General features: G+C 70.5%; 44 protein-coding genes (2 of these 44 only partly in view). 15 read left to right on the top strand and 29 right to left on the bottom strand.

Annotated features, from left to right (window positions below; all coding sequences use genetic code 11):
* A protein-coding gene (locus WMF44_RS19095; RefSeq protein WP_437300552.1) for a hypothetical protein crosses the window boundary here: on the top strand, positions 1-676 show its 3' portion. 461 nt of this gene lie to the left of the window's left edge; the window shows 676 of its 1,137 coding nt (coding positions 462-1,137); the start codon falls outside the window, past its left edge; the stop codon is at positions 674-676.
* 22 nt (positions 677-698) lie between these two features.
* Here the strand turns inward: WMF44_RS19095 and WMF44_RS19090 are convergent, their stop codons facing one another.
* Entirely contained in the window at positions 699-830 is a 132-nt protein-coding gene (locus tag WMF44_RS19090; RefSeq protein ID WP_437300551.1) for a hypothetical protein, read from the bottom strand.
* Positions 831-1,651: 821 nt separating this feature from the next.
* Between WMF44_RS19090 and WMF44_RS19085 the strand changes: the two genes are divergently transcribed.
* The 3 genes from WMF44_RS19085 (at position 1,652) to WMF44_RS19075 (ending at position 3,855) form a co-directional block, all read left to right on the top strand.
* Positions 1,652-2,296: a hypothetical protein gene (locus WMF44_RS19085; protein WP_437300550.1), complete on the top strand. Its 645-nt coding sequence runs from the start codon at positions 1,652-1,654 to the stop codon at positions 2,294-2,296.
* Between the two features lie 117 nt (positions 2,297-2,413).
* Entirely contained in the window at positions 2,414-3,055 is a 642-nt protein-coding gene (locus WMF44_RS19080) for a hypothetical protein (protein WP_437300549.1), read from the top strand.
* A gap of 74 nt (positions 3,056-3,129) precedes the next feature.
* Positions 3,130-3,855, top strand: a complete 726-nt coding sequence (locus tag WMF44_RS19075) for a hypothetical protein (protein WP_437300548.1) — start codon at positions 3,130-3,132, stop codon at positions 3,853-3,855.
* A gap of 63 nt (positions 3,856-3,918) precedes the next feature.
* Here WMF44_RS19075 and WMF44_RS19070 read toward each other — a convergent pair whose 3' ends face one another.
* Both WMF44_RS19070 and WMF44_RS19065 read right to left on the bottom strand, forming a co-directional pair.
* Complete coding sequence (locus WMF44_RS19070; RefSeq protein ID WP_437300547.1) at positions 3,919-4,791, bottom strand: hypothetical protein; 873 nt, start codon at positions 4,789-4,791, stop codon at positions 3,919-3,921.
* Between the two features lie 252 nt (positions 4,792-5,043).
* Positions 5,044-11,148 carry an AAA family ATPase gene (locus tag WMF44_RS19065; protein WP_437300546.1) on the bottom strand — a complete coding sequence of 2,035 codons (6,105 nt, stop codon included), beginning with the start codon at positions 11,146-11,148 and terminating at the stop codon, positions 5,044-5,046.
* A 317-nt stretch (positions 11,149-11,465) separates the two neighbouring features.
* Between WMF44_RS19065 and WMF44_RS19060 the strand changes: the two genes are divergently transcribed.
* Together WMF44_RS19060 and WMF44_RS19055 are read left to right on the top strand one after the other, a co-directional pair.
* Positions 11,466-13,568, top strand: a complete 2,103-nt coding sequence (locus tag WMF44_RS19060; RefSeq protein ID WP_437300545.1) for a DUF4365 domain-containing protein — start codon at positions 11,466-11,468, stop codon at positions 13,566-13,568.
* Between the two features lie 80 nt (positions 13,569-13,648).
* On the top strand, positions 13,649-14,485 hold the full coding sequence (locus WMF44_RS19055) for a nucleotidyl transferase AbiEii/AbiGii toxin family protein (RefSeq protein WP_437300544.1): 837 nt from the start codon (positions 13,649-13,651) through the stop codon (positions 14,483-14,485).
* 54 nt (positions 14,486-14,539) lie between these two features.
* On the opposite strand, the gene WMF44_RS19050 is transcribed toward WMF44_RS19055, so the two are convergent.
* The 5 genes from WMF44_RS19050 to WMF44_RS19030 form a co-directional block, all read right to left on the bottom strand.
* Entirely contained in the window at positions 14,540-16,438 is a 1,899-nt protein-coding gene (locus WMF44_RS19050; RefSeq protein WP_437300543.1) for a serine/threonine-protein kinase, read from the bottom strand.
* A gap of 149 nt (positions 16,439-16,587) precedes the next feature.
* Positions 16,588-18,396 carry a tetratricopeptide repeat protein gene (locus WMF44_RS19045; protein ID WP_437300542.1) on the bottom strand — a complete coding sequence of 603 codons (1,809 nt, stop codon included), beginning with the start codon at positions 18,394-18,396 and terminating at the stop codon, positions 16,588-16,590.
* Positions 18,397-18,562: 166 nt separating this feature from the next.
* Positions 18,563-18,880, bottom strand: a complete 318-nt coding sequence (locus WMF44_RS19040; protein WP_437300541.1) for a Rieske (2Fe-2S) protein — start codon at positions 18,878-18,880, stop codon at positions 18,563-18,565.
* A gap of 11 nt (positions 18,881-18,891) precedes the next feature.
* Positions 18,892-21,336, bottom strand: a complete 2,445-nt coding sequence (gene nirB, locus WMF44_RS19035) for a nitrite reductase large subunit NirB (RefSeq protein ID WP_437300540.1) — start codon at positions 21,334-21,336, stop codon at positions 18,892-18,894.
* Positions 21,337-21,339: 3 nt separating this feature from the next.
* Positions 21,340-21,684, bottom strand: coding sequence for a molybdopterin oxidoreductase (locus WMF44_RS19030; RefSeq protein ID WP_437300539.1), 345 nt, complete (start codon positions 21,682-21,684; stop codon positions 21,340-21,342).
* A 166-nt stretch (positions 21,685-21,850) separates the two neighbouring features.
* On the opposite strand from WMF44_RS19030, the gene WMF44_RS19025 reads away from it, so the two are divergent.
* Together WMF44_RS19025 and WMF44_RS19020 are read left to right on the top strand one after the other, a co-directional pair.
* Positions 21,851-23,419 carry a GMC family oxidoreductase gene (locus WMF44_RS19025; RefSeq protein WP_437300538.1) on the top strand — a complete coding sequence of 523 codons (1,569 nt, stop codon included), beginning with the start codon at positions 21,851-21,853 and terminating at the stop codon, positions 23,417-23,419.
* 59 nt (positions 23,420-23,478) lie between these two features.
* Entirely contained in the window at positions 23,479-23,853 is a 375-nt protein-coding gene (locus WMF44_RS19020) for a hypothetical protein (RefSeq protein WP_437300537.1), read from the top strand.
* Positions 23,854-23,860: 7 nt separating this feature from the next.
* On the opposite strand, the gene WMF44_RS19015 is transcribed toward WMF44_RS19020, so the two are convergent.
* From WMF44_RS19015 to WMF44_RS19005, 3 genes are all read right to left on the bottom strand, one after another.
* The gene (locus WMF44_RS19015) at positions 23,861-24,283 is read right to left on the bottom strand and encodes an FG-GAP repeat domain-containing protein (RefSeq protein ID WP_437300536.1); all 423 of its coding nucleotides are present in this window, start codon (positions 24,281-24,283) and stop codon (positions 23,861-23,863) included.
* 14 nt (positions 24,284-24,297) lie between these two features.
* The gene (locus WMF44_RS19010; protein ID WP_437300535.1) at positions 24,298-25,593 is read right to left on the bottom strand and encodes a peptidylglycine alpha-amidating monooxygenase; all 1,296 of its coding nucleotides are present in this window, start codon (positions 25,591-25,593) and stop codon (positions 24,298-24,300) included.
* 295 nt (positions 25,594-25,888) lie between these two features.
* The gene (locus tag WMF44_RS19005; RefSeq protein ID WP_437300534.1) at positions 25,889-26,575 is read right to left on the bottom strand and encodes a hypothetical protein; all 687 of its coding nucleotides are present in this window, start codon (positions 26,573-26,575) and stop codon (positions 25,889-25,891) included.
* A 569-nt stretch (positions 26,576-27,144) separates the two neighbouring features.
* Between WMF44_RS19005 and WMF44_RS19000 the strand changes: the two genes are divergently transcribed.
* The 4 genes from WMF44_RS19000 (at position 27,145) to WMF44_RS18985 (ending at position 31,330) form a co-directional block, all read left to right on the top strand.
* Entirely contained in the window at positions 27,145-28,203 is a 1,059-nt protein-coding gene (locus WMF44_RS19000) for an alpha/beta fold hydrolase (RefSeq protein ID WP_437300533.1), read from the top strand.
* 77 nt (positions 28,204-28,280) lie between these two features.
* Positions 28,281-29,522 (top strand): fatty acid desaturase family protein, encoded by a 1,242-nt coding sequence (locus tag WMF44_RS18995; protein WP_437300532.1) that lies wholly within the window; start codon positions 28,281-28,283, stop codon positions 29,520-29,522.
* A 93-nt stretch (positions 29,523-29,615) separates the two neighbouring features.
* Positions 29,616-30,110, top strand: coding sequence for a PaaI family thioesterase (locus WMF44_RS18990; protein WP_437300531.1), 495 nt, complete (start codon positions 29,616-29,618; stop codon positions 30,108-30,110).
* 698 nt (positions 30,111-30,808) lie between these two features.
* Positions 30,809-31,330 carry a hypothetical protein gene (locus WMF44_RS18985; RefSeq protein WP_437300530.1) on the top strand — a complete coding sequence of 174 codons (522 nt, stop codon included), beginning with the start codon at positions 30,809-30,811 and terminating at the stop codon, positions 31,328-31,330.
* Here the strand turns inward: WMF44_RS18985 and WMF44_RS18980 are convergent.
* From WMF44_RS18980 to WMF44_RS18965, 4 genes are all read right to left on the bottom strand, one after another.
* Positions 31,314-32,357: a lipase secretion chaperone gene (locus WMF44_RS18980; RefSeq protein ID WP_437300529.1), complete on the bottom strand. Its 1,044-nt coding sequence runs from the start codon at positions 32,355-32,357 to the stop codon at positions 31,314-31,316. The genes WMF44_RS18985 and WMF44_RS18980 overlap by 17 nt on opposite strands.
* 54 nt (positions 32,358-32,411) lie before the next feature.
* On the bottom strand, positions 32,412-33,323 hold the full coding sequence (locus WMF44_RS18975) for an esterase/lipase family protein (RefSeq protein WP_437300528.1): 912 nt from the start codon (positions 33,321-33,323) through the stop codon (positions 32,412-32,414).
* Between the two features lie 416 nt (positions 33,324-33,739).
* Entirely contained in the window at positions 33,740-37,912 is a 4,173-nt protein-coding gene (locus WMF44_RS18970; protein ID WP_437300527.1) for a serine/threonine-protein kinase, read from the bottom strand.
* Between the two features lies 1 nt (position 37,913).
* Complete coding sequence (locus WMF44_RS18965; RefSeq protein WP_437300526.1) at positions 37,914-38,741, bottom strand: hypothetical protein; 828 nt, start codon at positions 38,739-38,741, stop codon at positions 37,914-37,916.
* A gap of 752 nt (positions 38,742-39,493) precedes the next feature.
* Between WMF44_RS18965 and WMF44_RS18960 the strand changes: the two genes are divergently transcribed.
* Positions 39,494-39,910 (top strand): CBS domain-containing protein, encoded by a 417-nt coding sequence (locus WMF44_RS18960; protein ID WP_437300525.1) that lies wholly within the window; start codon positions 39,494-39,496, stop codon positions 39,908-39,910.
* 37 nt (positions 39,911-39,947) lie between these two features.
* Here the strand turns inward: WMF44_RS18960 and WMF44_RS18955 are convergent, their stop codons facing one another.
* From WMF44_RS18955 to WMF44_RS18905, 11 genes are all read right to left on the bottom strand, one after another.
* A complete protein-coding gene (locus WMF44_RS18955) occupies positions 39,948-41,075 on the bottom strand; it encodes a hypothetical protein (protein WP_437300524.1) in 1,128 nt (375 codons plus the stop codon).
* Between the two features lie 5 nt (positions 41,076-41,080).
* A complete protein-coding gene (locus WMF44_RS18950; protein ID WP_437300523.1) occupies positions 41,081-42,613 on the bottom strand; it encodes an AAA family ATPase in 1,533 nt (510 codons plus the stop codon).
* Between the two features lie 773 nt (positions 42,614-43,386).
* Positions 43,387-44,199 (bottom strand): metallophosphoesterase family protein, encoded by an 813-nt coding sequence (locus WMF44_RS18945; protein WP_437300522.1) that lies wholly within the window; start codon positions 44,197-44,199, stop codon positions 43,387-43,389.
* A 14-nt stretch (positions 44,200-44,213) separates the two neighbouring features.
* A complete protein-coding gene (locus WMF44_RS18940) occupies positions 44,214-44,564 on the bottom strand; it encodes a BolA family protein (RefSeq protein WP_437300521.1) in 351 nt (116 codons plus the stop codon).
* Between the two features lie 126 nt (positions 44,565-44,690).
* The gene (locus WMF44_RS18935) at positions 44,691-46,181 is read right to left on the bottom strand and encodes a hypothetical protein (RefSeq protein WP_437300520.1); all 1,491 of its coding nucleotides are present in this window, start codon (positions 46,179-46,181) and stop codon (positions 44,691-44,693) included.
* Positions 46,182-46,306: 125 nt separating this feature from the next.
* On the bottom strand, positions 46,307-47,323 hold the full coding sequence (locus WMF44_RS18930) for an ABC transporter ATP-binding protein (RefSeq protein WP_437300519.1): 1,017 nt from the start codon (positions 47,321-47,323) through the stop codon (positions 46,307-46,309).
* A complete protein-coding gene (locus WMF44_RS18925; protein ID WP_437300518.1) occupies positions 47,320-48,333 on the bottom strand; it encodes an ABC transporter ATP-binding protein in 1,014 nt (337 codons plus the stop codon). Before WMF44_RS18925 ends, WMF44_RS18930 begins: the two co-directional genes overlap by 4 nt.
* Before the next feature lie 45 nt (positions 48,334-48,378).
* Positions 48,379-49,431: an ABC transporter permease gene (locus WMF44_RS18920; RefSeq protein ID WP_437300517.1), complete on the bottom strand. Its 1,053-nt coding sequence runs from the start codon at positions 49,429-49,431 to the stop codon at positions 48,379-48,381.
* Positions 49,432-49,433: 2 nt separating this feature from the next.
* Positions 49,434-50,354: an ABC transporter permease gene (locus WMF44_RS18915; protein WP_012236088.1), complete on the bottom strand. Its 921-nt coding sequence runs from the start codon at positions 50,352-50,354 to the stop codon at positions 49,434-49,436.
* A 254-nt stretch (positions 50,355-50,608) separates the two neighbouring features.
* Complete coding sequence (locus WMF44_RS18910; protein ID WP_437300516.1) at positions 50,609-50,974, bottom strand: glutaredoxin domain-containing protein; 366 nt, start codon at positions 50,972-50,974, stop codon at positions 50,609-50,611.
* Between the two features lie 200 nt (positions 50,975-51,174).
* Complete coding sequence (locus tag WMF44_RS18905; RefSeq protein WP_437300515.1) at positions 51,175-52,143, bottom strand: quinone oxidoreductase family protein; 969 nt, start codon at positions 52,141-52,143, stop codon at positions 51,175-51,177.
* Positions 52,144-52,273: 130 nt separating this feature from the next.
* On the opposite strand from WMF44_RS18905, the gene WMF44_RS18900 reads away from it, so the two are divergent.
* On the top strand, positions 52,274-53,785 hold the full coding sequence (locus tag WMF44_RS18900) for a GH1 family beta-glucosidase (RefSeq protein WP_437300514.1): 1,512 nt from the start codon (positions 52,274-52,276) through the stop codon (positions 53,783-53,785).
* 6 nt (positions 53,786-53,791) lie between these two features.
* Here the strand turns inward: WMF44_RS18900 and WMF44_RS18895 are convergent, their stop codons facing one another.
* A complete protein-coding gene (locus WMF44_RS18895; protein ID WP_437300513.1) occupies positions 53,792-54,625 on the bottom strand; it encodes a class I SAM-dependent methyltransferase in 834 nt (277 codons plus the stop codon).
* 303 nt (positions 54,626-54,928) lie between these two features.
* On the opposite strand from WMF44_RS18895, the gene WMF44_RS18890 reads away from it, so the two are divergent.
* A complete protein-coding gene (locus WMF44_RS18890) occupies positions 54,929-55,333 on the top strand; it encodes a hypothetical protein (RefSeq protein ID WP_437300512.1) in 405 nt (134 codons plus the stop codon).
* 218 nt (positions 55,334-55,551) lie between these two features.
* On the opposite strand, the gene WMF44_RS18885 is transcribed toward WMF44_RS18890, so the two are convergent.
* Positions 55,552-56,490: a fibro-slime domain-containing protein gene (locus WMF44_RS18885; protein WP_437300511.1), complete on the bottom strand. Its 939-nt coding sequence runs from the start codon at positions 56,488-56,490 to the stop codon at positions 55,552-55,554.
* Positions 56,491-56,644: 154 nt separating this feature from the next.
* Positions 56,645-57,671, bottom strand: the 3' portion of a protein-coding gene (locus tag WMF44_RS18880; RefSeq protein WP_437300510.1) for a glycoside hydrolase family 31 protein. The gene runs 1,382 nt beyond the window's last position; 1,027 of the gene's 2,409 nt are visible here — the last part of the coding sequence; the start codon falls outside the window, past its right edge; it ends in the stop codon at positions 56,645-56,647.

Raw genomic sequence — 57,671 nt, 5'->3', positions numbered from 1 at the left:
AGGCGGCGTCACGACCCCCTTCGCGGCGCCCGACGGCTGGGACGGCGCCTGCACCGCTGCGAACGCGATCCCCGCCGGCCAGGACTGCGGCGGGAGGCCGTGCGTGCAGTCCGTCTCCATCGAGGCGCCGATCGTGACGGCGACCGGCGCGTGCACGCCCAGGGTGGACGAGCCGCCACCGCCGGCGCTCCTCGACCCGTGGCAGACCCGGGCGCTCGCCTGCGTGCCCGGCGCCTACACGGAGTGCGTGGGCGACCGGAGCACCTGCATGCCCTCGCCGGACCAGCCCGGGGTCCCGCCGCCCGGCGGCTTCCTGACGTGCATCTTCCACGAGGGCGACGTGACGTGCGCAGAGCCCTACCTGGTCAGGCACGTCTTCTACGGCGGCGCCGAGGACACGCGCGGCTGCTCCGAGTGCGGCTGCGGGGAGCTGGAGGGCGCGTCGTGTACCGTCATGGCCTCCGTCTACAGCGACGGCGCGTGCGGGGAGGCGCTCGCGTCGATCGTCGTGAGCTCGACGACGCCGTTCTGCGGGGTCACGCCGCCCGGCGTCGCCCTCGGCAGCAAGTCGGCGGAGGTCGTTGCCGTGGATCCCGGCGGCTGCGCCCCGAGCGGCGGTGAGCCCACCGGCGAGCTGATGCCGGCCGAGCCGTCGACCTTCTGCTGCCAGGCATAAAGCCCGCGAGAAGAACAGGCGATCATCGCCTCGCGCTCGGCAGCAGCTCCACCCGATCCGCGAGCTCTCCGCGCTCCGCCTTGCGGGGGGCCGCGACCAGGGCGCCTGCGAGCGGCCCAGAGCCGACCATGGGCCCCACCGCCCAGAATGCCATGATCGACTCCGCGAGCGTGCGGCGTCCCTCGGCCCGGAGCCGCTTCAGGGCCGCGTAGGCCCGGACAACCGAGGGGCGGCTGCGCTCCAGGGAATGGGTCCGCTGCCAACGAGCGTTCGCGGCGTGGACCGCGCGAACCGATTGGCCACCATCGATCTCCTGGAAGCGAACCGAGATTGTCCGCGACCGGCCCCGCGAGTCATCGCCTGCTCCCGACGTCCTGGACATCGCGCGCGTGCCTTGGCGAGCTCGACGCACTCGCTCGCAACGTTTGGCCGCAGCCATACGCACGGATTCATCGAAGAACGACAGCCTTTCCTGTATCCTCCTGCCTGCTTCTTGAGGCAAACGCGAGCCACCACCAGATGCCCCTGAGAGCAAGAGCCTATGATCGCAACACTTCGTCGTTCAAGGACGAGCCGTCCCAGCCTCGCCCAGATCATTTCCGCGACCGTACTATCCCAAACCGGATGCACGATCTTCGACGAAACACCAAAGCCAACGTGCATGGATCCATCCCCCACCTGCCAAGCGCTGTGTGCACCAGAAGACGAATCCCCTCAGTTGATTGGCTGCTCTAGGACGACACCGCTACAGAACCAATTCGTAAACACGATAAATTCGAAAAAATGCCCGCAATGGCGCGAGTCGCTGCAGCCCGTCAGCGGCATCAGTCTAATCATCATCCCTCAGGATATTGGAATAAGGCCGATTAGAAAGGAGCCTTGTCACTACTAGCCTATAACCTCTCTGGAGATCATTCTCACTGCACCAGACGACCTTCGGGAAATAACCATTGTCGCCACCCCGCGATGTCCACCATGGAAACATCACCGAAGCCGACAAGATGGATTGGATTAGGTACCATCGCGGTCGCCGCCTTGGCGGCGGCATACAACCTGGGAAGAACCGCGGCGGAGAGCGGCAGCCGTCCTCAACGACACCAGGAAGCCGCCAGCAAGGGCGATCCCGATCTTCGGTCAGCTCTGAGCGTCGCCCAGAAGAGGTTGGCCAGCTGCGAAAAAAACCTCCAGCGTCACGACCAGCATCTTCAGAAGAGAGAGAAAACGCCCCACACCAACGAAGACAACCCTACACCTTCACCTGAGCCAACGCTTCCGAAGCGATGCATCGTCGCATTGCAGGTGAATGAGCTGCATCTCCTGGCTGCAAGCTGCAGGAGCCTCAGGAGACATTTCGATGCATACAAGACAATAATGGGCAGCAGCACGATCGACTGCGAAATCGTCTTGGACATTCACTCCATGGCCCACGGACAGTCCACCCTCTGTGCCTTCATCATAAGAAACAGCGAGGGCGCCACCTACCAGGATGCCATGAGCGACCCGCTCGCCATTGCCGCGTCGGAAGACGCCTATGCGATCAGGAACGAATATGGCGACCCCGGCGACATTAATGCTCTGGTAAAAAACCCAGAGTGCATAGCCCAAATGCGGCCTCAATGAATCGAGCCCAGATTACGCCGTCGTTCATCTCGCGGGAGCCATCGCCCCGCTGGTCGGGCAGGCCACGGTCGCCATTCTCACACACGCACCAGGACTTCAACCCGTAACGTTCGACACATGGGAACATCGTCAAAACCGACAGCATGGATTGGATTTGGGGCCATCGCGGTCGCGGCGCTGGCGGCGGCATACAATCTAGGAAAAATCTCTGTGAAGAGCAACGAACAGCCTCAAGCACGCCAGTACGCCGCCGGCGAGAGCAACCCCGATCTTTGGTCGACCCTGAGCGTCACCCGGAAGCGGTTGGCCAGCTGTGAGACGACCCTCCAGCGTCGCGATCACCATGCTCAGAAGAGAGATGGACGTCTCCACGTCGACGAAGGCAAACGCGCACCGTCACCCGTGCCAGAGCTCTCGGAGCAATGCAGAATCGAATCGCAAGCGAGCGAGCTAGAGGTGCTAGCCATGGACTGCAGGGTCTTCAGTGGACTGTTCGGTGCGTACAAAGCCATACTCGGCAGCGACACGATCGACTGCGAAACCATATTGAGCATTCGAGATCTGGCTCGAGGCCAATATTCAACTTGCTCCGACGTGATAAGATCTTTCGAGGACGCGTCACGGCCGGATATTGCGAGCGATCGTCGCGGCATCCACGTGATGGAAAGTGCTTACATGTTCAAGAGCTACTACGACGACATCGACATCGATGAACTGGTGAAGAACCCAGCGTGCATAGACCGCATGCAGGCCGAATGACGCGAACACATTTCACGCCGCCGTTCGTGTCGCGGGCGCCGTCGACTAGCCGTTCGAGCAGGCAAGGGCAGCCCTTGTTTCGCGCTCTGTCAGGTCTTGGAGTATTCACCATTGCCGCTTTGGCATCGGCGCAAGAGCCACAGCCCCCAGAGAAGTTCCACTGGGACGGCCTCCATCTCAACGGCATCGTTCAGACGAAGCTCCCCCATCTCGCGAGACTCGGAGTCACTTACGGCGGCGGAACAGCTCCGGGGGCCGTCCATACAGCGATGGTGAGCTTCGGGCAGACCGCGAGCCCCACCCAGGAGCTCAACATCGGGTACTTCATCGGCGTTGGAGTGGGCAAGGAGAACATGTCGACGATAGAAGACAAGAAGCTGGGGATCCACGCTACGTACGAGGCCGGACCGTTCCGTGCGAGCGCGGCCACGAGCTTTCAAATGTACCAATTGATCGGAGCCGTTCTTCCCATGTTCACCACGACCTTGAGGCCGCAGGCGACCCTTGTCCGGACCACGTATATCGACATCTTCCTCGGCGGAGACGTCTATTCCCGTAACCTGAACGTCCAGCTCGGTTTCACGTGCGGATTACGGTTCAGGGACATAAGAATCTTCGACCGGAGCATGGATGGACTCCTGTCGATCACGGAGATGAACGCTTGGACCAGCGTTCCGGCGCATGGAACCCTCTGGGCGGCCTACGTCGAATCGCGCCTCGGGATCGTCGTCGATCTGGAGCCCGACGAGGGAGACGAGGGAGAAGCGCGCGACCGGATCCGTGAGTACGGGCAGCTCTGATCGGCCGCGCCTGGGACGCCGCTCGCCTTGTCGCTCGCGCTCAGGCCGGTGGCGGAGCGATGCTCAGGGCGCCTCGCCCCTGCCCTCTCCCTCTCCCGTCGCGTCGCTCGCGATCGCCTCCGGCTCCTCCTCCAGCGCCTCCTCGACGGCTTGCGCGGAGGCGGCCCGCGAGAGCAGGCGCGGCGTGAGCGACTCGAAATCGTCGCCGTGGAAGTAATACCCCACCTTCCGGAGCGCCGGGTGCCGCCGCAGGAGCAGCGTCCACAGCCGATCCCTCGCGTCCTCGGCCGCGGTCTTCTCCTTCTTCTTGACCTCCACCCGGGCTCCGGCCGGGGTCAGGTTCTCGAGCAGCCACTCGCTCGTCCGCCGGAGCTTCTCGATCTCCTCCCTCGTGAACGGGTGGAGCCCCTTGAGCTCGGCCGCGTGCTCCGTGAACAGCGCCGCGAGCTCCATCCCGTCCCGCGCCATATCGTATTTCCCCGAGCCGGCCCGGATCTGCGCGACACGCTCCCTGTCGAGGAGGCCGCGCCGGGCGAAGAGCTCCGCCTGCGTCAGGAGATCTTCGCGCGGCCCGCCGATCTCCTTCAGCGCCTTGTCGATCTCCTTCGGGCCCGCCGCCCGGGGCAGCGCCTCGCGCACGGCGAACAGGAGCGCCCGCGCGAGGTCCGGCAGCGAAAGGAGCTCGTCGACCGCGATCCTGGGCAGGTGCTCGCGCACGGCCTTCACCTGCTCCTTCGTGCCCAGCACCGCCGCGACACCGCGCTTCACGTTGACCAGCGCGAGGCGCGGATCGGCGCGGCACACCTGCACCTCCCCGGGCGGGAGCCCCGCCCCGATCGCCTGGTAGTGCCTGTACAGGGCCTGGTAGCTCCGGGCCCCCTCCTCTGCCCTGGCCTTCGCCGGGGACTTCTCCGGTTGAGTCTTGAGCTTCGCCATGGTCGCCGAAGCTACCAGGCTCAGCCAGGAGCCAGGAGGCCCTCCGGCGCTGGACCTCGAAGCAGAAAATCAGGCACTCCTGCCTGCGCGGCAGGTCGCGCGACCGCCGGAGGAGGCAGGTTTGTATCCCAGACCACACCATACCCCTCCTCTCGCAGCCTACCGTGCGTGCCAGCTCACACAAGAGGCCGGCAGAACAGCCTGATCTGCCTGATTTTTTGCTTCCGGCCGCGCTCCCGGAGCCACGTCTGCCTACGCTCCGGCCCCTGGATGCGGCACGGCGCTCTCCGGTGCGCTCAGCGGGAGCTCCACCACGAACGTCGCGCCGGCGCCCGGCTTGCTCTGCACCCGGATGGATCCGCCGTGCGACGCCACGATCGAGCGCGCGATGTAGAGCCCGAGCCCGATGCCGCCGAAGTTGCGCACCGACACGGCGCGCTCGAAGCGCTCGAAGATCTTGCCCTGATCGGCCTCCGCGATCCCGATCCCCTCGTCCCGGACCACGAGCTGCGCGCGATCCGCCTGCCGGCGCACGCCGATGAAAATAGGCCCGCCGGCGCCGTACTTCATCGCGTTCGACAGGAGGTTGACGACGACCTGCTCCAGGCGATCCGGATCCCAGTACCCGACGACGGGCGCTCCCAGATCCAGCTGCGCCGGGCAGCGGGCGTCCGCGAGCTGGGGGCGCATCCGCTCGACGATCTCATGCACCAGCGCCGCCAGATCGACCGGCGCCCGCGTGAGCGCCAGCCGCCCGGCGTTCATCCTCGTGACGTCGAGCAGCTCGTCGACGAGGCGCCCGAGCCGCGCCGTCTGGCGGCCGAGGATGCGGAACATCGCCTCGATCCGCGCCGGGGGGACGCCCGCGAGCGAGCCGCGGTGCAGCAGGCGCTCGGCCGCCTGCACCTGCATCTGCATCGAGGTCAGCGGGGTCTTGAGCTCGTGAGACGCGACGACGAGGAACTCGTCCCGCCGCTCGATGGCCTCCTGGGCCTCGGTGTACAGGCGGATATTGTCGAGCACGAGCGCCGCGCGGCGCCCCAGCTCCTCGGCCAGCCGCAGGTCGGCGGGGCCACAGCGGCGCTCGGGCGCCGTCGCCAGCAGGGTCATGACGCCGAAGTACCGGTCGCGCGCGAGCAGCGGAACCCGCAGGAACGCGTGGACGCCGAGCCGCTCCCAGGGCGGCCTGACCCGCGGGTCGAGCGAACGCACCTGCTGCACCAGCGGCGCGGCGCGGCCATCGACCCCCTCGAATCCGGCCGGCGGCGCTCCTGCCAGCGCGCGCAGCGCGTCCTTCAGCGCTTCCAGCTGCTCGCCGGGCACCCCTGCGACGACCGTCGGGCCCGGCGTCGTGTCCGCCGAGAGCACCTCGACGACACACTGATCCGAGAGCTCGGGCACCGGGAGCTGCGCCACGCTCTCGAAGGTCGCGCCGTACCCCAGCATCATCAGCTTGCGGCTCGCCTCGGCCAGGAAGCGCTCGGCCTGCTCGGCCCGCTTGCGCTCGGTGATGTCGGTGGAGATGCCGCAGAGCGCGCCGGGCATGAGCCCCTCGCCGAGAGGGAACTTGATCGACAGGAACGTGTGCAGCCCGTCCTCCAGCGGCACCGTCTCCTCCCACTCCATCGGCGCACCCGTCTCGATCACCTTCCGCTCGTGCTCGCGGACCATCTCGGCGAAGGGAGCAGGGAAGACGTCGGCGTCGGTCCTCCCGAGGAGCTGCTCGCTCGGCACGCCCAGGAGGGCGCCCACCTGCCGGTTGGCGAGCAGGAATCGGCCCTCTCGATCCTTGACGTAGACGCTCGCCGCCGAGTTGTCGACGATGGCCTGGAGCATCTTCTGATTGGCCTTGAGCGCCTGCTCCGCCCGCCGCCGCTCGGCGTTCTCCTGCTCCACCTCGGCATAGAGCATCGCGTTCTCCAGCGAGAATGCCGACTGCGAGGCGAGTAGCTCGACGACGCTGAGCCGCCCGGGGGTGAACACCCCGGTGGCGAGGTTGTTTTCCAGGTAGAGCAGGCCGACGAGCCGAGCCTGGCGCACGATCGGGAGGCACAGCACCGATCTCGGGCGCTTGCGCCGGAAATACTCGTCCTCCACGAAGGGATGCCGGCCGGCGGCGTCGTCGAGCAGCACGCGCTCGTGGCTCCGGCGAACATAGTTGATGACCGACTGCGGCAACGCGGCCGAAGGCGACTCGCCCGCGTCCAGCAGCCGTACCGCGCCCCCCGGCGCCTCGAGCGCCGCGAGCCACAGCTGCTCCTCCCGGACCAGGAGGACATAGCCCTCCTCGGCGCCCGCGTGCTCGACAACGATGCGAAGCAGCACCTCGAGCAGCCGCGGGAGCTTGAGCTCGCCAGAGATGCTCTGCGCGGCCTTCACCACCGACAGGACGTCGAACTGCTCGGCCCGCACGGCGAAGGTGACGGTGGGGGCGATCGGCTTGCGCTCGACCAGGTGAGGGTAGCGCTGATCGAGCTGCTCCACCTTGGCGCGGGCGCCCCAGCGGAAATAGCCGGCGCGGGCGCTTCGCAGGTAGCCGTCGGCGGGTATCGAGAGGCCGCGCGCGCGGTAGAACTCCGCGGCGAGCTCGCAGGCGATGGCCTCATGCTGGACGAAGCCGCCCTCGCGCGCCGCCGCGATGGCCTGCTCGTAGAGCCGGCTGGCCTCCGGCTCGCGCCCCAGGAGCCGGGCGATCTCGGCGCGGACCAGGGCGTGCTTGTGGAGGAAGTTGTCGGGGCCGCTCCTGGCCCACGCGCCGAGCTGCCGCTCGCACTCGATCAGCTCCTCCAGCTCCTCGGGGAGCACCCACGGCGGGGACGGCCGCGCCTCGCCCGCGCCGTGCGGGGCGTGCGGCGCGTTGAAGAGGGCCGCGAGCGCGAGCGCGCGATAATAGAAGCTCTCGGCGATGAGCGCGTGCGGACCGACCCTGGGGGGGTGCTCGGCGATCGCGCGGGTCGCCGCCGCGAGCGCCTCTCGGGGAGCGCCGAGCACGAAGAGCGCCTGCGCCTTCAAGCTGTAATAGAAGTCGCGCGCGGCCTCCAGATGCCCCCCCTGCTCCAGCCGCGCCTCGAACGCCGGCGGATCCAGCTCGGACCCGTCCGGCATCGAGAAGCGGACCGGCCTCCCGCGCAGCGTCTGGATCATGGCGTGGCCGCCGAGGAGGGCGTTGAGCGCGAACGTGTAACCGACCCCGCGCACGAAACCGAGGCGCTCTTCGACCTCGTGAAGCACGTCCTCCAGCGGCTCGCCGGAGAGCAGCGGGAACAGCGCGGCCCAGATGCAGTTGGTGCACGCCATGTTCAGGTCACCGGACTCGACCGCGGCGCTGAAGCCGTCGCGCGTGTACGGATACGTCTCTCTGTAGTGGCGTGTCCAGAAGACGACGTAGTGTCCGAAGAGGACGACCACCACCGATTTCGTGGTGAGGAGGCCGCTCTTCTGCGCCAGGTCGTGGCCGAGCCTGCCGAACGAGTAAGCCTTCTTGTATCGCCCGAACCTCGAGCTGATCACCATCGCGAAGGCGGCGTACGCGACAGCGGAGTGCTCGGCGTTGCCGTGGCGCAGGCTGAGCTCGACCATGCGCATGACGACGAGGTTGTACAGGTTCGGGTCCACGAAGAACGAAGGGAGGGACACGCTCTGCAGCACGCCCATCGTGATCTTGATCCCCGGGTGCGTCATGGGCGGCAGGTGGATCAGGTCCTCGATGGCCCGATTGCCCAGGGCCTTCCAGACGCTCTCGGTCTCCTCCTCGACCTGTGCGTCGGTGGGGTGGAGCGGCAGATCGACGTCGCACGCGCGGAGGCACGAGAGCCCGATCTCCACCGCGCGGGCGTATTGCCCGCGGGTGACGCTCAGCGCGACGGCGAGCTCGACGACGGTGGCCGTCTCGTGCCGGGTCCTCGCGCGATCCATGAGCTCTTCCACGCGCCCCTCGGCTTCCTCGAAGCTGCCGGTGATGTACGCGACGTGCGCGCGCTCGAAGGTCAGGCCGTAGGTCAGCTCGTGGCGCGTCTCCCACGAGGCCGGCGCGAGCAGCGAGAGGCCAGCCGCGAAGAGCGCGGCGGCGGACTGGAAGGCCGCGGCCGCCTTGGCCTTTCTGCCGGCGCGGAGGTTCAGCGCGGCGACCTCGTCCCGCTCCGCCTGGGAACGCAGGAGCGCGGCGCCGCGGTTGAGGTGGCCGACGACGTCGAAGAGCGCGTCGTCGCGCTCCTCCGCGCGTCGCGCCCCGAGGAGCAGCCGGCCGATACAGAGGTGCATCTCGGCGAGCTGTCCCGCCGGGATGAGCGAGGTTGCGGCTTGCTGCACCCGGTCGTGGAGGAAGCGATAGGCGCCGTCCCGGCGGAGCAGCAGCCCCTCCCGCACGGCCTCCTCGAGCGCGTCGTGGAGCTCCGCCGCCGGACGGCCCGCGACCACCGCGAGCGTGTCGAGCTCCAGGCTGCTGCCGAGGCACGCGGCGAGCGTGAGCGCGTCCCGCGTCGGGCCCGAGAACCGCTTCAGCTTGCCCGCCATCAGCTCGACGACGTTGTCGGTGAACTCCTTGTCCCGGATCGCGGCGATGTCCCAGCGCCACCTGCCCTCCTCCGGGTCGAAGGTGATGAGCCCCTCCTGGTGCAGCGCGATGAGGAACTGGAGCACGAAGAACGGGTTGCCGCCGGTCTTCTCGTAGACGAGCTCCGAGAGCGGCTCGGCCTTCTCCGCCGGCGCGTGCGGCGCGTGGACCGCCTCGGCGACGATCGCCCCGACATGGGCGGCCGAGAGCGGTTCGAGGACGAGCTCGACGACGGCGGCGCCGCGCTTCCGCGCCTCGGCCAGCGTGAGCCGCAGCGGGTGCGCGGGGCCGACCTCGTTGTCGCGGTACGCGCCGATCAAGAGGAGGTGCTCGGATCCGGCGTAGGTGGCGAGCTGCTCGAGCAACTGGAGGCTCCCCGCGTCGGCCCACTGCAGATCGTCGAGGAAGAGCGCGACGGGGTGGTCCTTCCGGGCGCATGCCGAGACGAAGCGCTGGAGCGTCGCGTGCAGCCGGCTCTGGGCCTCGGCGGGCGGCAGCTCGGGCACGGGCGGCTGCGGGCCGAGGAGCAGCGTGAGCTCGGGGAGCACGTCGGCGAGCAACCTGCCGCTCTCGCCGAGGGCCTCCCGGATACGCCGTCTCCAGCCCTCGACCTGCTCCTCGCTCGCGCAGAGGATCTCCTGAAAGAGCGCCCGGAACGCCTGATGGAAGGCGCTGTAGGGGACGTCCCTCGCGGCTTGCTCGAACTTGCCGGACAGGAAGAAGCCGCGCTCCCTCACCACCGGCCTGTGCAGCTCGGCGACGAGCGACGATTTGCCGATGCCCGAGTAGCCCGACACGAGCACGAGCTCTGGCCGGCCGCTCGCGACGACGCGCTCGAACACGGCGAGCAGCGCCGTGACCTCGCGCTCGCGCCCGTACAGCCGCTGCGGGACCTGGAACCGGTCGGAGAGATCGCGCCCCCCGAGCGCGAAGGGGGGAATGGATCCGCTCGCCCGCCACCTCGCGAAGCACTCGTGCAGGTCGTGCCGCAGGCCCGCCGCGCTCTGATAACGCTCCTCGGCGGCCTTGGAGAGCAGCTTGAGCACCACCGCGGAGAGCTGCGGGGGAATCGAGGGGACGAGCGCGTGCGGCGGCCGCGGCGCCTGGGCGATGTGGCAATAGACCCACGCGACGGGATCGCCGGCCTGGAACGGCAGCGTGCCCGTCAGCATCTCGTAGAAGACGACGCCCAGGGAGTAGAGATCGGTCCGCTGGTCGATCCAGCGGTTCATCCGGCCTGTCTGCTCCGGGGCCATGTAGGCCAGGGTCCCCTCGATGAGCCCGATGTGCTCGAGGTGCTGGAGCTCGCGGGGTATCCGGGACGCGATCCCCAGGTCGGTGATCTTCACCTCGCCGGTGGCGGGGTTGAGGAGCACGTTCTGCGGCTTGATGTCCTTGTGGACGACGTCGTGCCGGTGCAGCCCGGCGAGCGCCTCGACGAGGCGGATGGCGAGGGGGAAGAAGCGCTCGAGCGGCGTCGGCCCGTCGCCATCGAGCAGCCGATCGAGCGACACGCCGCCGAAATCCTCCAGGACGAGCGCCGGCTGTTCGCCGAGCATCGCGAGCCCATGGGGCATGACGATGGCCGTCGTGTCGAGCGCCCGAGCGATCTCGTATTCGTGGCGAAGCCGCTCGGCGGCGCGAGGGCTCGCGTGATCGCGCCGGAGGACCTTGAGCACCACGGGACGGCCGTCATCCTCGCGTACACCCCGGTAGAGAAGGGTGTCTGAGCCCTCGTAGAGGGTCTCGATGATGGCGTAACGGGACGAAGACCCGTGATCGGACGAGACGGGATTGGTGCCCACATGAGCCCTGATGCGGGGGATGCGCGACCCATGCTGCCATGGTCGGCGCGCGTCGCCAGCGCTTTGAGCGGGCGGCGCCCCTGCCCTCTTACGTCCTCCGCGCACCCCGGCGCGCGACGGGTCTTGCTAGACGGCGACGCGTCGCCGGACGCCGATCGAGCTGGCTCGGGTTCGCCAGGACCGCTCCCGGCATGCGAGCACCGCCGCCAGCGATCGCCTGATGCCCTGGCCAACGGGCCCGCGGCGCGTCCGATGGAGCGTTCGGCCTGGGAAGCCCGAGCACGCACCGTCACATGATGGTAGCATCCGCTGGAGCCATGGATCCCAGGGGGAACGACAGGAGGACGGGGCCGCAGTTCAGCGACGCGATGCGCGTCTCGCAGAGGGCCGTCTTCCAGCTCGCCGATCGTCTCACCGACGCAGGGTGGAAGGTGGATTCGTCCTCGATCTACCCGGACACGGGCGAGGACGTTCGGGTCGAGATCTTCGAGACCGGAGGCGCGTGCACCGGGCTCTCGCTCGACCTCCAGGTGAAGGGACACAAGAGTATAGAACGGTTCCACGTGGAGAGCGATCCCGCTCATTTGCACTATCCCCTCGACGTCAAGCACCTCGTTGGCTGGGAGAGAAAGACAAGGCCCGTCGCGATCATCATCTGGGATATCCGCGAGCGGCGCGGGTACTGGGCTCTCGCCAGAGACGCCTGCGAGCTGCTGGACAACCGGAGCCGCGGATGGCGCGGGCAGCAGGAGGCGACGCTCCTCATCCCCAGAGCGAATGTCACCGACGACGAGGGGCTCGCGAGACTGCGAGTGGCGGTGGCACGGGACGAGCTTCCCAAACTGGTCCGGCCCGGCGAAGAGGTCGCCTTCGAGCTGTCGGTCCAGGTCGACGATAGCCCCGAAGGACGCGCCAAGCTCGACGAGCTCACCAGGTTCTGGGAAGGTGGCGGCGCGGTGACGATCGAGGGGCGATTCATCTCCGATATTGTCATACTCCACGACAGTCTCCGCGCGGCCTTCGGAGAAGACTACTGGAAGCGCTCCACCGCCGAGGTACGGCTCGCTTCGGTCCCCGGAAGTGAGCCCTTGCCCGTTCGAGTCGAAGCCGAGTCACCCTTGGGGACAGCGCAGCTGCCGTATGTTGCACTGCGTCTTGCGCGCTCGGGCCGTCGATACCGGACCTTGAGCAACGAGCACCAGCGTGCAGCGGTCACATTAGCGCTCACCGTCAGTGACGAGGACACGCAGCACGTCGAGGTGAGCGTCGATCTCGCGCTGAACAGAAGAGACGTCTTCGAGGCCACGGCTGCGGCCCGGTTCTTCCTCGTTGCGACGGAGCCCGGCGGCATTCTGCGGATCGAGCGGCTCGACGAGAAGGAGACGTGTCTCATGGCGTTCGGCGCATCCACGCCGGAGGAGGGGCGGAACGCGCTGCGACGGGCCCACGAGCTCCTGGAAAGGCTTTGCTTGCTTCAAGACCGTATACGGAGATACGGCACGTTCAAATTCAACTTTCCGCCGCCTAGGCAACAAATCGAAGCTGCGCTCAAGCTGTTCGGGATCGTGGCCGGTAGTGAACACGAGATCGAGATGACGTACACGGCGAAGATTCGCACCAAGGGAGCAACAGCGCTCGCGATCGATCCGACCGAAGGTCCGGTCACCTTCGTCATCGACGGCACGATCGATAATGAGGACATTGTCGAGATCTTCGGAGTTCGTGTGCCAATCGGACCTGTACGCTGTGTGGTTGCGGATGTGCCGCGCTTCGTGGAGGCACACAATAACGCCCTGCAGCAAGCACTGGCGTCGAAGGAAGAAACGTTTCAGGTGAAGATTCCATGCCGCGGACGCTACCTCCACTGGATCCCTGAGGGCAGCGTCGAGGATCGCCTCGACGCCTTCGCGAAGGAGCAGTCTGGGTACTTCACCGCCGATCAAGCAGGGTCGGTCGGCTGTTTCGCCGACTACCTGGACTACCTCGAACAGCGCCAGAAGGTGCAGACGGTAGCGGAGGGCGTCTTCCGCATGGTCAATTTTCCACCGGTCTCCGACGTGGAAGATCTGGTCGTCGTCTGGCTTCAGAGCGGTAAAACAGCAGTATTCTCCCACCATACCGCGCTCATGCTCCACGAGCTCTCCGACATCCTTCCCCCGCGCATTCATGCGACGGTTCCGCCGACATGGGCGCCGGCGTCGCTGCCTGCTCACGTCGTCCTGCATCGCGCGACGCTGGCGGAGTCGGAGATCACCTGGCACGACGTCGTGCCTGTCACGACACCCATCCGCACCCTCCGGGACTGCACGGACGCCGGGCTCGATCCCGACCTATTGGACCAGGCACGCCGCGAGGGAATCGAGCGAGGCATGTTCGCCGCCGACGAGCTACCCCCGAGCACGACGTTCGCCGCAGAATGAAGACGCGAGGCTATCGAACCGCCGAGCAGTTCCGGCAGGCGCTCGAGCAGCGGATCCGCACGGAGGCGCAGCGCGCGGGCATGCTCGTCGTGCGCGTCCGTCAAATACTGGTCTTCGAGCGGTTCACAGCGAGGCTGGCATCGGCCTTCGGATCGCGCGTGGTGCTCAAAGGAGGCTTCGCGCTGGAGCTGCGCCTCCATGGGGCGCGAGCGACGCGCGACGTGGATCTGCGCATATCAGGAGATCCCGGGGCGCTGCTCGCCGAGCTACAGGCCGCATGTCGGATGGACCTCGGCGACTTCATGACATTCGAGATCCGGCGTGATTCGCAGCACGCGGTGATCGCAACGACGAGCCCTTACCAAGGGTACCGCTTTCGGAGCGAGGCACGGCTGGCCGGAAAGATCTACGGCGAGCCCTTTCACGTGGACGTCGTCTCCGGCGGGCTCATGCCCAGACCCCCCGACCGCATCGCCGCGGGGGAGTTCTTCGGTTTCGCAGGGATACCTCCGTTCGAGGTCGCCGTTTATGCGCGAGAGGTGCACATCGCCGAGAAGCTACACGCATATACGTATCCGTACCCAGTGACCAATTCCCGGGTCCGCGATCTGCCGGATCTCGGGCTGCTCGCGCGGAGCGGCCCGTACGATGCGGTGGCGCTTCATGACACGATCGCCGCCGTCTTCGCTCATCGTGCGACCCACCCGGTGCCGCTGGCGCTGCCGAGACCGCCGCCCGCGTGGGACGCTGTCTACGCGAATCTTGCTCAAGAGAGCGCGCTTCCGTGGCCAACCATCGACGTGCTTTTCGAGGCGGTCGAGAAGTTCTTGCAGCCGGTGCTGGCGGGCAGGGCCGGCGTGTGGAGCGCTGAAACCTGGGACTGGATTCCGGCAGAGATCGATCCGGCCCCTCGTTGACCTGCAGCTTCTCCATCGGCGCGTCGCCGAGAGTCGCTCGGTGCAACAGCGTCGTCAGCGGCGCACAAGCGCCTCGCTCCCCGCCAGCGTGCCGCCCAGGGTCCCCCATCGCCCCGCGAGCTGCCGGCCCGCGATCGCATAGCTGACCACGCCGACCTGCTGGCTCGGCGACCAGCCCACGACGAGCTGATCGCCCGAGCGGATGCCCACCCCCTTCAGCGCGCCGGTGCTCAGCGCCCACGTGACGGCGTACGTCTCGCCCGTGGGCACGATGACGACCGTGCCCTTGCGAGCGCCGTCGACGATCCGGTAGCTGCCGACCAGCCCTTCAGGGCCCTCCAGCTCCTCGGAGATCACCTGGCCGGGCCGGTCCGTGGCGATCCACTGCCCGCGGAGGCGCCCGCCGTCGATGCGGTAGGCGGCCGCGCCGTAGGGCCCGCCGCTCGCCCATCCCACGGCGAGCGTCTGCCCCTGCACGAACGCGATCCCCTCGTAGCCCGCGCCCTTCGTGATGATCCAGGAGATGCGGTACGTGTCGCCGCTCCGGGAGAGGAGGACGTTGCCCGTGTAGCTGCCCTGCCCGCCCGGGTTGCGCGACGATACGATGTCGTACGTGCCGGCCAGATCGACGTCGCTGCTCGCCGCGGCGCTCGAGGGCCTGGCCGGCGGCGTCGGCGCCCCGCCCGGGGCCGTGGCCGCATCGCCGCTGCCGTAGAGCGGCGACGGCGGCGCGCCGTCGGCGGCGCGGTCCGCCGCGCGGAGCCGCTGGAAGGCCACGAAGCCGAAGGCCATGAGCGCGGCGACGGCGACCAGCCCGCCGCCTGCGATCGCGAGCAGCAGGCCCCAGGGGGCCCTGCGCGGGGGCAGCGCCGGCACCGGGACGAGCGTGCCGCCGGTCATGCCGCCGACGTCGGTGCGGTAGACCCCCGGCTGGGTCGGCGCGGTGGCCGGCCCGGAATGGCCGGAATAGACCGGGGGTGTGGGCACGGGTGGCGTGGGCAGGGATGGCGCGGCCGGCAGCGGCGCGGACCTGTGGGCGGCCGCGGCGAGCACGGGATCGAGCGCCGCCATGGCCTGCGCCGCGTCGGCGAAGCGGGCGCGGACGTCGCGGGCCAGGCACCGGGCGAACCAGGCGTCGAAGCCGGGGGGGATCAGGTGCGCGCAGCCGAGCTGCGCGGCGCGGGCGGACGGCGGATCCAGCGGGCCGAAGAGCACCTCGCGCATGAGCGACATGACCGAGGCGCTGGGCCCGCGGCTCGGCTCGACCCAGTAGACGCGCGCGGTGAGCAGGTAGAACGCGAGCAGCCCGAGCGCCCAGACGTCCGACGCCGGGACGACCTGCGCGGCGAGCTCGGTCTGCTCGGGCGCCATCCAGAGCGGCGTCCCGACCGACGCGGTGATCGACGTCGTCGCCCGCGCCTCGGCCACGATCTTCGCGACGCCGAAGTCGAGCACCTTCACCTTGAAGCGGACGTTCTGCTGCCGCGGCCGCGCGATGAAGATGTTCTCGGGCTTGAGATCGCGGTGGACGACCCCCGCGCGGTGCGCCGCGCCGAGCGCGTGGCACAGCTGCCCCATCAGGTCGCGCACCTCGTCGGGCGGCAGCGCGCCGCGCTGCGCCATCACGGCGGAGAGGTCGGCCCCGTCGAGCAGCTCCATGGCCAGCCAGGGCGTCTGCGTCGCGGGATCGACCCCCGCGGCGACGACCTCGACGACGTGATCGCTCTCGATCCGCGCCCCTACCCTCGCCTCCTGCTCGAAGCGCTCGCGGAAGCGCGGGTCCTGCGCGAGCTGCGCGTGCATCAGCTTCACCGCGCGCGGCTTGCCCGTCGAGAGCTGCTCGGCGACGAACACGGCGCCCATGCCCCCCTGGCTCAGGGGGCGGACGACGCGGAAGTCGCCCCCGAGGACGGCGCCGGGGGCGAGCGGTGCGGCTGTCGTGGGGTCGGCCATGGCGAACGGGAACCCTCCGGGCAACGTCGCGTGACGCGCGACGCGCTCCGGTAGCGTACCCAAAGACGCGCGTGCCAGGGGCTCCGCGGAGCGCCCGCGCGGCAGGCGGCGCCGCGCGCCAGGGGCGGACCCCGGCGCGCGGGCGGCGGTCAGCGGCGCGGCTTCATGCCCGGCAGGGTTGCCTTCGTGGGTGCGTCATCGAGCGTCTCGATGCGCTCGGCCGTCACGATCCCGTTCTTCGGGTTCGCCGCGGAGCCTTGCCCTTGCCCTTGCCCTTGCCCTTGGAAGCTCACTCCATACGTGCCCGTGACCCTCACCTTTGCCCCAGGGCTCGGCAGCGGGTTCGGGAGGTCTACCCCCGTGAACCCGTCGGCGAGGCGGACGCTCTTCGCCTGGCCCTTCGGGGCCTTGTCGATCGCCTCGATCATCGAATAGATCTGGGCGAAATTCGACGCCCATCCCATGACGTCGATGGCCCGCGTCTTCTCGCCCTTCGCGTCCGCGATGGCGAATGAAGGAAGCGGCGACCTGCAATCGACCGGATCACCCTGTCCCGTCCGGTGCACCGCGCACGGCGGCGCCTCCTCGAAATTGGTCCGGACGACGTATCCAACCACCGAGATGGGCTTGCTGGTCACCTCATCGGAATGAGCGCGGCTCCGGAGGTGGTGCATGAGCCCCCGGACCGTATACGCGTCGCCGATCTTCACGGGCCCCGTCCATAACGCAGGGATCGCGGGGAGCGACGGCGCCGGCCCTGCGTACGCCGGCCGGGGTTGATATGGCCCCGGAGGCTCGCCGCACGCCGGAGCGCCCGCGGCCGAGGCTCCGGCGCTCGCGGGCGCCGCGCTCTTCGAGGCCTGCGAGGCCTTCGGCGCGCCGCCGGCCCCGGCGCTCGCGTCGCCGGCCGCCGGGACCGCGCCCCCGAACCTCTGAATGAGCGTCGCCGCCGACGCACAGTTGGTCCTGAAGGCTTTCGTGTCAGAGCCCAGGCAACGGCGCGCATAGAACGCGCGGAGGTTCGTCACGCTCTCCGAGACCCTCGGGGGCGCGAGCACCGCGTAGGACAATCCCAGGCTGAAGAGGGTCAGGTCCGCCTCGACGCCCTCGGGGGCGACTGCCTTTGCCGCCTCGAGCTCCGCGACCATCTCCTCCAGGTTCCCTTTGTCTTGATGTACCGACGCGAGCATCGAGTGCACGGCAAAGAGCGAGCTATCGTCCGGCTTCGCCCGCCGCACGGCATCGCGCAGCACCGCCTCCGCCTCCGCGACATGATCGAGGCGTATATAAAGATCGGCCAGGGGGAGGTGATGGCGCAGCGCGTCCGGCTCCCGCCGGATCGCCTCTGTGTAGCGCTCGATCGCCCCGCGCTCGTCGTCGGTCCACAGGAGGACATGTCCGATCCGCTCATGGCAGTCGGCGAGCCAGGGATCGATCTCGACGCACGTCAGGTAGGCCTTCTTCGCGTCCTCGAAGGAGCCGGCCTTGCGCTTCGCCAGGGCTTCTTGCGCACGGCCGAGCTCCACCCAGTAGGTCGCGAACCCGGGCGCGAGCGCCGTCGCGCGGCGCATCGTCGAGACGACGTCGGCCCACCGGTCGCTCTTCTTGAGGGCCATCGCGAGCTCGAAGAAAATACGGTGGTCGGTCGGGTCGAGCTTCGTGGCCTCCTCGTACTTGGCGAGCGCGCCGTTCATATCGACGGGCGCCATCCGGTCTGCCTCGCGCGCGAGGCGCTGCGCAGGGGTGATAGGCCGTTCGCACTGGGCGGTGGACGCGCCGGGCGGATTGGCTGCCGCAGCGGTATGCCCCGGCGCAGCCGCGGAGGAGGCCGCGCCTGTCGCTGTCGTGGGAGGAGGAGGTGCGCCGCACCCCGTCGCGGCCAGGGCGACGAGGAGGCAGCTCACGGCGTGCCCGAGGGTGCTGGGGTGGCTCCCCGGCTCGATACGCGTCTTCGTCATGCTCTCCGCCCTTCTTACGCCCAAGGGCGCGCCTCCTGGAAGCCCCTGTTCGGACGTGGACGCGAATACCCCAAGCCCACAGGCTGTGGAGTGAACGAACCAGGCGTCGAGGCCCGGGGGGAGCACGGCGCCCGGCGGGGCCGCCAGCCCCCGGCGCGGGCGGCGCTCAGCCCCCGCCGCCCTCGATCCGCACAAGGATCTGGTTCGTCGCGCTCAGGCGGACGGGATAGGTCCTGAGCCCCTCCCCGCCGCTCAGGGCCTCTCCCGTCTCCAGGTTGAACTTCCGGGCGTGCAGCGGGCAGATGAGCGTGCAGCCGCCGAGCAGCCCGTCGACAAGCGGACCGCCCCGGTGCGGGCAGCTCGCCTGCGTGGCGAACACGCGGCCATCCCGCGCGACGAACACCGCGATGCGCTCCGATCCGACCTCGAACGCGCGCCCCTCGCCCGGCGGGATCGCCGAGAGCGGGCCCAGGGTGATCTCCATCTCGCGCCCCCTCATTGCACGACCGGCAGGACCGATCGGAACTGGTTCGCCGTCCTCGGGGAATTCGCCTCTCGCCACGGATCGCGGTACGCCTCGACCGTCTTCCGCATCTCCTCGTCGAGGCGCGCCGCGATGCCCTCGCTGTCGTCCACAACCACGGCGCGGATCTTCTGGATACCGACGCGCTCCACGAATCCGTACGTCCGCTCCAGGTACCTGGCGTTCTCGCGGTAATACTGGATGAATCGCCCCATGAGCCTGAGCGCGTCCTCGTGCGTCTCGACAACGCAGAGCACGTCGCCCTTGCGCACGTGGGCGCCGGCCGCGCCGCCCACGTAGATCTCCCACTTGCCGCCCTCCACCGCGACGGCGCCGACGTCCTTCACCATCGCCTCCGAGCAGTTGCGCGGACAGCCGGCGGTCGCGAGCTTGAGCTTGGCCGGCGTGTCCATGCCCTGGAAACGCTCCTCGATCTTCAGCGCGAGCGCGATGCTGTCGCCGAGCCCATACCGGCAGAAGTCGCTCCCCACACAGCTCTTGCACGTGCGGTACGACTTCCCATAAGCGAACCCAGAAGGCATGTCGAGGTCGCGCCACACGGCCGGCAGGTCCTCCTTCTTCACGCCGAGCAGGTCGATGCGCTGGCCGCCGGTGAGCTTCACGAGCGGCACGCGGTACCTGTCGACGACGTCCGCGATCCGCCGCAGCTGCGCGGCCGACGTGACGCCCCCCGCGATCTGCGGGATCACGCTGAAGGTGCCGTCCTTCTGGATGTTGGCGTGAACGCGGTCGTTGATGAAGCGGGCGTCGCGCTCGTCGTCGTAGTCGTGGTGCCATACCGTGCGGAGCAGCGACGCGAGCCCCGGCTTGCTCCCCGGGTCCTCGCTCCCGCCGGCGAGCTCGCGGAACACGGCGGACACCGACCGGAGCCCGCGCTCGCGGATCGCCTGGACCAGCTCGGGCTTGCTCAGCGGGACGGAAGGCACGTAGTAGCTGGCCGCGGGGTCCTGCTCCGCCGCGCCCCCGCACGCCCACGCCACGACCTCCGAGACGAGCTGCTTGCAGGCGCCGCAGCCCATGCCCGCGCGCGTCGCGTCCATGACGGTCCGGAGGGTCCGCTTGCCGGCGCGCACACACGCGACGACGCCCTCCTTGGTGACGCCGTTGCAGTTGCAGACCTGCATCCCCTGCGGCATCTCCTCGATCGTCGCCTGCGGCGAGGGCGCGCCGAGATCGAACAGCAGCGACAGCCGCTCTTCCGGGAGCGGCGTGCTCTTGTCGAACGCCTGCATCAGGTACGCTGCCTTGCTGACGTCCCCAAGGAGGATGCCGCCGAGCAGCCTGCCGTCGCGGATGATGAGCTTCTTGTACGTGCCCTTCTTCGGCTCGAGGAACTGCACGATCTCGTCGCGGTCGTCGGCGGGCTCGGTGATGCCCATCGAGGCGAGCTGGATGCCCATGACCTTGAGCTTCGTGGAGACCTTCGAGCCGGCGTAGGAGGCCTTCTCGTTGCGCTTCGTGATGTGATCGGCCAGCACCTTGCCCTGCTCCCAGAGCGGCGCCACGAGCCCGTAGACCTGCCCCCGGTGCTGGCAGCACTCGCCGACGGCGTAGATCCTCGGGTCGTCGGGCGAGCGCATGTGGTTGTCCACCACGATCCCGCGCTCGACGGTCAGGCCGGCGCGCAAAGCGATCTCCACGTTCGGCCGGATGCCCGCGGAGATCACCACGAGATCGCAGGCGAGCGCCTCGCCGTCGGCGAAGCGGAGCCCCGTCACGCGGTCCTCTCCGAGCACCTCCTTCGTGCTCCTGTTGAGGTGCACCGTCACGCCGAGCTGCTCGAGCGTCGTCCTCAGGATGCCGCCCGCCGTGGCGTCGAGCTGCTGCCCCATCAGGTGACCGCTGATGTGGACAACGTGGACGTCGAGGCCGAAGTTCTGCAGCCCGCGCGCGGCCTCGAGCCCGAGCAGCCCGCCGCCGATGACCGCGGCGCTCCGCTTGCCCCGCGCGTACTGGGCGATCTTGTGGCAGTCGTCCAGGCTGCGGAACACGAACACACCGGGCTTCTCCCTGCCGCCCTCCAGCCGCAGCCCCTGAATCGGCGGGATGTACGGCGAGCTGCCCGTCGCGATGATGAGGTTGTCATACGGCGCCACGACCCCGTGCTCGCCGGTCACCTGGCGCGCGTGCCGGTGGATGGCCCGCGCGCGCACGCCCGCGTGGAGCTGGATGCCGTTCTCGCGGTACCAGGCCAGGGGGTTCAGGAAGATCTCGCTCGGGTCCTGGGAGCCGTTCAGCACCTCCGAGAGCAGGATGCGGTTGTAATTGCCATACGGCTCGTCGCCGAAGATGGTGATCTCGAACTGGTCGGCGCCGCCCCGCGCGAGGATCTCCTCGACCGTGCGGACGCCGGCCATCCCGTTGCCGATCAACACGAGCTTTCGCTTCTTCTGCATGGCTCAGATCTCCGCCAGGCCGATGTCGATCGTCGCGAGCCCCCGCGCGCCTTCGGGCGCGCCCACGCACAGCTCGATCACGCTCTCCGGGTGGATGTCCTCGATGATCACGAGGGGCACGTGGATCGCCGACTTGGCGCCGATCGGGAAATAGCGCATCGCGTGGCCGTCGCGCTTGAGGAGCAGGTAGATGAGCTCGGGCGTGGAGTTGCCCGCGCGCAGGTAGATGAGCTGAGCGCGCTTGTCCCGCGGGACGGTGTACCCGGCCGCCGGACGAAGGGGCACCGGCCGCTCCAGGCCCTGCCCCTCGAACGAGTAGACACCCTGTATGAACCTCGGTGTTTCCAATGTGGCCTCCCGGGCGGATCATCGGACCCTCGGACGGGCGTGCGCGGCGTACGCCGCCCGGCGCACGCCGCGCGGCGCTCTGGCACCGCACCACGGTCATACAGCGAGGACAGTTTCGAGGGTTCGTTGCCCGGCGGCGCGATCCCGTGTAGGTCGAGTTTCCAAGGTGTTTCGATCGTCCCTGTCCTCTTCGCCCCGCCCGGCCGCCGCCGCGGAGCTCGTCGTCGTCGGGGCCGGCTCGGCGGGCGCCGTGATCGCCGCGCGTGTCACCGAGCGCGCGGATCGCGAGGTCCTGCTGCTCGAGGCGGGCCCGGACTACCCGGACCCGGAGCGCCTGCCCGCGGATCTCCGGGACGGCACCCGCAACTCGTGGCTCGCGCACGACTGGGGCTATCGCCACCGGCCGACGCCCGGGCAGATCATGTTCCTCTTCCCGCGCGGCAAGGTGGTGGGCGGCTCGTCGGCCGTGAACACGTGCATCGCGGTCCGCGGCCAGCCGTACGACTACGACGAGTGGGCGGCGCTCGGCCTGCCCGAGTGGGGCTTCGACGCCTGCCTGCCCTATTTCAAGCGCCTCGAGGACGATCTCGACTTCGGCGAGCCCTGGCACGGCAAGGGCGGCCCGGTGCCGATCCGCCGCGCCCGGCGCGAGGAGCTCGTGCCGTGGCAGGCGGCGTTCGTCGACGGGTGCAGGGCGCTCGGTTACCCCGAGTGCGCGGACACCAACGATCCGCGCGCGCCCGGCGGCGTCGGGCCGCACGCGATGAACAAGATCGACGGACAGCGCATGAGCGCGGCGCGCTGCTACCTGACCGCCGAGGTGCGCCGGCGCGAGAACCTGCGGCTCCGGCCGCGCACGACGGTGCGGCGGGTGCTCGTGCGGAACCGCCGGGTCGAGGGGGTCGAGATCGAGACGGACGGGCGGGTCGAGGTCGTCGCGACGCGGAAGGTGGTGCTGAGCGCCGGCGCGATCGCGACGCCGGGGATCCTCCTGCGCAGCGGGATCGGGCCGGGGGCCGAGCTCGCGCGCCTCGGGGTCGCGCTCGTGTCCGACGTGCCCGCCGTGGGGGCGCGGCTGCTCGACCATCCGGGGGCCGTCATCGGCCTGTGGCCGCGCCGCCGCGGCCTGATCGACGTCCTGCGCCAGCCGCTCGTCCAGACGATGCTCCGCTACACGTCGCGCGGGAGCCCGTTCCCGAACGACGTGATGCTCCAGCCGGGCTCGTTCTTCCCGCTGCACCCGCGCCTCACGGTGCCGGCGTTCGCGCTCGCGTGCTGCATCGGCAAGCCGCGCGGCGTCGGCCGCATCGAGCACCTGAGCGCCGACCCGCACGCCCGGCCCCGCATCGTCTCGAACATGCTCGTCGACCGGGACGACCTGTCGCGCGCTGTCGACGCGCTGACGCTCGCGTACGAGATCGCCCGCACCGCGCCGATGCGCGAGCTCGGCTGGTTCGTCTGGCCAACGGAGCGCACGCTGATGCGGCGGGAGGCGCTGGAGCGGTGGATCACCCGGAGCTGCGGCTCGGGCTACCACCCGTGCGGGACGGCCCCGATGGGGCCCGAGGGGGACGTCTCGGCGGCGGTCGACGGGCGCGGGCGGGTCCGCGGCGTCGAGGGCCTCGTCGTCGCGGACGCGAGCATCATGCCGACCATCCCGAGCGTGAACACGAACCTGACGGCGCTGATGATCGGCGAGCGGTTCGGCGAGTGGCTCCGCGACGGCGCTGTGTAGCCGCCGCTTGGGGGACGACCCGGCGTTCTGCGACAAGTGCCAGGCCGCGTACCTCGTCCGTGCTCACCGATGACTACGTCCACCCGACGCCGGGCTTTCCGGCGCCGGTGACGAGCGAGACGATCAGCTGGCCGGCAGGCTGCTGCGTGTGCGCGAGGCCGGCGACCCGCGGCGTCGAGGCGAAGGCGCACGACGGCGAGACCGGGACCAACGCGGCCGTCGCCGCGGCCGGGCTCGCGCTCGGGAGCATCGCGGTCCGCACCGGCGGCGGCACGACCTACACGCGGCGCATCCCGCACTGCGCCGAGCACGACGACGGCGCGAAGCTCGAGATCGAGAGCAACAACAAGCCGCCGCTGAAGATCCGCTTTCGCTCGTACGCCTACCAGCGCCGCTTCCTCGAGCTGAACCCGAAGCCGGCGAAGGCCGCGTAGATCCGCTTCAAGGCGCCGTCGCGCAGCCGCGACCGCGGAAGGCGACGAGACCGTCGAGCTGGACGCCCACGACGTCAGGGCACCCGCTGCAGTCGAAATCGGTGATGCCGATGCCGAAGCCGTCGATGTTCTCGAAGGTGCCGGGGAATGGAGCCGCCTGGGCTTCGAACGTGCCCTCCTGGGTCTGGAGGAACGACCACATCTCGGCGGTGTTTCGGCTGAGCGCCACGAGATCGCTCCGCCCATCAAGGTTCAGATCGGCGATCTGGAGGCCACCGGAGACGGAAACCTGGTGGTCATCGATGGTGAGCAGCGGTTGCGGCGCGGTCAGGTGGCCGAGGTCGTCTTGCAGCAGGATCCAGACCCGCATCGGCCCGTCGGTGTACTCGTGCGTGACGGCGGCGACGTCCTGGCGTCCGTCGTTGTTCACGTCGCCGAGCTGGTCTATTTTGTGGTCACACAGGACACTTCTTCCGTCGGAGAAGTCAAGTCCTCCACCCTTGACTCTAGCTCTTGAGACGGATAGTACATCACGAAATTATAACACATCTCATCCTGCGTCCGCTCCCCGAACTCCACGGCGCTGTTGCCCGGGTTGTCCCACGCGCAACGCGTCCTCACGGTGTCGCCGCCTCGAAGGATGGTATCGTTGTCATACCAGATCTGGTTGTCGAAGTTCCACGGATCGGCGAGCCCCAGGTTGCTCGGCTCGCTGCCGTCCGTGGGCACCGTGTTGCTCGACAGGTGCTTGCCGAGGATGTGCATGTGCGGCATGACGCTGATCACCGAGATCTCCCCCATATCCCGCGGGAACTGGTAATCGCAGCTCACGTCGAACGAGCCGTGAGGCGGGATGTTGATTTCTTCTGTGCCGAGCGCGAAGATGCCGGCGTCGTTGGGGCGGAGCTCCGTCGTCGTGCAGACGTCGAAGCCGGTGCTGTCTTGCTGCCCGTCGAGGCCCTTGATGTTGCTGTAGTGCACCTGGATCGTGAAGTGCGCCGTGCCTTCCAGCGGGAAGCCCGCCTCTGGCGGCAGCTCCGTGGCCTTGCCGCCGGGCGCCCAGACGGCCAAAAGATCCCCCATGATGTCGCCCCCATCGCACGGCGTGGGCGTCGAGGGAGACGCCTCATCCGCCTTGAAGAGCAGGATATGGTGTACAATGGTGCTGTTGTCGATGTGGGGCACGACCCCGACGAGGTGTCGTTTCTGGCCGATCTCTACATCGACCCCATAACACATATACTGATCCTGGACGTCCTTCGGCATGACGTAAGGCGCGGACGGCGCTAGCCGGACATCCGGTGTGCAGCTCAGGGTCGGAGGGTGGATGGTTCCGCCGCCGCCCGGGTCGACGCACGTGTCTTTACCGGCCGGCATGCCGGCGGCGATCCATTGATCGAAGATCGCGAGCTCCGCGGCGGTCAGGGGCTCGGTTGGGGGCGGAGGCATGGGGCGCGCGGTGTCGCGGGCGCGTGCGGCGACGAGCTCGTAGACCTTCTTGTTGGGATCGCTCACCGCGGGCGCGACCAGATCGGTCCGGTCGACCAGCGGGAACGGCGCGCCGAACTTCGGGGACGCCCCGTGACAGGTCTGGCACTTCGTGGAGAGGATCTTGTCGACGTCGCACGGCAGCGCTTCCGCGTTGCCGTTCTCCGGACCGGAGCCGGATGAGCTGCACGCGACGACCACGAGAGCGGATAGGAAGGACAGCGCCGAGAAAAAATAACGACTACGATTCATGCGAGCTCCTCGGGGAAAAGTGCGACCTTGAACGGGCTTCGAGGGTATCGAGCGCTGATCTGCAGCTTTTCGGAAGGGCGGTCGAAGACCGAGATTCCGAAGAACGCCGTCGAATTGGGTGGAAGAAGAGCGCGCGCCGCGAGCTCCCGCGAGCAGCGGGAGACTTGGCGCGTGAGAGCACCGGCGACCCAGGTCTACGGACGGGCCGGCGACCTGGCGTCGGTGCTACGTCGGTGAGTGCCCGCCCGCTCCGAGATCGTTCAACGGTGCGCTCACGCGAAGACCCGGAAGGCGCTCAGCAGATCATCCCCTGCCCGCGCATCTCGGCGAGGTCCTCGTCGCTCGGCCGGCGGTGCCGCCCGAGGAGCAGGTCGCCGAGCCAGAGGAGGTTGTAATTGCAGTGCATGTACCGGTGGTGCAGGTAGTGGTGCCGGGAGATGAAGCGCACGTAGCGCGTGCCGAGCAGCCACCGCATCGGCCGCGACGCGCGGGCCATGGCCTCGGTCCGCGGCATGTGCAGGTACGGGTGGAGGACGAGCGACGACAGCGGGTAGATCACGAGCGGTAGCAAGGCGCCGACGACCACCGCCGCCGGAAGGAAGAGCGCGTACAGCGCGAAGAACGGCAGCACGGGGGCGGCGAACGCGAGGATCCCCAGGCCGGCGAGCGAGACGCCGTATTGCTCGCGGATCATCCGCCGATCGCCCTGGGTCTCGACGATCCAGCGATCCAGCCGCTCCTGCTCCTCGCGGTTCCGGAACTGCCGCACGTGGCTCTCACGGTAGGTCTTGCCGTGATGCACGACCGTGTGGCTCGTGTACGCGCGCAAGAGGGGGCGGCCCGCGCGGCCGAGCCGCTTCGCCGCGCGGCGGACCGCGAGGCTCGCGTGCAGCGCGTTCCGGTGGAGAAACGACTCCGCCATGGAGACGGTGAGATAACCGATCACGACGCCCGCCACGATCTGGACAGCCCCTGTAGACATGGCCACGGGATTCATGGGTATGCTCCTTCGCGCAGACCTCGGGTCTGCAAGGGACGCTGGCGCGGCCGGCGAGCAGCGCGGCCGGGATGCCCTCGTCGATGCCGGTTCGTGCATGGCAACCGCGGTGCCAGCCGGCTGCGGCGCGACTCCGCCCGTCCGGCGCCGCGGTTCCGCGCCCGGAGCCCTCACGCCGCGCCGCGGGGGCGCTCCTCACATGGAGGCCAGGACCTCCAGCTGGCGGCTGGCCCCTTTACCCCGGCTGGCCGCATGCGCCGCCGGCGGCGCGGCGCGTTGCTCGATCGAGCAAGCGGATGTCCGCGCCGATGCAGCCTGGGCTCGCTGAGGCCCTGATGACGCGCGGCGCGCCCGCGTCGGGGCGGAGGGCGGCCCACGAGGCCCGCTGGAGACTGGCATCCTTGCTGCAGTGACGCCTCTCGCCGCCGCACCCACGCCGCCCGTGCCGGCCGTGGTCGGCTGTCGCGCGGCCCGGCTCCTCGGAGAACACCCGGGGATCAGGAGCTCGGGCCGGACAGCGCGCCTCGCGGCGGAGAGGAAGAGGTAGAGGACCCATGATCGAGCAGAACGCCCTTCATCGCGCATCCTGGATGCAGCGTCCCGAGCCCCTGACCGCGCGGCAGGGGGAGCGCGCGTCTCTCGTGCGCCTCGCGCGCGGCCACGCCGCGACCGTCGCCGGCTTCGTCACGAGCAGCCTCACCCCGGAGCTCGCGTCCGCGGTCCCCTGGCGGTTCCGCGTCCCTGGCGGGCCGTACGGCGCGGCGACGCTGACCGGCCTGTACTTCCCTTCCCCGGGCAGCCGCGACCTTGTCGTCCTGCTGCACGGCATGGGCGGGGATGTGCGCTCGGCCTACCTGCGCGGAGCGACGGATGCACTGCGCGCGCAGGGGCTGTCGGTGCTCCGCCTCGGCCAGCGCGGCTCGTCGTGCGACCCGGAGGATCTCCACCACGCGGGGCTCTGGGAGGACCTCGCGGCCGTGCTGAGCGGCGATCCCATGGTTGCGCGCCACGAGCGGATCTTCGTCGTCGGCTTCTCGATGGGCGGGCACGTGGCGCTCCACCTCGCCGCGGCGGGGCACCCGCGGCTCGCGGCCGTGGCCTCGATCTGCTCGCCCCTCTACCTCGATCGCGCCGTGAGCCACATGGATCGCCCCGAGAGCGTCGTGTACCGGCGCCACGTCCTCGGGGGGCTGAAGCGGATGTACCGGGAGATCGCGCGGCGGCGGCGGATGCCCGTCCCGCCGTCGGCCGTCGATCGGGCGGCGACGCTGCGCGAGTGGGACCGCCTGACGGTGGTCCGCCGCTTCGGCTTCCGCGATCCCACGGCCTATTACGAGGCCGAGGGCGCCGGGAGGGTCCTTGGCTCGCTGGCCACCCCGGCGCTGCTCCTGTATTCGCGCCAGGATCCGATGGTGCCGCCGGCGACCCTCGCCGGCCTGGCGGCGCACGGGGGGCTCTCGTCGCCCGCCCGCGTCGTCTGGATGGACGGCGGCGGCCATATCGCGCTTCCCCGCAGGCTCGATCTCGGCCTCGGCCCGGCCGTGCCTCGGACCCCGTACGAGCAGATCGCCGCCTGGCTGCGGCGGCACCAGGCCCCCGGGGGCGCGTCATGAGCGCTCGAATCATCACCATGGCCATGACACGCCTCGCTTCGCTCGAGACGCAGAGGACGGAGAGGACGGAGCTTGCGATGAAGACCGAGGATGCGTCTCCCCGCGCCGCGCCCGCGGCGACCGACACGGCCCCTCGCACGACCTCGCTCTCGGCCGAGGGGGCCCGGCGGCTGATGGCGGGCATCAAGGCGATCCGCGCCGGCGCCTCGGCCCGGACGGGCGCGGAGGATCTCCGCCATATCAAGCGCCTGTCCCTGCTGGGCCGCGCCTTCTCCGCCCTCGGGTACGCGACGTCCGCGCTCGGGCCCAACCCGATCTCGATGATCCTCATCGCCCTTGGCCGGTTCGCCAGGTGGGTCGTCGTCGCGCACCCCGTCCTCCACAAGGCGTATGATGGCGTCGCCGGCGGCGACCCGGCCTGGAACAGCCGCACGTTCGCGCGGGGCCGGCGCAGCCTGTGGGACTGGTTCGACTGGCTGGACGCCGACGCGTGGCAGGCGCAGCACAACGTCTCTCATCACTGCTACACCGGCGACGAGCGCGACCCCGACCGCGTCGCCGTCAACATGGCGTGGCTGAAGAGCAAGCCGAAGCTCGTCCGCGCGCTCGCGCTGCTCGTGACCGCGTGCACCTGGAAGTGGCTCTACTATGGCCCGGCCACCCGGAGCGCCCTCCGCAGGCGGCGCGAGCGCGCGGCCGAGGCCTCGACGGAGGGGCGCGAGCGCGCGGCCTGGTCGCCCAGCGTGCTGCTCGACCGCGAGATGCTGCTCCGCTCGTACCTGCCGTATGCGCTCGTGCACTTCGTCCTCCTGCCGCTCGCGTTCCTGCCGCTCGGCCGCTGGGCGGCGCTCGGCGTGCTGGTCAACAGCGTGGTGGCGGAGCTCCTGTCGAACCTGCACAGCTTCGCGGTGATCGCGCCGACCCACACCGGCCTGGATATCCCCATCTTCGAGGGCGCCGCGCGCAGCCGCGAGGAGTACTACGTCCGGCAGATCGTCGGCTCGGTGAACTACGAGAGCCCCAGCAGCGCCGCCGACTTCCTGCATGGCTACATGGGGTATCAGATCGAGCATCACCTCTGGCCGGACCTGCCGCTCCGGCACTACCCCGAGGTCGCGAGGGAGGTCGAGGCGCTGTGCAGGGAGGTCGGGCTCCCGTACCGCAGGGACTCCGTCTGGAGGCGGATCACCGAGATGGTCCGCGCGGTGATCAGCGACGAGGAGGTGCAGGCCACGCGCGTCGCGATCTCCGATGCCGGCGCGCGCCGCGCCGGACGGAAGAACGGCGGTGGCCTTGAGCTCGCTTCCTTGCACGGATAGGCTCCGAGGCCCATCGATCGCGGGCTCGCGCGGATGTAACGGACGTAACGAACGTCACGAACGTCGGATTCAGGAACAGGGAGAGAGGGAATCATGGCGACGACTCAGGAACGACAGCTGGTGGTGACGTGGCAAGATCCTGCGCCGGCGGTGGAGAAGGTGAGATCGATGTCCGGCCTCGCCTACCTCACGGCCATGATGAACGGCGAGCTGCCGATGGCGCCGATCGCGAGCCTCCTCGGGCTGCGGGTCGCGGCGGTGGAGGCCGGCCGGGTCGTCATCACCGGATCTCCCGGCGAGCAGCACCAGAATCCGATCGCGATGGTCCACGGCGGGTACCTGAGCACGATGCTCGACTCCGCGATGGGCTGCGCCGTGCACGCGTCCCTGGAGGCGGGGGTCGGCTACTCGACCGTCTCTCTCCAGGTCAGCTTCGTGAAGGCCCCGCGCGCCGGCGGGCCCGAGCTCATCGCCGAGGGCCGGGTCGTCCACCTCGGCAAGCGCCACGCCACCGCCGACGGGACGCTGCGCGACGCCGACGGCACCCTCTACGCCCACGCCACCACGACGTGCCTGATCCTGCGGTGAGCGCCGCCCACGCCGGCTCGCCCGTGAGCCGGCGCCGCGACCGGAGGAGCTCCTCGAGCAACGCGCTCGGCACGCCGCGGAGATCGTCGCCGAACGATCCGACGCCGAGCTCGTCCTGATTGAACAGGGAGGCGCTGAGACGGGGAGATTGTTGGGATTGTACTCCCCGTCTCCTCGCCTCCCTGTGAATTTCTCCGAAAAATTCGAGAGCGCCGCGGATCCCGGGCCTGGCCGTGTCAGACGCTCCTCGTCTGCGGCGTCTTCCCGGGACGCGGGACTCGGCACCTCCTCTCCATCAAGGGGAATCGCAGCGGCGCCGAGGACTCCGAGGGGATCGCAGAGAATCGCTGTGCTCTCCTTGCCCTCTGTGCTCACTGCACCTCCCTGCCTCGGCTCCCGGGCGCTCGATCGACGGGGGCGAAAGGCATCTCCCGGAGGAGGCCCGAGGCTTGCTCTCTCCAGCGCAGGTGCGTCGATGGCACCGGGAGGGGCGCATGTGGACTTCGAAGACGGGGAGAACCAGCGGTAGGTCAACAAGGGGGAAAGGCGTCGTCCAGGGGCTCGCCGGGCTTCTCGGGATCGGCCTCTGTCTCGGCATCTCCAGCGCTTCCGCCGGCGGTGCGACTCAGGCCGTCTCGCCTCAGGCCCTCTCACCTCAGGCCCCGGCGCAGGGGCGCGCCGGGCCTCCGCAGCGAGCCGTGACGACCACGCAGCGCGCCCCGCGGCAGACCGCGACCATCACGCAGCGCGCCCCGCAGCAGGTCGCGACAGCCACCTACGTCGCGAACCCGAGGAGGGCGCGCTGGATCATCGCGGGCGCGTCGACCCTGGGCGGCTTCTGGGTCGCGTCGGCCGTCCGCGGCGCCGCCCTCTCGCTCGCGCAGCCGGAGGTGCGGATCCGCCTGGTGCCGCAGTGCTCCCAGGGCGCCTGCTTCGTCGTCCGGCGCCACGAACGCACCTCGGCCAGCCCCGCCTCGCTGCTGATCCCCCTCGCGGGTCCGTGGATCCACCTCGGCACGGGGCGGCCGACGGCGGCCAGCGCGGTGGGCCTCTCCCTCCTCGGCGCCGGGCAAGCCGTCGGCCTGGGGATGCTGCTCGGCGGCATCGCCATGCCTTCGCAGGTGCGCGTGCCGCTGCAGCGCGGCCAGGTCCTCCAGGTGGGCGCAGCCCCGCTCGTCACCCCCGGCGGGCTCGGGCTCTCGATCAACGGATCGCTGTAGGCGCGCCCGTCACCGCGGGAGGCGCGAGGTTGAGGATCGCCCGCACGCGCAGCCGCTCCTCGGGCGTGAACGAGCCCTCGAGCAGCGCCTCCTCCTCGGCGCGCCGCGCGTCGGGATCGGCCACCGTCGCCTCGATGTCCGCGCGCGCGCCGGCGAACGCGTCGAGGCGCTGCTGCCAGGCCGCCCGCTGCCGGTCGAGCTCCGCGAGCCGGTCCGCGGCCTCGGGGCCCACGGTCGCCACCCGGTGCGCGCGCAGCTCCTCGTCCGACGCGCCCGCGTCCCGGAGCGCCTGCTCCTCGGCCTGCTGCGCGAGCGGGCGCGTCGCCGCCTCCCGCGCCTCGCGGACGGCCTCCGGGAGCGCCGCCTCGACCTCCGCGATCCGCGCGTCGCGCTCCTCCGGCGAGAGGGCCTCGTCCGCGAGGATGCGGGACTCCTCGATCGCCGCCTCGATCTCCCGCTCCTCGTCGCCGAACAGCCGCGCCGCGGCCGCCTCGCCGAACCATGCGCGCCGGATCGCGCGCAGCGCGGCGAGGCGCGCCGCCGGATCGGCCTCCCGCGCGACGCGCGCCCCGCCGGCCGCCTCGCGGTAGCCGAGGTACCGGTCGAACAGCGCGATCGCCTGCTCCGCCGCGCGCCCCGACGCCTGCTCCCGGATCGCCGCGACGACGCGGGCCCGGATCGCCGGCGCCGGCTCCTCGCCGGTGGCGCTCAAGAAGTAGTCGAACAGCCCGAGCAGCTCCGGGCCGACGACCAGATCGCCGCGCTCGTCGACGGTCACCGCGCCGTCGACGTCGGTGCCGCGGAGCGAGGGCGGCGCGGCGATCGCCGGCGGGCGCGGCGCCGCAGGGGGCCGCGTCACGGACAGCGCCTGCCGGAGGCGCGTGGGGGCCGGCGCCACCGACAGCGCGGGCAGCGCCTCCTCCCGACCGGGGCGCGCGGTCCCGTTCGATCGGCCCGAGGGCGCCGCCGGCGGTGTCCGCTCCCCCGAGACGAGGCGGCCCGCGCCGATCGCCGCGACGAGCGCCATGGTCACGAAGAGAGCGGTCCTGCCACGACACGCCACGAAGCGCCCTCCAGAGGGTCAGAGGCCGACGGCCTTCAGCCGGCTCGCGTGCGACCGGAACACGGACTTCGGGTTCGGGCCAGACAGGTTGATAAACCCGAAGATCTGATTGACCTCGTCGAGGTGGTTCATCGCATAGTCGTCGCGGACCACCTCCCCGAAATGGGAGCTGCACCTGCCCACCATCCCGTCGTTCGACTCCGAATACAGCGTGGAGATGAGCTTGAGCGTCAGGTCGGTCGGATCGATGAGGCTCGTGACGACCGCTGTCCCCGACCACGAGAAGAAGCGCACGCCGCCCTCCTCGTCGGGGCCCTGCCCGCACCGGCCGTCGGGCAGCCCGGCGGGGTAACGCGCGTTGAACTCGCGCATCCCGGCGGCGGACAGCGATCTGACGGCGGCGATCGCGTCCTGAGGCGCCGCGTGCCCGCTGAGCAGGCTGAGCACCGCGCCGAGGCCGCTCGCGAGGAGCGAGAGCGCCCCCTCCGCGAACCCGCCCTCCCGCAGGTTCTCCTGGAGGAAACTGGCGAGCTCGGCCCCCTGATGCGGAGACCCGATGGTGGTCACCGAGGCAATGAGATCCGGCCGCACCGCGGCGACATACCGGGCGTCGAGCCCGCCATGGCTGTGCCCGACCAGGTTGACCTTCCCGCTCCCGGTGCGCGCGACGATATCCTCGACCTGCGCGAGCAGCGCCTCCCCCCGCGCCTCGGTGCTGTCGAACTGGGGCACCTCGGTGGCGTACACCTCCGCTCCGCCGGAGCGCAGCGCCGACGCGATCCCACCGAAGTAGTCGATCACCCCGAACATCGCCTTGAAGCCGGCCATCCCGTGACAGAGCACGATCGGATACCGCGTCTGTGCATAGCTCTTCATCGCCAGCGCGCCCTCGCCGACCTCGGCGCGCTCCGCGTCCGCCGGCTCGTCCATCGACGCGACGCATCCTTGCGAGAGCAGCACCACGACAGCTCCCGCCGTGCACCGCAATGCGTCAAACCACGTCCGGCGCCCGGCCCATCGTTTTCTCTCGACTCTCTGATTTCGAGCGGGTGTGACGGCGGTGGGTCGTGCAGGGCGCATGCTGGAGGAATGAGCTCGTCTGATCACCTGTCACCTCTGATAGAGTATTTGTTTAATTCGAATCAAGCAGAACTCACAGGCTGTCAGCGCGACAAGCAGCTCACGTATCCTGGACAATCGGAAGGCCGGTGTCCTCCCCTTCACGGGTCACGTCGGTCCAGGCGGCGCGACAGGGCATCAGCGCGGGGGCGCAGAGCCGCCCATGCCGCGGCGAGGGCCGGGGGCACGCGGGCGGGCGAGGCGGAGGGCGCGGGCCCTCGGGGCGGCTAGGTCGCCGTCGCACCGCGCGCGCCGCGGACGATGCGCGCGTTCTCGGGCACCGCCGTCAGGAACCGCTCGCGCCGCCGCGGGTCCGCGATCCGGCGCGCCCGCGCGAGCAGGAGCTCCCTGGCCTCCGAGAGCACCGCGGCCGCCTCGGCGTGGGCGCCGGACGCCGCGAGCGCCTCGGCGTAGGCGAGCCGCACGAGCGACTCGCCTTCTTCCAGGGATCCGAGCGCCGCGAGCTCGCCGAACGCCGCCCGCGCCGCGCCGAGCGCCGCCGCGACCTCGCCCGCGGCGAGCAGCGCCCGCGCGCGCACCGCCACCGCGGCCGCGCGCAGCCGGGGGGCCACGTGCAGCGCCGCCTCGGCCGCGCGCGCCTCCCGCTCGGCGGTCGCGGCGTCGCCGGAGAGGAGCGCGATCTTCGCGAGGTAGGTCCGCGCCACGCCCTCCATGCGGAGGTCGCCCCGCTGCTGGAACGCCTCCACCGCGCGCCGCTCGACGAGCTGCGCCTCGTCGAGCTTGCCGAGCTGCCCGAGCGCGTGGCCGAGGTTGTGCAGCGCCACCGTCTCGAGCTCGCGCAGCCCCATCCGGTCGGCGGCCTCCAGGGCGGCGCGCAGGACGGACTCGGCCGCCCCGAGCTCGCCGAGCTCGGCGTAGATGAAGCCGAGGTTCGCGCCGATCACGCACGCGCTGCGCCTGTCCCCGGCCTGCTCGAACGCCGCGAGCGCCGCCTCCAGGCCCTCGAGGCACGCCTCGGGATCGCCGCCGGCCGAGGCGCGGATCGCGCGGAGCTGCTGCGCCATCGCGACGAGCTCGGCGTCCGGCGGCGGATGCACGCGGAGGTCCTCGTCGATGCGCGCGAGCAGCGCGTCGGCCTCGGCGTAGCGGCCGCCGAAGACGAGCTGCGCGCCGCACTCGCAGAAGCACGCGATCCGGGCGCGGCGCAGCGCGGCCGCGCCGGAGGACAGCGCCGCGGGCGCGGCGGACGGCGGCCCCGCCTGCGCAGCGGAGGGCGGCGCCGCGGACGCGAACGTGGGAGGCGCCACGGACGCGAAGGAGGGCGGCGCCGCGGACATCCCCTCGGCGATGGCGGCCCACCGCGCGACGCGGTCGACCGCGCCGAGCTTCCCGGCCGCGGCGGCGATCTGGGTGACCGCCCGGAACCACCCGGCGCAGCCGGCGGGGAGCAGCTCGGCCGCGGACGCGCCCAGCTCCTCGGCCGCCGCGAGGTCGCCCGTCCAGACGTTGACCTCGGCCGCGACCAGCCGGAGCGCGCCGAGATCCTCGCCCTCGGCGCCGCACGCCTCGCCGCACGCGGCGCGCTCGATCGCGGCGCGCAGGTCGTTCGCCTCGAGCGACTGCTCGGCCGCGCGGCGGTACCAGCGCACCGCGCGGCCGGGCTCTCCGCCGCGGCGGAAGTGCTCGGCCACGCCCTGCGGATCGGCGGAGGCGCTCCGCTCGAGCCACGCGCCCGCGAGCCGGTGGCCGAGGGCGCGGTCGCGCTCGGTCAGCATGGCGTACGCGGCCTCGCGGACGAGCGTGTGGCGGAAGACGTAGTCGGCAGCGTCGGCGAGGCCCGCCGACGCCGAGGCCGGCGCGACGAGCTCGCGGTCGGCGAGCGCCGTCAGCCAGGCCTCCACGTCGGCGAGGCGCTCCTCGCCGCCGAGCAGCGCCGCGACGCCGCGCTTCGAGAAGCGATCTCCGAAGATGCTGGCCGCCCGGAGCACGCGCTTGCCCTCGTTGCCCTCGGCGTCGAGCCGCGCCTCCACCGTGCCGAGCACCGAGTCGGGCAGGAGCTCCTCCTTGCCGCTCGCGACCGCGCGGATGAGCTCTTCCAGGTAGAACGGGTTGCCGCCGGCGCGCTCGACGAGGTGCGCGACAACGCCCTCGGGCACGGGCTCGCCGAGCGCGGCGCGCACGAGCTCCGCGCTCGCGCGGCGGGGCAGCGGGCCGAGCTTGATCGTCTGCACCTCGCGCTCGGCCCACAGGCTCGGGAACAGCCGGTGGACGTCCGGGCGCGCGAACGCGAGCAGCATGAGCGGGAGCTCGCGGAGGTTCCGCAGCGTCGCGTCGAGCAGGCGCACGGTGGCGGCGTCGCCCCAGTGGAGGTCCTCGAGCGCGAGGAGCACGGGGCGCGCGGCGCACTCGGCGGCGAGCCAGTCCTCCCAGGCGGCCCCCACGCCGTCGCTCATGCCGGTGGCGCTCTGGCGCGCCGCCCGCACCATGCGGGCGTGCTCCGGCGACGGCGCGCCGCTGATCTCGCCGAGGAACGCCGCCGCGCGATCGAGCGCCGGGCCGCCCAGGTGACGCCCGAGCCGCTGCTTCAGCTTGCGCTGCCGCGCCCACGCCGGGTCGCGCGCGCGGAGGCCGGCGGCCCGGCAGAGCACGTCCGCGATCATGCCGAACGGCGAGCCGGGAGCGCCCGAGTCGGCGCGGCCCCAGAGGATCTCGAGCGGCTCGTCCCGCTGCCGCAGGGCGGCGAAGAGCTCCAGGCGGAGCCGGGATTTGCCGGCGCCGGGCGGCCCGAGGACGAGCACCGCGCTCGCGAGCGCCTCGGAGATGCAGCCGGCGAGCACGCCGTGGAGCATCGAGAGCTCGCGGGCGCGGCCGACGCACGGGGTGCGCTTCCCGAGCAAGGCGGGGGCGATCTCGTCGACGGCGCGCTCGCCGTAGAGGAAGAGCGGCCCGCCCGGCGCCGAGGGCGCGGCGTGCGCGACGATGAAGCGCGGGCCGAGCATGTCGGCGGTCGCGCCGTCGATGCGCACCGCGCGCACCTCACGCTCGTCGAGCGCCGCGCGGAGCTCGGCGAGGCCGCGGTCGATCACGTCGCCCTCGGCGAGGCCCGCGGAGAAGACGCCCCGCCCCGTGATGACGCAGAGCGGTGCGGCCGGGAGCTCGGTGCGGAGGGCGAGCGCGCACTGGGCGGCGCGCTCGGCGCGATCCACGGCGCTGCCGGGGCCGGACATCATGACGATCTCCACGCCCGGGACGAGCTGCGTGAGCCTGCCGCCGTGGAGCTCGATGAGCGATCGGATCTCCGCGGCCCGGGCGCTCGACGTGGACGGCTGTAGCCTGCTCGATCCGGGCGGCAGCTGCGACCTGCGCGAGGCGGGCGGCAGGTGCGACCTGCGCGAGGCGGGCGGCGGCTCGCCAGGGGCCTCCTGGGCCTGCGGGGCGGGCTGCGGCGCCCGGGCTGCGCCGTGGCCGGGCTCGCCGAGGAAGACGAGGCTCACGACGCGCTGCTCGCCCAGGGTGAGCGCGGCGCGGTCGCGCGGGCCGAGGCCGTGGGCCGGGGCGTCGGGCGGCGCGCCGCCCGCGAGCGTCGGCGCGTCGGGCGGCGCGGTCCACCCGCGCCGCATCGCGGCGATCCGGTCGAGCTCGGCCGCGACCTCGGCGCCGTCGCGCGGGCGGTCGCCGGGCTGCCTGGAGAGCATGCGCGCGACGAGCTCGTCGAGCGGCGCCGGCGCGTCCGCGCGCACGTCGCGGAGGCGGGGCGGGTTCATCAGCAGCACCCTGCTGAGCGAGGCCATCGGGCTCGCGCTCGCGAAGGCGGGCTGGCCGGCGATGCACTCGAAGAGGACGCACCCGAGGGAGAACACGTCGCTGCGCGGGTCGGGCGCGCTGTGTGCCTCGACCTGCTCCGGGGCCATGTACCCCGGCGTGCCGAGGACGCCGCCGGTGACGGTGACGCGCCCCGCGTCGCTGCTGGGCCGCGCGATGCCGAAGTCGACGAGCTTGACCCGCCCGGCGTCCCCGCCCGGGAGGAAGAGGTTGCTCGGCTTGATGTCGCGGTGGACGATGCCGCGCGCGTGCGCGAACGCGAGGGCGTCGGCGGCCCGGCGCACGAGCAAGAGCCCCTCGCTCGCCGGCAGGACGCCGCGCGCGAGGCGCGCGGCGAGGTCCTCGCCGTCGAGCCACTCCATGGCGAGGTAGCGATCGCCTTCCGGGGTGCTGCCGTGCGCGACGTAGCGCACGATGCCCGGGTGGACGAGCGCGGCGAGGAGGGCGGCCTCCCGCTCGAACCGCTCGATCTGGATCTCGTTCCTCAGCCGGACGATCTTGAGGGCGACCGCCGCGCCGCCGAGGCGGTCGTACGCCTTGTAGACGGTGCCCATCCCTCCGGAGGCGGCCTCGCCCTCGACGGCGAAGCGCCCCGCGATGATCTCCGCGTGGCCCACGTCAGCGCAGGAACACGGTGACCGAGCCGGGGTTCGGCGTCCTCTCGACGACGAGCTTGCCCGAGCTGCTGCGGACCTTGCCGCGGCAGCTCGGGAAGCTTCCGTCGCTGTCCGGCTCGTCGCACAGGCTGGCGCACGAGCCGGTGACCTGGATCGCGCACGTGTCGAGCGAGGGCCCGCAGGCGCGCGCGAGCGACGACGGCTCGGGGGGGAGGCACGCGTGGTAGCGGCGCTGCGGCGCGAAGATGTTGCCGTAGTAGGTGGCCTCGCGCCTCGGATAGGCCGCGCGCTCGACCTTGTCGGCCTGGAGCTCCTCGTGATCTCCGCGGACGGAGATGTTCACCTTGTGCCCGAGGTAATTGACGCGAGCGAGGACGCAGCCGCTGACCCAGGACCGGCACGCTTCGTCGCAGGCGCCGCCCTCCTCGCCCCAGCTCGCCGCGAGGCCGAGCTCCCCTGGGAAGGAGAACTCGTCGCCGTTCACGGCGACGGTGAAGCCTTCACCCGCGGGCAGCGCGCAGCCCGCGACGTACTTCAGCAGGGTGCGCGCGGCCGGGTCGCGGAGCGCCTCGGCCGTGAGCGGGTGGCCCGAGAGCGCCTCGGCCGTGAGCGCGTTCGACGTCAGCGCGTTCGACGCCAGCGCGTTCGACGTCAGCGCGTTCGACGTCAGCGCGTTCGACGTGAGCGCGTTCGCCGTCTGGGCGGCCTGGGACGCGGCGTCCCCGGCGTCCTCGGCCTGAGCGTCCGGATCGAGCGCCACCGCGCACGCGCTCGCGAAGAGCGCCGCGATGGCCAGGAGGAGTGCAGCTAGCTTCGGCGAATGCTCCATGGATAACGCCCCCCCTGGGATGCCCATGAGCGCATGGCCCACGAGCTCCCGAAACGACCGGCGCCGAGGCGCGGGCCAAGGGGTACGCGCATCGAACACCGGCGCGTGATCTTGTTCAGATGCACGAGCCGCGAAGAAGCCCACGAGTCGGAGCGGCCGATGGGGCCATCTCCGCTACAGAGACAAATGGAAAGATGTCACTGATACCCCGCCGGGCAAAGACCGACGCGCACGCAATGGTCTCTTTTTTTGTGTCGCGATGCGATCGCTCTGTTCGCGCTGTCGTGGTGCTGTCGGCGCGAGACGCCTGCTCTGTCCAAGGCATCATGGACAGCGATGCTGGCACCGGGGACGGAGGAGCCATGGAGTGCGGTCGACGTGCGATGGTGGCGACACGATGGCCTGTCGCCGACAGCCGGCCTCCTCGCCGGGAGGCGCCCGGAGAGGCGCTCGGCGGGCTCGATCCATCCGGGCGGGCGACGGCCTGGGCCTGCGCCTCCCGGGCCCCGCCGTCGGCTCCCTGAGCTCCCCCGGCGGGCCCGCTGCGGCGGCGGCCGGTGGGGCGCGCTAAGGTCGGCCGAGCCGACCGGTGCGTTGCGCCCCCGGCCGTCCGCAGCGGTCGCGCGACGGAGGGCGTTGGGCGGGGGCGTTGGGCGGGGGCGTTGTGACGGGTTGCGCGACGGACGGCGGCTGGACGGGCTGCTCGGCGCGGTGCATCGGCGCCCTTGACGTCGCTGCGTGTTGATCATTACATGCCCCGGACCATGAAGGGCCATGCGCGCAATCTGATGACCGAGCGCGTTGTCGCTTTGGAGCAGGGCACGCCGGTCATCGACATGTTGCAGCTGTTCGCCAGCCATCACCTGAGCGGCGCGCCGGTCATCGACGGGGGGCACCACATCGTCGGGTTCGTCAGCGAGACGGATCTCCTGGGCGTGCTCCTGCGCAAGGAGTACGCGGGCATGACGGCTGCAGACGTGATGAGCACCCCGCCCATCTGCGTGGACGAGTTCATGCCCACGGACGAGGTGATGACCCTGCTGCGCGCGAACCGGATCCACCACCTGCCGGTGGTGCGCGAGGGGCGCCTCGTCGGGATCATCACCCCGCAGGACATCCTGCGTTATTTCGTGGCGTGCGTGATGCCGCTCCCGCCGAGCACCGCCTGACGTCGCGGCGCAGCCGGGGCCGCCGCTGCGCCGGAGCCTAGGTCAACATCTCCGGGAACGCGCATCCCCAGGCGGCGATCTCACCAGAGAGCTGCGCGAGCTTGGGATTTTGTGGCAAGTCGAAGAGTCGCGCGACCTCTCGCGGGTGCCGCGGGCCCTCCTGGCGGAGCCACTCCACGATCTGCTTGAGCACGTGCGCCCCCAATCCTTCGACCACGAAGCATCCGCACTCTGCGCGCTGCTGGCATTTGCCTTTCGGTCGCTGGCAACGGTCGCGCCTGAGCTCGGCGCTCACGTCGGACCAAAACTCGCGCTCCCCGGCCTTCATGGTGTGCTCGATCTGGTACAGTGTGATGCCGTCCTTGATATCGGCGTGCGCGCGGTGCTCTTCCGCCAGGCGGCGGAGGTCCGCGACGACAGAGCGGCGAGGATCCTTCGCGCTCTTCTGCGTGAGCGCAGCATCATAGACGTCGAGGGGGACGAGGTTCTCCGCTTCACGGCCGTGCACTTCCCTCGCCCGCTGGAACGCTGACCTCCCTTGCGCCTTCTTCTCCAGCTCGCGCCATGTCTCTCCCTTGGGTCCCTCGGGGTACCGGCGATCGCTGTCCGCGATGGCTAGCACGATGCGGCCGTCGTCCGCGATCCGAGCGAACTCCGGTGCGAGGGTGCTTCCGCCTGCTCCGCGGCGCTCAAACTGCAACCTGAGTCTCCGCAGATTCCGCAGGGTGAGCAGCAGCTGAGCGACCTCGGCGTAGAAGTCCACGTCGAGGAGATTCTCCCCGAGCAGCACGGCGCGGATGGTCCGTGTGCTCCTGTCGAAGTGATGGAGGGGGGCCCGGACGACGTGGATACCCGAGCTCTCGATGTGCTCCTTTCCGTCGAACCGTGCGCCGACGCCGAGCTCCACATACCAGTCGAGCCGACTCCTCAGGCTCAAGAGCTCAAGCGATGTGCCGCGGATGCGCTCGAGCGTGCTCTTCTCGCGCCGCGACAGCCGCGGGAGAAGGGGGCCGACGGCTTCGATGTCCTCGGGAGCGATGGCCACGACGTGCTGCCCCTCGCGATGCATCCTGAGGAGGAGCTCGATGCACTCGCAGGATTTCTCTGCGGTCGCCCCGCCGCCGACCGCGTCCGCGATGGCGGACGGGTCAAGGTAGATCAGCATGCGATCTACCGCTGGCCGACGGCAATGGGGAGCTCTTCCAGGGGCTCCGCGACGGGCGCGAGGAAGCCGAAAGGCCAGGAATCGCTGAGAGCGCCGTCCTCTTCATAGCCGCTCACGGTCACCGTCGTCTGGCGAGTCTCCCTGTCCTGATCGAAGAAGAGGATCTGGGCGTCCGATGGGTCGATCTGCTTCTTCCGGATGAGCATCCCCAGCCCGTTCACGAGCGCCTCGCTGTGGGTTTCGACCATCAGCTTGACCTCGCGACCCGACCTCCGGCTCTCCAGAAGAGCGCCGACGATCATGTCGGCGAGCCTCGCCTGATGCGCCGGGTGCAGGTGCAGCTCGGGCTGTTCGATCGCGAGCATGGTCGTCGGCACGTCCCCCGGTTCCTGCTCGCGGAAGCAGGCGGACCAGAGCGTCGCCGCCAGCGGTAGGATCTCGGAGTAGCCGAACCCCGCATCCACGAGGTTGACGAAACGGTCGGCGCCGCGCTCCTTGATGAGGATCTCTGCATGGAGGCGCTCCGTACGCACCATGGTCTCGAAGCCGAGGTGAGCGCGGGTGAACGCGGCGAAGCTCCTCGTCTCCTCGGCGGAGAGTGACCGGAGGAACATCGGGAGGTTCTGGCCCTGTGGATCGATCTCCTGCACCGCGAGCTGCTGCATACGGTAACTCCGCAGCGCGCTCGCGCGCAGGGGCGCAACGTACCTGACGCCGGCGAAAAAGCCGGCGAGCAACTTATCAAGTTCTGCGAAGAGCAGTGGCAGAAGGAATGCGAGCCGAAAGGCGAGCCCCTTGCGAAGGCCGGGAGTATCGAGGATGAGCTCAGCCTCGAGATGCGCCTCCCCGGCATCGGCAAGGGATTTCTTCGCATGGTTCAGCATCTGTACACACGAACCGATCCAGACCTGATGGAATACATTATCTGGCACCCCGGGTCCGAGCGCACTCAGAAACACGGACTTCGCCATCTTATAAAATGGGTCTCTGGGGTCTGCTATCTTAAGGACGCGAAAATCACCATCATCCCAGCCGAGCCTGTGCCCAGGCACGTACAAGGGCCTCTTCTCTTCGGTGGACACGATCGCCGGCAGCAAAACAGAGGGACCGCCCAGGAATAGAGATGTGCCCTCGCCAAGTACGTTGTACGAATCAACAATAAATTCAACGATTCGCCCATCCGGCATGGCACGAATTGTAGCTTCGTGATCCTCCAGATGAATCTCACATCTGTCCAGGTAAGATTCGTGCGAGTCCTCCGCAAGGACCATCCCGACATCCACGCTCGTGGGTCCGACAAATATCGGGTAACCTTGGGGTACATGTGCACGAAAGCGGAACGCGACGCTCCTTTCTTCCGATCTGAAATTCACAGCATCGGCGACGGAACCGAAATCCACGAACTTCGGATCATACCAGAGTATCGGGCTGCTCCTCTCCGCCTCCACGCTCTGCCGCAGCAGCGGGAATGCGCGGAGGAACGTGCTCTTTCCGGAGCTGTTCCGGCCCACGAGGAGGGTGATGGGCTTGATGGGCAAGATCCCCGTGTCCGTCAGGCACCTCAGGTTCTTGACCCCGAATCCAACCAGACTCACAAAACCTCCCGCTCCGACCGTGAAGGCCGCTTCGCTTACCGTATGCTGTTGCACCGGCGGCGCCGGCGCCATTCTGGCAGACGACCGGGACAGCACCGCGTCATGGCTCCGAAATACAAGCGGCTGGGTGGACGACCCGCGCCAGGCCAAGCGCTACCATGGCCGTTGCCCGGAAGTCGACGTTCGCCAGACCGGAGCCCCTGGAGGGCGAGCTGACGCCTAGGTCATCGACCACCGGCACCGACCGCCGCACCGGCTGGCCCCCCCCGAAGCACGCAAGGCAGGCGCGCTCCCTCGGCGCGAGCGCGCGCGGCGAGCCGCTGAGGCTCACCGGGAGCCCGCCCGGCAAACGGAGGGGCACACGTAGTGTCACTTCGGAGGCCCTTCTGTAAACGTTCGGACACACGTAGTGTCACTTCGGAGGCCCTTCTGTAAACGTTCGGACACACGTAGTGTCACTTCGGAGGCCCTTCTGTAAACGTTCGGACACACGTGGTGTCACTTCGGAGGCCCTCTGCCGATGGTAGAACACGCGTCGCGCTCCCCCGCACGACATCCGCACCGCGGCCGAGGTACCGCAGGCCCGCACGACATCTGATCTCACGCAACGGTGCTCGTGGCGAAGTCGTGCTTGGGCGTGCAGAAGATCGCCGTGCACCGGCGAACGGCGCGGCCGCCGCCGCGAGCGCGACGCCGCTCGAGGCGGCGGCGCTCTGCTACCGCCGGTCGAACTGGTACCGCGCCCGCTCCGCGCCCTCGATCTCCACCACGATGCGCTTCGGGCCGAGCCGCACGACCGCGTGCGCCGCGGCGGGGCGGCCCGGCGCGTCGTCGTCGAGGTTCTCGATCAGGCTCTGGAGCGTCACGTACGGGATGCCGCGGATCACGTCGAGGTGGTTCCAGTGCAGGTGGCCGTTGAAGACGGCGAGCACGCCGTGCTCCTCGAAGATCTTCCGCATCGCGCGCCGCTCGCGCACGAGGCAGATGTGCGGGCTCCCCTCGAACCAGCGGTTGCCCCGGAGATCCTGATCGGCCGCGCTGTGGTGCATCAGCACGATCTTGGGCAGCGGGGACGCCGCGAGGTCCTCGCCGAGCCAGGCGAGCTGCTCTGGCCCGAGCGAGATGTCGTGATCCTTGCGCTCGCGCGTGTGAAGGACCGTGAAGTGGAAGCCGCCGCGGTCGAAGGCGTAGTGGAGCCGCGTCGCCTCGGGTCTGCCCCAGGCGGACAGCAGGTCGGCCTCGCTCAGGTGGATCACGTCGTGGTTGCCGGCGACGTGGAAGAGCTCGGCCTTGAGGCCGCGGAGCGCGGCCATGCAGGCGCCGTAGCGCTCCCGGTCGGCCTCGGGCCCCTCGTCCTCGATGTCGTCGCCCAGGTTCACGACGAGATCGGGCCGCGTGACCTCGTTCATCCGCTTCACGAAGGCGCGGGTCAGCTCGGGCGCCTCGCCCGTGAGCTTGCGCAGCTTGCCCCCGAACGATGCCTCCGGGCCGAAGTGCAGGTCCGAGACGAGGGCGACGACGAGCTCCATGCGCGCCTGGCCGCTCAGCCCGACTTGGCGCCGGGCTCCGGCGCCGCCTTGGAGCCGCCCAGGCACGCGGGAGAGCGGAAGTCCGCGCCCCCCTGCCGCTCCCACTCGTCCGGCGTCATCGCGCGGATCGTCAGGGCGTGCAGCCCGGAGCGGAACTCCTCGCGCACCAGGTCGTTGACCCGGCGGTGGCGATCGAGCGGGCTCAGGCCCCGGAACGCCTCGCTCACCACGAGCACCTTGAAGTGGGTCTCCGAGCCCACCGGCACGCTGTGCATGCGGCTCTCGTTCTCCACCTCGATGTGCACGGGCTCGAGCGCGCGAACGAGCTTGCCGTGGATCGACTCCTGCTTCGTCCCTGTCGTCATGGCCGCGCGAAGCTTACCCTCCGCCGCGCCGCCGGTCACCCGCGGGGACGCGGCCCCTCGCCGGCCCAGGGGATCGCCCGGCGCCCCCGCCAGCGGATGAGCCGCCCGGCGCGCCCCGGCCGGGCGTCACTTCGCCGGCGGATCGGCGCGCGGCAGACCTCGCTCATCGAACAGGAGAGCGATGTCGACGTGGAACTGCGCTCTGCGAGAGGACGGCGGCGCTTGATGGGAGCTGGGCGGCGCTTGATGGGAGCTGGGCGGCGCGCGATGGGAGCTCGGCGGCGCGCGATGGGAGCTCGGCGGCGACGCGGAATGACCGCCGTGCGCCTCGCCGTCCTGCGAGCCCATCGCGAGCACCTCCCGCTGCGGGGGCGCCGCGCCCGGCTGCAGGCCGAGGTTCTCCTCCCACGGCTGCGCGTCGCGCTGCTCCCACGGCTGCGCGTCGCGCTGCTCCCACGGCTGCACGTCGCGCTGCTCCCACGGCTGCGCGTCGCGCTGCTCCCACGGCTGCGCGTCGCGCTGCTCCCACGGCTGCGCGTCGCGCTGCGCGGCAGGCGACGGAGGCACCTGCCGCGGAAGCGCATGCGCCGCCGGCGTATCTCGACGCGGAACCACCCCGGCCTGCTGCCGCGAGCTCGGAACGGCCCGTTGCGACAGCGGCGCCGACGTCTCTCGCCGTGTATACGTCGCGGCCGGCGCTTCCCGACGCGCGTACCCCCCGGCGTGCTGCGAGCCAGCCATCGGCGTATCCCGGCGCGCGTATGCCTCGGCCGGATGCGAGCCCGCCAGCGGCGTATCCCGCCGCACGTACGCTCCGGCCGCCGGCGATGCCTGCACCGGCCTGGACGCCTCCCGGCGCGCGACCACCGGGCCCGCGGCCGGCGGCGGCGGCGGGAGCGGCGTCGGAGCGGGCAGCTCACGGCGCGCCCGCGACGAGGGCGGCCCCACCATGACCCCCAGGCGCTCCGAGCGCGGCACCGGCGCCTCGCGCGGGCGGTGCGCCGCCTCCCCCGGCGCCTCCGCGCGTGAGCGCTCCGGCCGCTGCGCGGCCACGGCAGCCGCCACGCGCTCGCGGTACGCGAGCTCCTGCGCTCCTGCGCTGCGCGGCGCCTGCGCGCTCGCGCTGCGCGGCCCCGAGCGCGGCAGCGGCGTCGCCTCGGGGTCGCGCCGCGACGCCGGGTCCGCCTTCATCACCCCGATGGTCATGCGCTCCGACCGCGGCACCGACGCGCTCTCTTCCGCCGGCATCATCGAGTAGCGACCGGGCGTCAGCTGCCGCGAGCGCTGCTTGCGGCTCTCGCGCGCCGCCGTGGCCAGCAGCGCCCCGAGCTCGTCGTCCGCCATCGCCTCGTCGACCCGCACGAGCGTGCTGACCACGTCGCGCGCGATCTCCTCGAACGCCTCGGGAGCGAGCGCGTAAGTCGACGACGTGACCACGATGACCACCGGCCGACGCTCTTCCGCGAGCGCGGCGGCCATCGATACCGGACACGCCTTGACGATGATCCCCACATCCATCGCCGCCGTCTGGCAGCGCTGGAGCAACGCCTGATCGCCGCCGATGAGAAGGGCCGTCGGGATCTGGGCGCGAAGCGTGGCGTCAGAGATTCGCGGCATCGGTCCCAGGATCCTAACCCCGCTACTTCACGCAGAGGTCAGGAAAATCCTGTCATCGGACATTCCACGTCATGTCTGGACAACGAGCCCAGCCGATGTGGGGTAGTGCGCGCCGCCGGATCACATCACGGATGCGTAGGTGCCGTGGGCAGCTCGGTGAGATGGCAGGCGGCCCAGTGCCCAGGGCGGCGCTCCTCCAGCGGAGGGGCCTCGGCGCTGCACCGGTCCATCGTATAGGGACAGCGTGTGTGAAAATGGCACCCTGACGGCGGGTTCAGCGGACTCGGCACCTCGCCGACGAGGGGCAGCCGGCGGCGCGTGCGCTCCACGTCGGGATCCGGGATCGGGATCGCCGACAGCAGGGCCTGCGTGTACGGATGTTGCGGTGAACGGAAGAGCTCATCCGGGCGAGCGCGCTCCACGATCCGGCCGAGGTACATCACCGCGATCTCGCTTGACAGGTGGCGGACCACGGCGAGGTCGTGCGCGACGAACACGTACGTGAGCGAGAGCTCGCGCTGGAGCGACGCGAGCAGGTTGACGATCTGGGCCTGGATGCTCACGTCGAGCGCGCTCACCGGCTCGTCCGCGATCACGAGCTTCGGCTTCAGGGCGAGCGCGCGGGCGATGCCGATCCTCTGCCGCTGGCCGCCGGAGAACTCGTGCGGATAGCGCCGCATGTACGAGGGCGAGAGCCCGACGAGCTCCATGAGGCGCGCCACCTCGCGCAGCGCCTCGTCGCGCGACGAGACGAGGCCGTGGGTGGAGAGCGGCTCGGCGATGAGGTCGTGGACCGTCATGCGCGGGTTCAGGCTCGCGTACGGGTCCTGGAAGATCATCTGCATCTCGCGGCGCGCCTTCCGCAGCGCGCGCGGATCGAGCGTCAGGATCTCCCGGCCGTCGATCTTCACGCTCCCCGACGTGGGCGGGACGAGGCGGAGGATGCCCCGGCCCGTCGTCGACTTGCCGCAGCCGGACTCGCCGACGAGGCCCAGCGTCGCGCCGCGCTCGACGTCGAACGAGACGCCGTCGACCGCGCGCACCGTGCCGACCTGCCGCTGGAGCAGGCCGCGGCGCACCGGGAAGTGGACCTTGAGATCGCGCACCGAGAGCAGCGGCGGGGGGGTAGCGGCGGTGGTCATGGCGCTCGTCCTGCGACGTCCTCGACGTGGCACCGCACGACGTGCAGCGCCTTCCTGTTGCCCTCGCCCGAGACGACGCGCGGCGGCGGCGCCTCCTCCCGGCACGCCGCGATCGCGTGCGCGCAGCGCGGGTGGAACGGGCAGCCCGGCGGCAGGCGCGCGAGCGAGGGCGGCATCCCGGGGATGGGGACGAGATCCGCGCCGCGCGCGTCGTCGAGCCGCGGGATCGAGCGCGACAGGCCGATGGTGTACGGGTGCCGGGCCGCGTGGAAGATGGCGCCGACGGGGCCCTCCTCGACGATGCGCCCGGCGTACATGACCGCGACGCGATCGGCCATCTTCGCCACGACGCCGAGGTCGTGCGTGATGAGGAGGACGGCCGCGCCGAGCGCCTCCTTCCGCTCCCCGATCAGGTCCAGGATCTGCGCCTGGATCGTCACGTCGAGCGCCGTCGTCGGCTCGTCGGCGATCAGCAGATCGGGGTCGCACAGGAGCGCCATCGCGATCATCACGCGCTGCCGCATCCCGCCCGAGAGCTGGTGCGGGTAGTCGTCGATCCGCGACGCCGCCGCGGGGATCCCGACCGCCTGCAGCATCTCGACGCTGCGCCGGCGCGCCTCGGCGCGGCCCATGCCGCGGTGGAGCTCCAGCACCTCGATGAGCTGCTCGCTCACCCGGAGGTAAGGGTTCAGCGACGTCATCGGGTCCTGGAAGATCATCGCGATCCGGTCGCCGCGGACGCGCTCCATCCGCGCCTCGCTCGCCTCCACGAGGTCCTCGACGACGCCGCCCTCGGACTCGAGGAGGATCTGGCCGCCGACGATCCTGCCCGGCGGGTCGGGGATGAGCCGCAGGAGGGAGAGGCTCGTCACGCTCTTGCCCGAGCCGGACTCGCCGACGATGCCGAGGACCTCGCCCCGATCGAGGCTGAAAGAGATGCCATCGACCGCGCGGACCACCCCCTCCTCGGTGAAGAAGTGGGTCTTCAGGTTCTTGACCTCGAGCAGCATGGTCCGTGTGGGCGCGCGCGTCCCGGAGGAGGAACGCGGCGCCCTTCAGTCCTTTCGGATGCGAGGATCCAGGGCGTCGCGGAGCCCGTCGCCGAGGAAGTTGAAGCAGATCAGCGTGAGCGCGAGCATCAGCGCCGGGAAGACGAGCTGCCAGGGGAAGAGGTCCATCGCGTCGGCGCCGGTGGACGCGAGCAGGCCCCAGCTCGACAGCGGCTCCTGCGTGCCGAGGCCAAGGAAGCTCAGGAACGCCTCGGTCATCATCACCTCGGGGATGGTGAGCGTCGTGTAGACGATGATCGGGCCGACAGCGTTCGGCACGAGGTGCCGGAAGATCAGCGCGGCGTGCCCGACGCCGATCGAGCGCGCCGACTCGATGAACGGCTGGCCGCGCAGCGCGATGACCTGGCCGCGGACGATGCGGGCCATGGTGAGCCAGGAGATGCCGCCGAGGGCCGCGAAGACGACGACGATCTGGAAGATGGGGAAGTAGCTCGGGTCCGACGGCTCCTTGACGAAGAGGCCGAGCGCGACCTTCCAGGCGCGGTAGAGCACGGTCTGGTCGTTCGCGAAGAAGACCATCAGCAGGATGACGAGGATGAGGAACGGGAACGTGTAGAGCACGTCCACGATGCGCATCATGATCGCGTCGACCTTGCCCCCGAAGTACCCGGCGACGCCGCCCCAGCTCACGCCGATGACGAAGCTCACGAGCGTCGCGACGATGCCGACGGCGAACGAGATGCGCCCGCCGAAGAAGACGCGGGCCATCAGATCGCGGCCGAAGTAGTCGGTGCCCATCCAGTGGGCGAGCGACGGGGGCTGCGCGCCGAGCTTGAGATCCGCCTTGTCGTACCGGTAGCTCGACAGCTCGGGGACGAGGATGCAGGCAAGGATCATCGCGATGAGCACGACGCCGCAGGCGACCGCGGCGCGGTTCTTCCGGAGCCGCCGCCACGCGTCGCGGCCGAGGCTCGAGCCCTGCTCCAGCGCGTCGAGCCGCAGCGGGCCGGCCGGGCTCGGCGCCGCGCCGCCCGCGTGGACAGGGGCGGCGGGCGGATCGCCGGGGGCGGCGGGCTGCGGGAGGGCGGCGTGGGGCATGGTCAGCGCAGCTCCACCCGCGGGTCGATGAAGGCGTACGCCACGTCGACGATCGCGTTGAAGAGCATGAGCAGGAAGCCGTAGACGAGCATGACCCCCATCACGAGGTTGTAGTCGCGGTTCGTGGCCGCCTCGACGAAGTAACGGCCCATGCCGGGGATGTTGAAGATCTTCTCGACGACGAGGGAGCCGACGAGCAGGCCGCTGAAGCCGGGGCCGAGGAAGCTCACGACAGGGAGCAGCCCGCCCCGGAGCGCGTGCTTCAGGACGACCTTGCGCTCGGAGAGCCCCTTGGCGCGGGCGGTGCGGATGAAATCCGAGCGGATCACCTCGAGCATCCCGCCGCGCGTCAGCCGGGCGATGTAGGCCGCGACAGGGAGCCCGGCGCAGATGACCGGCAGCACCATGTGCCGCCACGTCTCCCAGCGCGCCACCGGGAACCAGTAGAGCTTGAGCGAGAAGACGAGCATGAGCAGCGGGGCGAGCACGTACCGCGGCACGCTGAGGCCGACCATCGCGACCCCCATGGCCGCCGTGTCCTTCCAGGTGTTCTGGCGGATCGCGCCGATGATGCCGAGCGGGATGCCCGTCGCGAGGGCGAAGAGCATCGCCCAGCACCCGAGCTGCATCGACACGGGCAGGCTGAGCGCGATGATCTCGTTGACGGTGCGGTTCGGGTACTTGAACGTCGGGCCCAGGTCGCCTCGGGTGACGAGCGCAAGGAGCCAGTCGCCATACTGCTTCAGCACCGGATCGTTCAGGTGGTACTTGGCGTCGAGCTGCCGCTGGACCTCGACGGGCACGGCCCGCTCCTGGTCGAACGGGCCGCCCGGCACGATGCGCACCAGGACGAACACCAGGGTGGCGACGAGGAAGAGCGTGGGGATGATGGAGAGCAGCCGCTTGATGGCGTAGGAGCTCACGGCGCGCCGCCTCCCGGCCGCCGGGCCGCGCCGCTCGCCCCGTCATCCCGCCGCCTTCCGTGGATCCCGAGCGATGTCACGAGGTGCCTCCGTGCTGCCTTCCTTCAGCGCGGCGCTCGCCGCGATCGCCGCGAGCGCGCGCCGCGACCTCCCGCATATCACGGAACCGCCGGTCGACCGCGGCGTTTCGCGCGGCACGTCGCGCCGCGGCCGAGGCGGCCTGCGCGCTGTGCCCCGCGTTCATGCGCGCCTGATCACGGCGAGCCCTTGAGCTTGCCCTGGTCGCGGAGCTTCACGAGCTCCGCGTAGCCGCCTTCGAGGACCCCGCCGACGAACACCATGGGGAACGTCGGAAAGCCCGCCCAGAGCTTGATGGCGAGCCGCTCCTTCCACCTGGAGAGGTAACTCCCGTACTCCAGGTAGGTATATTTCACGCCCTCTCCGTCGAGCAGCTGGCGCGCCTTCTTCACGAAGGGATTCTGGGCCATCCCGACGACGACCACCCGGTCGCGGCTCACCGCCGCCGCGACCTCGTCGACGATGGACCGATGAAATCCGGCGATCTGCGACATCACCGTGTCCGAGATCTTCTCGGGAGCAAGCGTGGGACGTTCGGCCATGGAATGAGCACCTCCGGGCCGGGAGCGTACCGGCCCGGAGACGACACGGTCAACGGCCGGATTGGCCGGAGGCGGCTCGCGTACAGCGCACGTCCGCGCGCCCGAGAGAGAACCAGAGAGACAGGGAGCTCCCGCGGCGGGGCCGAACTCCCCAGCTCCTCCGCGCCTCGAATCGCGCCTCCGCGCGACGGTTCCGTCCGCTACGGGATGAGCAGCACCTTCCCCGTCGTCGCCCGCCCGGCGAGCGCGCGGTGCGCCTCCGCCGCCTCGGCGAGGGGGTACGTGGCGCCGATCGAGATCGTGAGCTCGCCGCGCGCGATCGCGCCGAGCACGTCGGCGGCGCGCTCGAGCAGCTCCTCGCGCGTCGCGGTGTAGTGCTGAAGGCTCGGCCGCGTGAGGTAGAGCGACCCCTTCTGGTTCAGGATCTGCGGGTCGAACGACGGCACCGGCCCGCTCGACTGGCCGAAGAGCACCATCGTGCCGCGCAGGCGCAGCGCGCCCAGGCCCTTCGCGAACGTGTCGCTCCCGACGCCGTCGTAGATGACGTGGACGCCGGCGCCGCCCGTGAGCCGGCGCGCCTCGGCCTCGAAATCGGCCTTCGTGTACAGGATCACCTCGTCGGCGCCGGCGTCTCGCGCGAGGCGCGCCTTCTCCTCGGTCGAGACGGTGCCGATCACGCGCGCGCCGAGCCGCTTCGCCATCTGGCACAGGAGCAGGCCGACCCCGCCCGCGGCCGCGTGGATGAGGCACGTGTGGCCGGGGCCGAGCGGGAACGTGGAGCGCACGAGGTACTGCGCCGTGATGCCCTGGAGCATCGCGGCCGCGGCGCGCCTCGCGCCGACGCCCGCGGGCACGGGGACGAGCTTCGCGGCCGGGATCCGGACGTGCGTCGCGTACGAGCCGGGGCCGCCGGTCCACGCGACCTCGTCCCCTTCCCTCACCTCGGTGACGGACGGCCCCACCGCCTCGACGCGACCGGCGCCCTCGAGGCCGAGCGGGATGGGCGGCTCGATCTTGTACTGGCCGCTCCGCTGGTAGATGTCGATGAAGTTCACGCCGGCGGCCTCGACGCGGACCACGGCTTCCCCCGGGCCCGGCGCGGGCGTGGGGAGCTCCTCCAGCGTCATCACCTCGGGGCCGCCTGCGGCTTTCGGTCGGATCGCGAGCATGCCGCCCATGTTGTCGAGCCGCGCTGGGCCGTCAAGCGACCGGCGCGCGCATCGACGCGCATCGACGCGCATCGAAGCCGACGCGCATCGAACCCATTGCTGTCCCGCGCACGCCGTGGATGATGCCTCCATGGCTCTCCATCCTTCCGAGTCGCTCCCCGCGAGCAACGCCTCTCCCGCCTCGCCCTCGTCCGCGCCCCCGCCTGTGACCGCCGCCTCGGCCGGCGCGGGCCGAGCAAACGCGACGGCCGCGCCGTTCCCCGCGGACTTCCTGTGGGGCACGGCCACCGCGGCCTACCAGATCGAGGGCGCCGCCAGCGAGGATGGCCGGACGCCCTCCGTGTGGGACGTCTTCTCGAAGACCCCTGGGAAGGTCTTCGAAGGGCACACCGGAGACGTCGCCTGCGACCACTACCACCGTTACAAGGAAGATGTCGGGCTGCTCGCCGAGCTCGGGGTCAAGAGCTACCGCTTCAGCGTCTCGTGGACGCGGGTCCTCCCGGACGGCACGGGCAAGGTCAACCCGAAGGGGCTCGACTTCTACGATCGCCTCGTCGACGAGCTCCTCCGCGCCGGCATCGTGCCCATGTGCACGCTCTTCCACTGGGACTTCCCCCAGGCGCTCCAGGATCGCGGCGGGTTCCTCCAGCGCGACGTCGCCGACTGGTTCGCGGACTACACGACCGTCGTCGCCCGGCGGCTCGGCGATCGCGTGCCCTGGTGGGTGACGCAGAACGAGCCGCAGGCGTTCATCGGCAACGCGCTCCTCAACGGCGTCTTCGCCCCCGGGCTCAAGCTCCCCTACCGGGAATACCTGACCGCCGCCCACAACCAGATGCGGGCGCACGGCAAGCAGGTGGACGCCCTGCGCGCCGCGGCCACGGCGGCGAAGATCGGCTACGTGCTCGCCACGCAGGTGCAGCGCCCGGCGACCGAGGATCCGGCGGACATCGAGGCGGCGCGCGAGGCGATCTTCTCTGTCTATGACAAGAACCCCTGGAACAACGCCTGGTGGATCTGTCCGGTGCTCGAGGGGCGGTATCCGGAGAGCGGCCTCCGGCTCTTCGGCGACGACATGCCCGAGTTCCCCGCCAGCGACTTCGACCAGATCAAGCGGCCGATCGACTACCTCGGGCTCAACATGTACTCGGCGGGCACGTGGCGGCAGGGCAAGGACGGCAGGCCGGAGCGCGTCGTCTCCCCGCCGGGCTATCCGCGCGGGACGCTCGACTGGCTGCAGATCGTCCCCAGCACGCTCTACTGGGGATCGAGGTACTTCTGGGAGCGGTACAAGCTGCCCATCGGGATCACCGAGCACGGCCTGGCGACGCGGGACCAGGTCTTCCTCGACGGCAAGGTGCACGACCCGAAGCGCATCGACGTCATGCACCGGTACCTGCTCGGCCTGGCGCGGGCCGTCCAGGAGGGCGTCCCGGTCGTCGGGTACTGGGCCTGGTCGCTCCTCGACAACTTCGAGTGGGCCGAGGGCTACAAGGATCGCTTCGGCCTTGTCTACGTCGATTACGCGACGCAGCGACGGATCCCGAAGGACTCGTTCTCCTGGTACCGAGAGGTCATCGCGACCGGCGGGCGCTCGCTCCTCGGGCCGACCGCCGTCGCGTGGGACAACGTGACCGGCTGATCTTGGTCAGCGGGGTTTGCGGCCGATCGCGATGTTCGCCGTCACCGGGACACGCACGGCCCCGCCGGGTTCGGCGAAGGACGCGATGGCGGCGCGCAGCGGTCCGCGTAGCCGATCGCGCCCGTCGCCGTCCAGCGCGACATAGAGGGGCATGAAGCGCAGGATCTCGTCGAGATCCGCCATGACGTGATCCACCGAAGCTCCGCCCCACGCGTCGTCGACCGCGTGCACGGCGACCTCGCCGCACCCGGCCCCGAGCATCTCGGCCTTCAGGCCCTCCAGCGAGCACAGCACCGTCATGCCCTGGGGCGGCGGCTGGATCGGCGCCTCCGGGAAGGTGCGGCGATAGGCCTGCAGGAAGAGCGGCGACGGCCCTGCCCCCTCCGGGTTCGACCAGGCCGCCACGATGACACGTCCCCCGGGCCGGGTCGCGCGGACGAGCTCGGCCATGCCGCGGCGCCAGTCGGGAAACATCATGACGCCGAACACGGAGCAGCTCACGTCGAAGGTCGCGTCCTCGACCTCCAGCGCCTGCCCGTCCATCACCCGCGCCTCGCTCCCCGCGAAGGGCTGCAGTCGCTCGCGCAGGCGCGCCGCCATGCCGCGCGAGAGATCGGTCGCGAGCACGCGCGCGCCCGCCTCGGCCGCGGCCAAGGTCAGGGCGCCCGTCCCTGCGGCGACGTCGAGCACGCGCTCGCCGTGCCCGATCCCGCCCGCGAGCGACAGCGCCGCGCGCGCGAAGCCCGCCGTCAACGGCTCGGCCCAGCGCTCGTAGCTGGCTGCCAGGGCGGTCCAGCGCGCTTCGTCGCTGAAGTTGAGCGGCTCAACGCGGTTGGTCATCGGCCATTCCTCCTGTCATCGATCATGGGAGAGGAGCCTGTCACCACCCGAGGAGCGCGTCACTGGCGGCGCTTTCGGTGGTTCTGGCCTCCTTTTCGATCGCCGCGCCTCTCCCGCGGCCAGGCCACGACGACGGCGGCGCGCTCCGCAGGATTGTCGCTGGCGCCCTTTCGTGCTCCCCTGGTGATCGCGGAGGAGCCCCGTGGCATCGGTCGCTCCCTCGCCGGCGCGACGCGCAGCTCGGGGTCCTCCCCCACGTTCCGCCGACCGCCGGCCCGTCAACGCAGTCGTGTGGAGGCTCCCATGTCGATCGCCGGTCCCCTCTTAGGAATCGTGATCACCCTCGTCGTGCTGGGCGTCATGGCCGTGGTGTTCGTCACCGTCTTTCTGCCCATGATGAAGAACGCGAACAAGATGCTCGCGGGCGCGAACGAGATGATCCAGGCCCAGACGGCGGCGGCCAACCTCCGCATGACGGGCCTGCCCGCGCAGGCCCGCGTGCTCGTCGTCCAGCCCACCGGCACGATGATCAACTACCAGCCGCAGTGCCGGGTCGACCTCGAGGTGTATCGCCCGAATGCGCCGCCCTACCGCGCGGCCATCCTCGCGGTCATCCATCAGATGGCGATCCCGCGCGTGCAGCCGGGCCTGGTCGTGCCGATCAAGATCGACGCCGCCAACCCCAACAACATCGCGCTCGACGTCTAGAGCGGCGGTCACCCGCTGCGGATACGGGCCCATCTCGACGTTTTCGGTGCTCAGCGCACTGGAGTGCGCTTCCGCGCCGAAAACGCCGATCTGGGCCCGTCTCCTGTGCGGGTGACCGCCGCTCTGCGACGCTTGTACCTGGGGCGGGTGGAACCGCTCTGGAGCGGTCGGATGCCGGGCTCAGGCCTGCGAGAGGGCGCGGGGCGCGCCCGGATGCCTCACAGCGGGACGTCGACGGGCACGAAGCAGGAGATGTTGGTCTCGATGCGGAAGTTCGACCCGTCGGTGTGCCGCTCCGCGTGGAAGATGTCCATCGCGTAGCTGTTGCCCGGGTAGATGCCGAGATCCTGGGCCTGGGCATCGAAGTCGATGATCCCCGTCTCCGGCCCGTGCATGCTGCCGAGATCGAGCGCGAGCTTGCCGTTGATGAAGATCCAGATGTCGTCGTCGCCGATGAAAGTGAACTTCTGACCGGCGACGTAGCCGAACATCAGGTGGATCTCGGTGGTGAAGAGGAAGTTCTGCCTCTTGCCGTTGTTGGGCGGGGTGATCCCGAACCCCTCCTCCGGCGCCAGCGGGAAGAACTCCGAGCTTTCGAACGCGTACTGCCCCGATCCGGGCGGCGACTCCGCGAGCGCGAGCTCCTTGGTGAACGTCATGTTCACGCCCGCCGTGTCCCGGTACCACTGGTTGAAGCTTTCCTCGCTCGTGATGGTCTTCTGGTTGCCGACCCCGTCCCTGCAGCCGAGCGGGGTCTCCATGTCCGCGAAGCAGCCCACGGAGTCGAGGAACTGCGGCTTCAGGTCGCCGTCGAGCGTCGGCTTGATGAGCTGGCGGCGGACGACGTCGCCCCTGAAGTTCGCCATCTCGAAGTCGGGGTGCGTCTCCTTGAAGTCGCGATACGTGACATCGAGGACGCTCTTGCACTCGCTGCCGCCTGCGCCGCCTGCGCCGGCGCTCGCGTTGCCTCCCGTGATGGTCCCGAAGTCGTCGCCGGTCGAGCTGCTAACGCCGCTCGTAGGCGTCCCGCTGCTGCTCGCGGGCGTCCCGCTGCTGCCGCCGGACCCGGAGGTCGGGCCGCTGCTCTCGTCGGGCGCCGAAGAGCACGCCAGGGCTACCGCTGCGAAGGTCAGAAGAAAGAAAGAGCGAGGGTACATTGTGCACTCCTAGGGAGCAGTAGCACAACCATATTTCGTGCCTTTTGTCAACCACGTCTCGTGTCTCATGGCCATCGCGTGGTGAAGCGTTGCGGCAGTGTGCCGGCAAGCTCGGGGAACATGCCTTGTTCGATGGACCAGGCGGCGGCCGCGCTCAGGACACCTGGAGCTCGATCCGCTGCCAGTCGGCCACGACCTCGATCTCGACGCCCCCGTCGATCGCGCGGTGCGACCTGGCCCCGACCACGGAGCGCGGCGCCGGCACGCCGTGGACGCGGATCGTCTCCACCTCGCGCGCGAGCGGCAGATCGCCCGCCGCGCTGCGCTCGAGCGCGAACGTGGCGCCGTCGAGGCCGCCCTCGACGCGGGTGACGCGCGACGCGCCGTGGCCGTCGCCCTCGTCCTCATAGAGGCGGCCGCTCACGCGCTCCGCCGCGTGGACGTGCCACGTGATCTCCTCCCAGCTCGCGCTCGTCGTGTGCATCCGAGGCGCGGTGAGCGCCACCGCGCCTCCGGCGCGCAGCCACACGGGGACCACCTCGAGCGGCGCATCGGCGATCACGTGCCGCCCGCCCTGCTCCACGCTCCCCGCGCGCTCCAGGTTCGCGAAGTCCATCCAGGCGCCGGCGGGCAGGTACACCAGCCGCTTCGACTGCCCTGGCCGCACCACCGGCGCCACGAGCAGATCGCCGCCGAACAGGAGCTGATCGAACGCGTGCAGCGCCTCGGGGTCGCCCGGCGCCGCGAAGGACAGCGGCCGCAGGACGGGTATCCCCGTCTCCGCCGCCTCGTGCATGAGCGTGTACAGGGCCGGCAGGAGCCGGTAGCGCCGCTCGAGCGCCGCGCGCGCAAGCCCGAGGTACGGCTCGCCGAAGCGCCAGGGCTCCTGCGCCGGCCTGCCCCTCGCCGCGTGGTTGCGCATCAGCGGATAGAAAAGCCCCGCCTGCATCCAGCGCACGAGCAGCTCGCCGTTCGCGCGCCCCGTGAAGCCCGGGATGTCCGCGCCCACGAACGGCACGCCCGAGAGGCCGAGGCCGATCAGCATCGGGATGGACGCCTCCAGATGAGTGAAATTGCTGGCAAAGTCGCCGGTCCACACAGCGGCGTAGCGCTGGATGCCGGCGAAGGCCGCGCGCGTCAGCACGAAGGGGCGTCGCTCCGGCGCGTGGCGCGCGAGGCCC

The organism is Sorangium sp. So ce426 (assembly GCF_051475585.1).
GTDB classification, from domain to species: Bacteria; Myxococcota_A; Polyangia; order Polyangiales; family Polyangiaceae; genus Sorangium; species Sorangium cellulosum_B.
The sequence above is the reverse complement of the archived record's forward strand: the minus strand, read 5'-3'. Positions and strand labels throughout refer to the sequence as shown.

Excerpts from the sequence above, each read along its gene's own strand:
- WMF44_RS19090 (WP_437300551.1), bottom strand. The coding sequence starts at position 830 with ATGGCATTCTGGGCGGTGGGGCCCATGGTCGGCTCTGGGCCGCTCGCA.
- WMF44_RS19085 (WP_437300550.1), top strand. The coding sequence starts at position 1,652 with ATGGAAACATCACCGAAGCCGACAAGATGGATTGGATTAGGTACCATC.
- WMF44_RS19080 (WP_437300549.1), top strand. The coding sequence starts at position 2,414 with ATGGGAACATCGTCAAAACCGACAGCATGGATTGGATTTGGGGCCATC.
- WMF44_RS19070 (WP_437300547.1), bottom strand. The coding sequence starts at position 4,791 with ATGGCGAAGCTCAAGACTCAACCGGAGAAGTCCCCGGCGAAGGCCAGG.
- WMF44_RS19060 (WP_437300545.1), top strand. The coding sequence starts at position 11,466 with ATGGATCCCAGGGGGAACGACAGGAGGACGGGGCCGCAGTTCAGCGAC.
- WMF44_RS19055 (WP_437300544.1), top strand. The coding sequence starts at position 13,649 with ATGCTCGTCGTGCGCGTCCGTCAAATACTGGTCTTCGAGCGGTTCACA.
- WMF44_RS19050 (WP_437300543.1), bottom strand. The coding sequence starts at position 16,438 with ATGGCCGACCCCACGACAGCCGCACCGCTCGCCCCCGGCGCCGTCCTC.
- WMF44_RS19045 (WP_437300542.1), bottom strand. The coding sequence starts at position 18,396 with ATGACGAAGACGCGTATCGAGCCGGGGAGCCACCCCAGCACCCTCGGG.
- WMF44_RS19040 (WP_437300541.1), bottom strand. The coding sequence starts at position 18,880 with ATGGAGATCACCCTGGGCCCGCTCTCGGCGATCCCGCCGGGCGAGGGG.
- nirB (WP_437300540.1), bottom strand. The coding sequence starts at position 21,336 with ATGCAGAAGAAGCGAAAGCTCGTGTTGATCGGCAACGGGATGGCCGGC.
- WMF44_RS19010 (WP_437300535.1), bottom strand. The coding sequence starts at position 25,593 with ATGAATCGTAGTCGTTATTTTTTCTCGGCGCTGTCCTTCCTATCCGCT.
- WMF44_RS19005 (WP_437300534.1), bottom strand. The coding sequence starts at position 26,575 with ATGTCTACAGGGGCTGTCCAGATCGTGGCGGGCGTCGTGATCGGTTAT.
- WMF44_RS19000 (WP_437300533.1), top strand. The coding sequence starts at position 27,145 with ATGATCGAGCAGAACGCCCTTCATCGCGCATCCTGGATGCAGCGTCCC.
- WMF44_RS18995 (WP_437300532.1), top strand. The coding sequence starts at position 28,281 with ATGAAGACCGAGGATGCGTCTCCCCGCGCCGCGCCCGCGGCGACCGAC.
- WMF44_RS18990 (WP_437300531.1), top strand. The coding sequence starts at position 29,616 with ATGGCGACGACTCAGGAACGACAGCTGGTGGTGACGTGGCAAGATCCT.
- WMF44_RS18980 (WP_437300529.1), bottom strand. The coding sequence starts at position 32,357 with ATGGCGCTCGTCGCGGCGATCGGCGCGGGCCGCCTCGTCTCGGGGGAG.
- WMF44_RS18975 (WP_437300528.1), bottom strand. The coding sequence starts at position 33,323 with ATGGACGAGCCGGCGGACGCGGAGCGCGCCGAGGTCGGCGAGGGCGCG.
- WMF44_RS18965 (WP_437300526.1), bottom strand. The coding sequence starts at position 38,741 with ATGGAGCATTCGCCGAAGCTAGCTGCACTCCTCCTGGCCATCGCGGCG.
- WMF44_RS18960 (WP_437300525.1), top strand. The coding sequence starts at position 39,494 with ATGCCCCGGACCATGAAGGGCCATGCGCGCAATCTGATGACCGAGCGC.
- WMF44_RS18955 (WP_437300524.1), bottom strand. The coding sequence starts at position 41,075 with ATGCTGATCTACCTTGACCCGTCCGCCATCGCGGACGCGGTCGGCGGC.
- WMF44_RS18945 (WP_437300522.1), bottom strand. The coding sequence starts at position 44,199 with ATGGAGCTCGTCGTCGCCCTCGTCTCGGACCTGCACTTCGGCCCGGAG.
- WMF44_RS18940 (WP_437300521.1), bottom strand. The coding sequence starts at position 44,564 with ATGACGACAGGGACGAAGCAGGAGTCGATCCACGGCAAGCTCGTTCGC.
- WMF44_RS18935 (WP_437300520.1), bottom strand. The coding sequence starts at position 46,181 with ATGCCGCGAATCTCTGACGCCACGCTTCGCGCCCAGATCCCGACGGCC.
- WMF44_RS18930 (WP_437300519.1), bottom strand. The coding sequence starts at position 47,323 with ATGACCACCGCCGCTACCCCCCCGCCGCTGCTCTCGGTGCGCGATCTC.
- WMF44_RS18925 (WP_437300518.1), bottom strand. The coding sequence starts at position 48,333 with ATGCTGCTCGAGGTCAAGAACCTGAAGACCCACTTCTTCACCGAGGAG.
- WMF44_RS18920 (WP_437300517.1), bottom strand. The coding sequence starts at position 49,431 with ATGCCCCACGCCGCCCTCCCGCAGCCCGCCGCCCCCGGCGATCCGCCC.
- WMF44_RS18910 (WP_437300516.1), bottom strand. The coding sequence starts at position 50,974 with ATGGCCGAACGTCCCACGCTTGCTCCCGAGAAGATCTCGGACACGGTG.
- WMF44_RS18905 (WP_437300515.1), bottom strand. The coding sequence starts at position 52,143 with ATGCTCGCGATCCGACCGAAAGCCGCAGGCGGCCCCGAGGTGATGACG.
- WMF44_RS18900 (WP_437300514.1), top strand. The coding sequence starts at position 52,274 with ATGGCTCTCCATCCTTCCGAGTCGCTCCCCGCGAGCAACGCCTCTCCC.
- WMF44_RS18895 (WP_437300513.1), bottom strand. The coding sequence starts at position 54,625 with ATGACCAACCGCGTTGAGCCGCTCAACTTCAGCGACGAAGCGCGCTGG.
- WMF44_RS18890 (WP_437300512.1), top strand. The coding sequence starts at position 54,929 with ATGTCGATCGCCGGTCCCCTCTTAGGAATCGTGATCACCCTCGTCGTG.
- WMF44_RS18885 (WP_437300511.1), bottom strand. The coding sequence starts at position 56,490 with ATGTACCCTCGCTCTTTCTTTCTTCTGACCTTCGCAGCGGTAGCCCTG.